Annotated in this window: 55 protein-coding genes and 1 pseudogene (2 of these 56 cut by a window edge); 29 read left to right on the top strand and 27 right to left on the bottom strand. The window is 69.1% G+C overall.

Going from position 1 to position 55189, the window contains the following annotated elements; translation table 11 throughout:
- Positions 1-337, top strand: the 3' end of a protein-coding gene (locus Q7T09_RS17730) for an acyl-CoA dehydrogenase (RefSeq protein ID WP_304701521.1). The gene continues 1406 nt to the left of window position 1, outside the view; 337 of the gene's 1743 nt are visible here — the last part of the coding sequence; its start codon lies beyond the left edge, outside the window; the stop codon is at positions 335-337.
- Here the strand turns inward: Q7T09_RS17730 and Q7T09_RS17725 are convergent, their stop codons facing one another.
- The 3 genes from Q7T09_RS17725 to Q7T09_RS17715 form a co-directional block, all read right to left on the bottom strand.
- Positions 338-979 (bottom strand): DUF1109 domain-containing protein, encoded by a 642-nt coding sequence (locus tag Q7T09_RS17725; protein WP_304701520.1) that lies wholly within the window; start codon positions 977-979, stop codon positions 338-340.
- The gene (locus Q7T09_RS17720) at positions 966-1514 is read right to left on the bottom strand and encodes a sigma-70 family RNA polymerase sigma factor (RefSeq protein WP_304701519.1); all 549 of its coding nucleotides are present in this window, start codon (positions 1512-1514) and stop codon (positions 966-968) included. Before Q7T09_RS17720 ends, Q7T09_RS17725 begins: the two co-directional genes overlap by 14 nt.
- Positions 1515-1721: 207 nt before the next feature.
- Positions 1722-2906: an amidohydrolase family protein gene (locus Q7T09_RS17715; RefSeq protein ID WP_304701518.1), complete on the bottom strand. Its 1185-nt coding sequence runs from the start codon at positions 2904-2906 to the stop codon at positions 1722-1724.
- 15 nt (positions 2907-2921) lie between these two features.
- Between Q7T09_RS17715 and Q7T09_RS17710 the strand changes: the two genes are divergently transcribed.
- A complete protein-coding gene (locus tag Q7T09_RS17710; protein ID WP_304701517.1) occupies positions 2922-3521 on the top strand; it encodes a DNA-3-methyladenine glycosylase in 600 nt (199 codons plus the stop codon).
- A gap of 6 nt (positions 3522-3527) precedes the next feature.
- Here the strand turns inward: Q7T09_RS17710 and Q7T09_RS17705 are convergent, their stop codons facing one another.
- The gene (locus tag Q7T09_RS17705) at positions 3528-4010 is read right to left on the bottom strand and encodes a peroxiredoxin (RefSeq protein ID WP_304701515.1); all 483 of its coding nucleotides are present in this window, start codon (positions 4008-4010) and stop codon (positions 3528-3530) included.
- Between the two features lie 114 nt (positions 4011-4124).
- Between Q7T09_RS17705 and Q7T09_RS17700 the strand changes: the two genes are divergently transcribed.
- Positions 4125-4691: a YqgE/AlgH family protein gene (locus Q7T09_RS17700; protein WP_304701513.1), complete on the top strand. Its 567-nt coding sequence runs from the start codon at positions 4125-4127 to the stop codon at positions 4689-4691.
- A gap of 157 nt (positions 4692-4848) precedes the next feature.
- Here the strand turns inward: Q7T09_RS17700 and Q7T09_RS17695 are convergent, their stop codons facing one another.
- From Q7T09_RS17695 to coxB, 12 genes are all read right to left on the bottom strand, one after another.
- A complete protein-coding gene (locus Q7T09_RS17695) occupies positions 4849-6507 on the bottom strand; it encodes a bifunctional diguanylate cyclase/phosphodiesterase (RefSeq protein ID WP_304701511.1) in 1659 nt (552 codons plus the stop codon).
- Between the two features lie 30 nt (positions 6508-6537).
- The gene (locus Q7T09_RS17690) at positions 6538-7149 is read right to left on the bottom strand and encodes a GNAT family N-acetyltransferase (RefSeq protein WP_304701510.1); all 612 of its coding nucleotides are present in this window, start codon (positions 7147-7149) and stop codon (positions 6538-6540) included.
- 163 nt (positions 7150-7312) lie between these two features.
- Entirely contained in the window at positions 7313-8575 is a 1263-nt protein-coding gene (locus Q7T09_RS17685) for a pitrilysin family protein (RefSeq protein WP_304701568.1), read from the bottom strand.
- A complete protein-coding gene (thrC, locus tag Q7T09_RS17680) occupies positions 8575-9966 on the bottom strand; it encodes a threonine synthase (protein ID WP_304701509.1) in 1392 nt (463 codons plus the stop codon). The genes Q7T09_RS17685 and thrC overlap by 1 nt, the downstream gene beginning before the upstream one ends.
- Positions 9966-10706: an SURF1 family protein gene (locus Q7T09_RS17675; protein WP_304701507.1), complete on the bottom strand. Its 741-nt coding sequence runs from the start codon at positions 10704-10706 to the stop codon at positions 9966-9968. Before Q7T09_RS17675 ends, thrC begins: the two co-directional genes overlap by 1 nt.
- Positions 10690-11055 (bottom strand): DUF983 domain-containing protein, encoded by a 366-nt coding sequence (locus tag Q7T09_RS17670; protein WP_304701505.1) that lies wholly within the window; start codon positions 11053-11055, stop codon positions 10690-10692. The genes Q7T09_RS17675 and Q7T09_RS17670 overlap by 17 nt, the downstream gene beginning before the upstream one ends.
- 3 nt (positions 11056-11058) lie before the next feature.
- The gene (locus Q7T09_RS17665; protein WP_304701504.1) at positions 11059-11937 is read right to left on the bottom strand and encodes a cytochrome c oxidase subunit 3; all 879 of its coding nucleotides are present in this window, start codon (positions 11935-11937) and stop codon (positions 11059-11061) included.
- Positions 11938-12146: 209 nt separating this feature from the next.
- On the bottom strand, positions 12147-12740 hold the full coding sequence (locus Q7T09_RS17660; RefSeq protein ID WP_304701502.1) for a cytochrome c oxidase assembly protein: 594 nt from the start codon (positions 12738-12740) through the stop codon (positions 12147-12149).
- A complete protein-coding gene (locus Q7T09_RS17655; protein ID WP_304701501.1) occupies positions 12733-12876 on the bottom strand; it encodes a hypothetical protein in 144 nt (47 codons plus the stop codon). The genes Q7T09_RS17660 and Q7T09_RS17655 overlap by 8 nt, the downstream gene beginning before the upstream one ends.
- The gene (cyoE, locus tag Q7T09_RS17650) at positions 12877-13845 is read right to left on the bottom strand and encodes a heme o synthase (protein WP_304701499.1); all 969 of its coding nucleotides are present in this window, start codon (positions 13843-13845) and stop codon (positions 12877-12879) included.
- Between the two features lie 79 nt (positions 13846-13924).
- The gene (ctaD, locus tag Q7T09_RS17645; protein WP_304701497.1) at positions 13925-15580 is read right to left on the bottom strand and encodes a cytochrome c oxidase subunit I; all 1656 of its coding nucleotides are present in this window, start codon (positions 15578-15580) and stop codon (positions 13925-13927) included.
- A 17-nt stretch (positions 15581-15597) separates the two neighbouring features.
- Positions 15598-16581 carry a cytochrome c oxidase subunit II gene (coxB, locus tag Q7T09_RS17640; RefSeq protein ID WP_304701495.1) on the bottom strand — a complete coding sequence of 328 codons (984 nt, stop codon included), beginning with the start codon at positions 16579-16581 and terminating at the stop codon, positions 15598-15600.
- 390 nt (positions 16582-16971) lie between these two features.
- Between coxB and tldD the strand changes: the two genes are divergently transcribed.
- Together tldD and Q7T09_RS17630 are read left to right on the top strand one after the other, a co-directional pair.
- Positions 16972-18408 (top strand): metalloprotease TldD, encoded by a 1437-nt coding sequence (gene tldD / locus Q7T09_RS17635; RefSeq protein WP_304701493.1) that lies wholly within the window; start codon positions 16972-16974, stop codon positions 18406-18408.
- A 181-nt stretch (positions 18409-18589) separates the two neighbouring features.
- Positions 18590-20611: a TonB-dependent siderophore receptor gene (locus Q7T09_RS17630; protein ID WP_304701491.1), complete on the top strand. Its 2022-nt coding sequence runs from the start codon at positions 18590-18592 to the stop codon at positions 20609-20611.
- Positions 20612-20656: 45 nt separating this feature from the next.
- Here Q7T09_RS17630 and Q7T09_RS17625 read toward each other — a convergent pair whose 3' ends face one another.
- A complete protein-coding gene (locus Q7T09_RS17625; protein ID WP_304701567.1) occupies positions 20657-22528 on the bottom strand; it encodes a peptide MFS transporter in 1872 nt (623 codons plus the stop codon).
- A gap of 187 nt (positions 22529-22715) precedes the next feature.
- On the opposite strand from Q7T09_RS17625, the gene Q7T09_RS17620 reads away from it, so the two are divergent.
- The gene (locus Q7T09_RS17620) at positions 22716-23219 is read left to right on the top strand and encodes a DUF427 domain-containing protein (RefSeq protein ID WP_304701489.1); all 504 of its coding nucleotides are present in this window, start codon (positions 22716-22718) and stop codon (positions 23217-23219) included.
- A 34-nt stretch (positions 23220-23253) separates the two neighbouring features.
- On the opposite strand, the gene Q7T09_RS17615 is transcribed toward Q7T09_RS17620, so the two are convergent.
- Both Q7T09_RS17615 and Q7T09_RS17610 read right to left on the bottom strand, forming a co-directional pair.
- Complete coding sequence (locus Q7T09_RS17615; protein ID WP_304701487.1) at positions 23254-24612, bottom strand: glutamate--cysteine ligase; 1359 nt, start codon at positions 24610-24612, stop codon at positions 23254-23256.
- A 102-nt stretch (positions 24613-24714) separates the two neighbouring features.
- Positions 24715-25437 carry a 16S rRNA (uracil(1498)-N(3))-methyltransferase gene (locus tag Q7T09_RS17610; RefSeq protein ID WP_304701485.1) on the bottom strand — a complete coding sequence of 241 codons (723 nt, stop codon included), beginning with the start codon at positions 25435-25437 and terminating at the stop codon, positions 24715-24717.
- Positions 25438-25631: 194 nt separating this feature from the next.
- Between Q7T09_RS17610 and ppk2 the strand changes: the two genes are divergently transcribed.
- Genes ppk2 through Q7T09_RS17595 form a run of 3 tightly spaced genes read left to right on the top strand, consistent with a single transcriptional unit; the run spans position 25632 to position 27961 of the window.
- Positions 25632-26393, top strand: coding sequence for a polyphosphate kinase 2 (gene ppk2, locus Q7T09_RS17605; RefSeq protein ID WP_304701483.1), 762 nt, complete (start codon positions 25632-25634; stop codon positions 26391-26393).
- Between the two features lie 3 nt (positions 26394-26396).
- Positions 26397-27602: a winged helix-turn-helix domain-containing protein gene (locus tag Q7T09_RS17600; RefSeq protein ID WP_304701481.1), complete on the top strand. Its 1206-nt coding sequence runs from the start codon at positions 26397-26399 to the stop codon at positions 27600-27602.
- On the top strand, positions 27602-27961 hold the full coding sequence (locus tag Q7T09_RS17595) for a hypothetical protein (protein ID WP_304701479.1): 360 nt from the start codon (positions 27602-27604) through the stop codon (positions 27959-27961). The genes Q7T09_RS17600 and Q7T09_RS17595 overlap by 1 nt, the downstream gene beginning before the upstream one ends.
- Positions 27962-28141: 180 nt before the next feature.
- Here Q7T09_RS17595 and Q7T09_RS17590 read toward each other — a convergent pair whose 3' ends face one another.
- Positions 28142-29929 (bottom strand): ABC transporter ATP-binding protein, encoded by a 1788-nt coding sequence (locus Q7T09_RS17590; RefSeq protein ID WP_304701477.1) that lies wholly within the window; start codon positions 29927-29929, stop codon positions 28142-28144.
- The gene (locus Q7T09_RS17585) at positions 29926-31713 is read right to left on the bottom strand and encodes an ABC transporter ATP-binding protein (protein ID WP_304701475.1); all 1788 of its coding nucleotides are present in this window, start codon (positions 31711-31713) and stop codon (positions 29926-29928) included. Before Q7T09_RS17585 ends, Q7T09_RS17590 begins: the two co-directional genes overlap by 4 nt.
- A gap of 586 nt (positions 31714-32299) precedes the next feature.
- Between Q7T09_RS17585 and ubiA the strand changes: the two genes are divergently transcribed.
- The 9 genes and pseudogenes from ubiA to Q7T09_RS17540 all read left to right on the top strand — a co-directional run bounded on the left by ubiA (position 32300) and on the right by Q7T09_RS17540 (position 39482).
- On the top strand, positions 32300-33238 hold the full coding sequence (ubiA, locus tag Q7T09_RS17580) for a 4-hydroxybenzoate octaprenyltransferase (protein ID WP_304701473.1): 939 nt from the start codon (positions 32300-32302) through the stop codon (positions 33236-33238).
- 61 nt (positions 33239-33299) lie between these two features.
- Positions 33300-34250 (top strand): fatty acid desaturase family protein, encoded by a 951-nt coding sequence (locus Q7T09_RS17575; protein ID WP_304701471.1) that lies wholly within the window; start codon positions 33300-33302, stop codon positions 34248-34250.
- An 88-nt stretch (positions 34251-34338) separates the two neighbouring features.
- A complete protein-coding gene (locus tag Q7T09_RS17570) occupies positions 34339-35001 on the top strand; it encodes a methyltransferase (protein WP_304701469.1) in 663 nt (220 codons plus the stop codon).
- Positions 35002-35045: 44 nt separating this feature from the next.
- Positions 35046-35390 carry a VOC family protein gene (locus Q7T09_RS17565; protein WP_304701467.1) on the top strand — a complete coding sequence of 115 codons (345 nt, stop codon included), beginning with the start codon at positions 35046-35048 and terminating at the stop codon, positions 35388-35390.
- Positions 35391-35440: 50 nt separating this feature from the next.
- A complete protein-coding gene (locus Q7T09_RS17560; RefSeq protein WP_304701466.1) occupies positions 35441-36670 on the top strand; it encodes a S1C family serine protease in 1230 nt (409 codons plus the stop codon).
- Positions 36671-36742: 72 nt separating this feature from the next.
- Positions 36743-38506 carry a gamma-glutamyltransferase family protein gene (locus Q7T09_RS17555; protein WP_304701465.1) on the top strand — a complete coding sequence of 588 codons (1764 nt, stop codon included), beginning with the start codon at positions 36743-36745 and terminating at the stop codon, positions 38504-38506.
- A complete protein-coding gene (locus tag Q7T09_RS17550; RefSeq protein ID WP_304701463.1) occupies positions 38506-38934 on the top strand; it encodes a YdeI family protein in 429 nt (142 codons plus the stop codon). Before Q7T09_RS17555 ends, Q7T09_RS17550 begins: the two co-directional genes overlap by 1 nt.
- Positions 38935-38946: 12 nt before the next feature.
- Positions 38947-39072, top strand: a pseudogene (locus tag Q7T09_RS17545) (YdeI/OmpD-associated family protein); the annotation flags it as partial.
- Between the two features lie 65 nt (positions 39073-39137).
- Positions 39138-39482: an MmcQ/YjbR family DNA-binding protein gene (locus tag Q7T09_RS17540; protein WP_304701462.1), complete on the top strand. Its 345-nt coding sequence runs from the start codon at positions 39138-39140 to the stop codon at positions 39480-39482.
- Here Q7T09_RS17540 and Q7T09_RS17535 read toward each other — a convergent pair.
- Positions 39479-39703, bottom strand: a complete 225-nt coding sequence (locus tag Q7T09_RS17535; protein WP_304701460.1) for a hypothetical protein — start codon at positions 39701-39703, stop codon at positions 39479-39481. The genes Q7T09_RS17540 and Q7T09_RS17535 overlap by 4 nt on opposite strands.
- Positions 39704-39794: 91 nt before the next feature.
- On the opposite strand from Q7T09_RS17535, the gene Q7T09_RS17530 reads away from it, so the two are divergent.
- The 5 genes from Q7T09_RS17530 (at position 39795) to Q7T09_RS17510 (ending at position 44289) form a co-directional block, all read left to right on the top strand.
- Positions 39795-41321: a UbiD family decarboxylase gene (locus Q7T09_RS17530; protein WP_304701458.1), complete on the top strand. Its 1527-nt coding sequence runs from the start codon at positions 39795-39797 to the stop codon at positions 41319-41321.
- Positions 41322-41402: 81 nt separating this feature from the next.
- On the top strand, positions 41403-41810 hold the full coding sequence (locus Q7T09_RS17525; protein WP_304701456.1) for an MAPEG family protein: 408 nt from the start codon (positions 41403-41405) through the stop codon (positions 41808-41810).
- A 97-nt stretch (positions 41811-41907) separates the two neighbouring features.
- Positions 41908-43239 carry a TldD/PmbA family protein gene (locus Q7T09_RS17520; RefSeq protein WP_304701455.1) on the top strand — a complete coding sequence of 444 codons (1332 nt, stop codon included), beginning with the start codon at positions 41908-41910 and terminating at the stop codon, positions 43237-43239.
- Positions 43236-44030: a 3'(2'),5'-bisphosphate nucleotidase CysQ gene (locus Q7T09_RS17515; protein ID WP_304701453.1), complete on the top strand. Its 795-nt coding sequence runs from the start codon at positions 43236-43238 to the stop codon at positions 44028-44030. Before Q7T09_RS17520 ends, Q7T09_RS17515 begins: the two co-directional genes overlap by 4 nt.
- A gap of 22 nt (positions 44031-44052) precedes the next feature.
- Positions 44053-44289, top strand: a complete 237-nt coding sequence (locus Q7T09_RS17510; RefSeq protein ID WP_304701452.1) for a DUF4170 domain-containing protein — start codon at positions 44053-44055, stop codon at positions 44287-44289.
- On the opposite strand, the gene Q7T09_RS17505 is transcribed toward Q7T09_RS17510, so the two are convergent.
- The 3 genes from Q7T09_RS17505 to Q7T09_RS17495 form a co-directional block, all read right to left on the bottom strand.
- Complete coding sequence (locus tag Q7T09_RS17505) at positions 44286-44906, bottom strand: DUF1287 domain-containing protein (RefSeq protein WP_304701450.1); 621 nt, start codon at positions 44904-44906, stop codon at positions 44286-44288. The two genes, Q7T09_RS17510 and Q7T09_RS17505, sit on opposite strands and share 4 nt — an antisense overlap.
- Positions 44907-44910: 4 nt before the next feature.
- Positions 44911-45576 carry a beta-lactamase hydrolase domain-containing protein gene (locus Q7T09_RS17500; protein ID WP_304701448.1) on the bottom strand — a complete coding sequence of 222 codons (666 nt, stop codon included), beginning with the start codon at positions 45574-45576 and terminating at the stop codon, positions 44911-44913.
- A 71-nt stretch (positions 45577-45647) separates the two neighbouring features.
- Positions 45648-45986 carry a VOC family protein gene (locus Q7T09_RS17495; protein WP_304701446.1) on the bottom strand — a complete coding sequence of 113 codons (339 nt, stop codon included), beginning with the start codon at positions 45984-45986 and terminating at the stop codon, positions 45648-45650.
- An 88-nt stretch (positions 45987-46074) separates the two neighbouring features.
- Between Q7T09_RS17495 and Q7T09_RS17490 the strand changes: the two genes are divergently transcribed.
- Genes Q7T09_RS17490 through lpxK form a run of 5 tightly spaced genes read left to right on the top strand, consistent with a single transcriptional unit; the run spans position 46075 to position 51813 of the window.
- Positions 46075-47850 carry an ABC transporter ATP-binding protein gene (locus Q7T09_RS17490; protein WP_304701445.1) on the top strand — a complete coding sequence of 592 codons (1776 nt, stop codon included), beginning with the start codon at positions 46075-46077 and terminating at the stop codon, positions 47848-47850.
- Positions 47847-48548: a lysophospholipid acyltransferase family protein gene (locus tag Q7T09_RS17485; RefSeq protein WP_304701444.1), complete on the top strand. Its 702-nt coding sequence runs from the start codon at positions 47847-47849 to the stop codon at positions 48546-48548. The genes Q7T09_RS17490 and Q7T09_RS17485 overlap by 4 nt, the downstream gene beginning before the upstream one ends.
- Before the next feature lie 30 nt (positions 48549-48578).
- The gene (locus Q7T09_RS17480) at positions 48579-49550 is read left to right on the top strand and encodes a cation diffusion facilitator family transporter (RefSeq protein WP_304701443.1); all 972 of its coding nucleotides are present in this window, start codon (positions 48579-48581) and stop codon (positions 49548-49550) included.
- Entirely contained in the window at positions 49547-50812 is a 1266-nt protein-coding gene (locus tag Q7T09_RS17475) for a 3-deoxy-D-manno-octulosonic acid transferase (protein ID WP_304701442.1), read from the top strand. Before Q7T09_RS17480 ends, Q7T09_RS17475 begins: the two co-directional genes overlap by 4 nt.
- On the top strand, positions 50809-51813 hold the full coding sequence (gene lpxK, locus Q7T09_RS17470; protein WP_304701441.1) for a tetraacyldisaccharide 4'-kinase: 1005 nt from the start codon (positions 50809-50811) through the stop codon (positions 51811-51813). The genes Q7T09_RS17475 and lpxK overlap by 4 nt, the downstream gene beginning before the upstream one ends.
- Here lpxK and Q7T09_RS17465 read toward each other — a convergent pair.
- Both Q7T09_RS17465 and purD read right to left on the bottom strand, forming a co-directional pair.
- Positions 51810-52883: a phosphotransferase family protein gene (locus Q7T09_RS17465; RefSeq protein ID WP_304701440.1), complete on the bottom strand. Its 1074-nt coding sequence runs from the start codon at positions 52881-52883 to the stop codon at positions 51810-51812. The two genes, lpxK and Q7T09_RS17465, sit on opposite strands and share 4 nt — an antisense overlap.
- Positions 52884-52986: 103 nt before the next feature.
- Positions 52987-54264 (bottom strand): phosphoribosylamine--glycine ligase, encoded by a 1278-nt coding sequence (gene purD / locus Q7T09_RS17460; RefSeq protein ID WP_304701438.1) that lies wholly within the window; start codon positions 54262-54264, stop codon positions 52987-52989.
- Between the two features lie 185 nt (positions 54265-54449).
- On the opposite strand from purD, the gene Q7T09_RS17455 reads away from it, so the two are divergent.
- Positions 54450-55189, top strand: the 5' portion of a protein-coding gene (locus Q7T09_RS17455) for a class 1 fructose-bisphosphatase (protein ID WP_304701436.1). The gene runs 259 nt beyond the window's last position; only the first 740 of its 999 coding nucleotides appear in the window; it begins with the start codon at positions 54450-54452; its stop codon lies off the right edge, out of view.

The raw sequence follows: 55189 nt of genomic DNA, 5'->3' as shown, positions 1-55189 counted from the left end.
GGGTTCGCCCGGCCTGGAGGGCGTCGGCGCGCGCCTGGACGCCGGTGTCGCGGCCCTGGAGCGCGCCACCGACTGGATCCTGGCCAACCGCGGCCCCGCGGCCCTGTCGGGCGCCACCCCCTATCTGAAGCTGGCCGGGGACGTGGTGGGCGGCTGGATGCTGGGCCTGCAGGCGCTTGCCCTGACCGGCGCCACGGATGACTGGGGGATGAGCAAGGCGGCGCTGGCGCGGATCTACGCCAGCCAGGTCCTGGCCCAGGCGCCGGGCCTGGCCGAAGGCGTCATGGAGGGCGCGGCCGACTACGAGAGCGTCAGCGCGCAAGCGCTCGGCGCGTAGTCACCACCGCAGCAGCCGCCGCCCCACCAGCGCCCCCAACACCGCCACGGCCGCCATGCCCGCCGTGTACCAGATGGCGATGAAGGCCGCGGCGCTCTCGTTGCAGTGGAAGGCGTAGATCCAGGCGCCCATGGCCCCGGCGCAGCCGCCGGCCACCAGGCCCGACAGCACCAGGCGGGTGGGCGCCAGGCCGCGCAGGGCCCAGACCGCACCGGCCAGGATCGGCAGGCTGAGGATCACGATGCGCCAGGGGCAGACGTCGGCGGAATCCCCCATCAGCATGGCCTGCCGGGCGGCCGCGTCGGCGCCGGCCAGCCGCACCGCCGCCATCAGCCCCACCAGGCCGAAAGGGGCGGCGAGCGCCCAGGCCAGGCTGCGCACCGAACCGCCCGGCCTGGCCACCCGGATCAGGGCCGCGGCCAGAACCGCCGAGCAGGCCAAGGTGTAGGCGAACTTCATCCAGAACATGGCGCCGGTCATGGCGTCCATCAGGTCGGGCCGCACGCCGAGCCAGACCACCATCAGCAGGGCCGAGAAGAAGGCCCCGGACCCAAGGCCGATCAGGACGCGGCGGGTCACCCACCAGGGGGGCGCGGGCTCCAGGTCCGCCGACAGCCTGTCGATCAGCTCATCGGTTTTCATCGGCGCCTCCGAACCGGGCGGTGAGCGCCTTCAGGCCCCGGTGGACGGCGACCTTCACCGCCGTCTCGGTCAGGCCGTGCTTCTGCGCGGCCTCGCGGGTCGACAGTCCCTCCACCTTCACGTCGCGGATCAGGGCGCCGGTGCGGGCCGAGACCTGCGCCAGGACCCGGTCAAGGTCGCGCTTGACCACCAGGTCCTCGGCGCCGCCGTCGGTGAACAGGCCGTCAGCCTCCTCCAGGGGTGAGGAGGGCCGCACCTTGGCCCGCCGCAGGTGGTCGATCATCTTGTAGCGCGCGATGGCGTAGGCCCAGGCGGTGAAGGGCTGCTGCGGATCATAGGTGGCGCGTCGGGTGTGCACGGCGATCAAGGTTTCCTGGACGAGGTCTTCGGCCTCCGGCGTCCCGAAGCCCAGCCGCCGCGCATAGTACCGGCGCAGCAGCCGTCCCAGTTCTGAGAGCAGTGCGCGATGCGCCGCGGCGTCGCCGGCCAGGCCGGCGAGCATCAAGGCCCGCAGTCGCGCTTCGGTCTGGTCCACGTGTCTGCCTCAGGTACGCGGCGACGGAGGTCTTGGTTACATTGAGCCTAGCTGTAACCGAACCCCAAGGCGCGGCGAGAACACCGGTGTCATCCCGGAAAGCCTGCAGGGCTTGTCCGGGACCTAGATGCGCGGGGCGTGCCGGAAAGAGCGGCGCCTCTGGGTCCCGGTCTTCCGCTGCGCGGAAACCGGGATGACACAGTTGGATCACTCCGCCGCCATCAGAGCCGGATGGTCGTGCAGGGCGGGATCGAGCCCCTTGCCCATCAGGTCGATGAAGTTGTCGCGGTAGAAGCTACGCTTGGCGGCGTCCGAGGCGCCCTCCAGGGCGTCGTTGAACCGCTTCAGCGGATTGCGGCCGCCCTCCACGTGGGGGAAGTCGGAGGAGAACAGGCACATCTCCGGCCCGGAATTGGCGATGATCCAGGCGGTGTCCTCGTGGGGATAGGGCGTCACCCGCAACTGCCGGCGCAGGATCTCGCTGGGCCTGGCGCTCAGCCTCTGCAGCCGCTCCTCCTTGCCGAAGGCCGCGGCCCCTGAGTCCATGAACCGCATCAGGCTGGGCAGCCAGGAGGCGCCCAGTTCGATGGCCCCGAACTTCAGCCTCGGGAAGCGGTCGAAGACCCCGTCGATCACCAGGGCCGAGAGGGTCTGCCAGACCGACAGCGGGATCGCCATGAAGGTGAGCGAGGTGAAGTTCTCCGCCCCGCCGTGGAAGTCCAGAACCCGCGGCCCGCCGTTCTCCAGATAGGCCTCGTGCATCTTCTCCTCGCCGCCGACGTGGAACAGGATCGGCACGCCGGCCTCCTGCGCCACCGCCCACAGCGGGTCGAGGCCCGCATGGCTGGGGGAATGGTGCGGCGGATGGCGCGAGGGGATGATCAACCCCTTGCAGCCCATCTCGATGGCCTCGCGAGCGATCTCCGGCGCGCGTTCGATGTCCGCCAGGGTGACATAGCCGGTGGCCAGCAGGCGGCGGTCCACCGAGCAGAAGTCGGTCATCATCCGGTTGTGGGCCCGGGCCCCGGCGACGGCGAGTTCGACCTCCCCCATCTCCTCCAGGCCATAGTTGCCGAGCGCCGCGGTGGTGAAGACCAGCTGGCTGGCGAAGCCCAGCAGGTCCAGGGCCTTGGGCCGGTCGGCGTTGCGGAACGCCCCCAGGGCCTGGAAGTTCTTGCGCAGCAGCAGGTTGGCCTCATCCCCGGCGCGGAACTCCGGATCGTCGTGCAGAGCCTGGGCCTTGGCCGACCATTCGACCAGGGTGTTCTTCTTGGCGGTCTTCTCCGCGAAGGCCTCGCGGTGGCGGGCCTCCACATAGGGGATTATGGCGCCCGGAAGCTCCATGACGTGGCTGTCGGCGTCATGGATGGTCTGGCCCTCGACATAAGGCATGGCGGTTCTTCCCTGATGACGGCTTCTTTTCTTCCCCACAGTTCGGACCCAAGCGGGCGCGGCGTCAAGCTGTTCGCCCGCCACCCGGCGGCGGTGGCCCGCGACCTGATCGGCATGGTCCTGACGGTGGACGGGGTCGGCGGGCGGATCGTGGAGACCGAGGCCTATCACCACGAGGACCCGGCCTCCCACACCTTCACCGGGCCCACGGCGCGCAATGCGGCGATGTTCGGCCCGGTCGGCCACGCCTATGTCTACCGCTCCTACGGCCTGCACTGGTGCCTGAACCTGGTGTGCGGGGAGGAACCCGGCAGCGCGGTCCTGATCCGCGCCCTGGAGCCCACAGCGGGGATCGATCTCATGCGCGAGCGGCGGGGGATGGAGACGGTGCGGCTCTTGTGCGCGGGGCCGGGACGGCTGTGCCAGGCGCTCGCCATCACCCGGGCCCATGACGGCCTGGCCCTGGATCGGCCGCCCTTCGATCTCGAGCCATCAATGCAGGATTGGGAGATCGCGGTGGGACCGCGCATCGGCCTCACCAAGGGGGTGCAGACCCCCTGGCGCTACGGTCTGGCCGGCTCGAAATTCCTGAGCCGGCCATTCCCGAAAGCGTAACCGGTCCTAAAGCTGGGCCAGCAGGTAGTCGGCGGCCGAGACCTTGAACTCGCCCGGAGCCTCGACGTTGAGCTCCTTCACCACGCCGTCGTCGACGATCATCGAATAGCGCTGCGAGCGCAGGCCCAGGCCGAACTTGGAGGCGTCCATGTCCAGGCCGACGGCCCTGGTGAAGTCGCCCGCCGGGTCGGCGATCATCAGCATGGTGTCCATGACGCCCTGGTTCTCGCCCCAGGCCTTCATGACGAAGGCGTCGTTCACCGACAGGCAGACGATGGAGTTGACGCCCTTGCCCTTGATCTGGTCGGCTAGCTCCTTGAAGCCGGGCACGTGCTTGGCCGAGCAAGTGGGGGTGAAGGCGCCGGGGACGGCGAAGAAGGCGACCTTCTTGCCGCCGAAGACCTCCTCGGTGGTCATGGGCTTGGGGCCCTCGGCGGTCCCGGCGACGAGGTTGGCGCTGGGCAGCTTGTCGCCGACTTTGATGGTCATGGTCTCTCTCCCGTGATGGTCTTGAAGACCAGATAAACCCGCCGGGGCGGCGTTCAACGCAGAACTTCTGGGGTCGAGACTTGAAAGCGCCGCGATCCACCTCAAACTAGGGCCATGGACGAGGCGACCTTCCTGTCGGGCCAGCTCTTGATCGCCATGCCTGGCATCGGCGATCCGCGCTTCGAGCGCGCCCTGGTGCTGGTCTGCGCCCACGACGAGACCCACGCCATGGGCATAGCGGTCAACCGCCCGGTGGAGGGCTTGACCGTGCCCGACCTGCTCAAGCGGCTGGAGGTGAAGGCCGACATCGAGGTGCCGCCGGACCTGGTGCTGATCGGCGGGCCCGTGCAGCGCGACCGCGGCTTCGTGGTCCACACCGACGACTACAGCGCCGGCGACAACAGCATCGAGCTGGGCGGCGGGGTGGCGCTCACCCCCACCCGCGAGGCCCTGGAGGCCATGGGCGCGCAGGACCATCCCCGGCGGGCCCTGCTGGCGCTCGGCTATGCCGGCTGGGGCGCCGGCCAGCTGGAGCACGAGATCCGCGAGAACGTCTGGCTCACCTGCCCGGCCGACGAGGCCCTGATCTTCGGCGGCGACCACGAGCGGAAGTGGACCAAGGCTCTGGCCAAGCTGGGGGTGGACGCGAGCCTGCTGACGGCCACGGCGGGGCGGGCTTAGCCTACCTTCTCCTCGCCCCCTCTAGGGGGAGAGGTTGGGTGAGGGGGGCCTCCGCGCAGCGGAGGTCTTACCGAGCGCGGAGTGACAACGGACCCTCAGAAAGAGCCCTCACCCTACCCTCTCCCGCAAGCGGGAGAGGAAAGAGTTGCGATGGTCCCTACCCCCGCGCTTTTACCGGCGCCGCGCCGTCCACATAGCTTTCGTTGAGATAGACCTCCGCCTCCTGGGGCGACAGGGCCGGAGCGTAGCCGAAGCCCTGGCCGTAGTCGCAGCCCACCGCCAGCAGAGCCTTGGCCATCTGGGCGTTCTCCACGCCCTCGGCCACCACTTCGAGCGCCAGGTCCTGGCCGAGCTTCACGACGGAGGAGACGATCTTCGCCGAGCCCTCGTTGGTGGCCATGGTGCGCACGAAATAGCGGTCGATCTTCAGGGTGTCGAAGGGCAGGCGCGTCAGGTAGCTGAGCGAGGAGAAGCCGGTGCCGAAGTCGTCCAGGGCCAGGGCCGCCCCGGCCTCGCGCAGGTTGCGCAGGATCACCGCGGCTCGGTCGGGATCGCGCATGACGTCGCCCTCGGTGACCTCCAGCTTCAGGGCGCCCGGCGGCAGGCCGGTCTCCCTGCGGATACGCATGACGTCGGAGACGAGGTCGGGCCGGTCGATCTCGCCGGTGGAGAGGTTCACCGCCACGGTCAGTTCGCCGGCGGCCCGGTGGTCGCGGCGCCAGACGGCCAACTGCTCGGCGGCCTGGCGCATCATCAGGGCCCCCAGTTCGCTCATCAGCCCCATCTCGTCGCAGAGCGGCAGGAACTGGTCGGGGTTCATCAGGCCGCGGCGCGGATGCTTCCAGCGCACCAGGGCCTCGAAGCCCGACAGCGCCCCGGTCGAAAGACGCACGATCGGCTGGTAATAGGCGGTCAGCTCGCCGCGGCCGATGGCGCCGCGCAGGTCGCTCTCCAGGGCCAGGCGCGAGAGGCCGTCGGTCTCCATGGTCCGGCCGTAGGCGGCCCCGCCGCCGCGGCCGTTGCTCTTGGCCGACTCCACGGCGAGCTCGGCCCGGCGCAGCAGTTCGGCGGCCTCGGGCGCCTCGTCGCCGCCCGTGGCCTCCACGGCGCCGATGGACAGGGTGGGATGGATGTCGAAGCCCGCCACCCGCAGGGGCTGCTCCAGGGCCTTGCGCAGGGTCTCGGCCGCGCTGATGGCGCGGATGGGGGTCAGCAGGGCGAACTCGTCCTCGCCGATGCGGGCCATCAGGACGCCGGGGGGGAAGGCCGCGGCCATCCGCGAGCCCAGGGCGGCCAGCACCAGGTCGGCGCGCTCGTGGCCCAGGGCCTCGTTCAGGCGACGCAGGCGGTCGAGGTCGGCCACCACCAGTTCGTGCACGCCGGGCGCCTGCAGGCGCTCGCGGGCCTGGGCGATGAAACTCTTGCGGTCCAGCAGGCCAGTCAGCTTGTCGACGTCGGAGGCGGCGAACTTGGTTTCGGGAGCGACCACCCCGGCGGCCCGCAGGCCTTCCTCCAGCCAGACGCCGCGCCAGATGCAGACGCCGCCGCCGCGCATCCGCAGGCGCACGGCGATCTCGCCGCCGGGCTCCTGCACCCGCAGCACGTCTTCGGCCAGGGCCCGGTCCTGGGGCATGGCGAGCGCGCGCATGGCGGCCGAGGAACATTCCGGCGCAAGGGGGCCCAGGCCGAGCGCGCGGGACGCGCCGGTGATTCGCAGACGATCGCGCTCGGGCTCCCAGAGCCAGAGCGCCACGTCGGCGGCGCCCAACGCCTCGAGCGTCGTCGTGGCGTCCCAGATCCAACGGTCGTTCGGCATCGCCTCGACTTAACTCTGGCCACGCGCCGGCTAGACCGACACTCCCTCGTCCGGCTCCAGTGCCGCGCGAAGCGGCGAGACAAGACCGAACAGGACATGATCTCGCCAAACGCCGTTAATTTTCAAATAAGCCTTGGCGTATCCCTCCTCGGCGAACCCGGCGCGGTTGAGCAGCTTGCGACTGGGTTCGTTGGTGGGAAGGCAGGCGGCCTCCAGGCGATGGAGGGCCAGCGTGCGGAAGGAGAACAGGGTCAGCGCCCGCACGGCGGCCAGGGTTTGTCCTTGTCTTGCAAAGGGTTGGCCGCACCAGTAGCCCACCGAGGCCATCTGGGCGACGCCGCGCCGGATGTTGGAGAGGGTGATGCCGCCGGTCAGGACCTCGTCCTTGGCTCGGAACACGAAGAATGGGTAGGCGCTGCCGGCCTCCCGATCGCGCGCATAGGCCGTCAGCCTGCGTCTGAACGCCGCGCGGCTGAGATCGTCGGCCGGCCAGGTCGGCTCCCAGGGCTGCAGGAAATCCCGCGAGGCCGCGCGCAGTTCGCGCCATTCCTCGAAGTCGGCGTTGCGGGCCGGGCGCAGGAACACGCCCTCGCCCTCGACCCTTAGGCCGCTTTCCGGCGCGATCCAGTCCAGCAGGGCCATGGGGCGAAGGTCGGACGCGCCGCGAGGGGCGTCAAGCCCCGGACAGGCTCCTAGAGCACGTCAGGCGGAAGTGGGTACCGGTTCCGCCGCCCGACGTGCTCTAATGTTTTGAATCTAGACCCTTCTTGCCGTTTCAGATGGGTCCATCTGAAACGGTCAGGGTCTAGCCGAACAGGGCCTTCTGGAAGGCGTCGGCGGCCTTCAGGGCGGGCTTGGGGCCGAGCACGCTGACGGCGGCGCGGCCGGGCTGCAGCAGGCTGGCGCCCAGGCGGGCGAGGTCGGCGGCCTCCACGGCGTCGATCTGGTCGGCGATCTCGGCGGTGGTGAGCAGCCGGCCGAACAGCAGCACCTGGCCGGCCGCCTGCTCGGCGCGCGACTGCAGGGCCTCGCGGGCCATGAACATGCCGGCCTTGAGCTGGGCCTTGGCCCGGGCGAGCTCGGCGGGCTCGACCTTCTGGGCCAGGTTCTGGATCTCGCCGGCGGCCACGCGGGCCAGCTCGGCGGCGTCCTTGGCCGCGCAGCCGGCGAACACCCCCAGGACCCCGGTGTCGGCATAGGTCTCGGAATAGGCGTCCACGGCATAGGCCAGGCCGCGCTTCTCGCGCGCCTCCTGGAACAACCGCGAGGCCATGCCGCCGCCGAGTATCTCGGCGAACAGGCGCAGGGGGAAATAGTCGTCGTGGCGGACTCCGACGCTGGGCAGCAGGAAGACCAGGTTGGCCTGCTCCAGGGACTTGGACGCCGTCTCCGTGCCGCCGGTGAAGGCGGCGGGCGCGGCCTCGGGGATCGGGGCGCCGGCGGCCTGGCCGAAGTCGCGCTCGGCGAGCGCCAGCACCTCGTCCTCGGTCACCGCCCCGGAGGCCGCGAAGATCAGGCTGTCGGGAGCGTAGAGGGCCGCCCGCCAGGCCGCCAGGGTCTCGGAGGTGGCGGGCGCGATGGAGGCGTCGGTGCCCAGGATGGAACGGCCGAGCGCCTGGTCCTTGAAGGCGGCGGCCTGGGCCATCTCGAACACCACGTCGTCGGGGGTGTCGGTGGCCTCGGCGATCTCCTGGCCCACCACCTGCTTTTCCCGGGCGAGGTCGGCGGGGTCGATGACCGGGCGCTGGATCAGGTCGGCCAGCACGGCCGAGCCGAGGTCCAGGCCCCCGGCCAGGGCGCGAATCTGGAAGCTGGTGCGCTCATAGCCGGTGGCGGCGTTGATCGAACCGCCCTGGGCCTCCACCACCTCGACGATCTCCCGGGCCGAGCGGTCGCCCGCGCCCTTGAAGACCATGTGTTCGAGCAGGTGCGACCAGCCGGAGCGGGCGGCGTCCTCGAACCGCGCGCCGCGGCCGGCGACGACGGACAGCGCTACGGTCTCAAGCCCGGGGACCGGGTCGCAGACGACGCGGACGCCGTTGGAGAGGGTGTGAAGGGTGGCCAGGATCAGCTTTCCGCGAAGGCCCGGACATAGGCCTTGATGGTGTCGGCGTCAGCCGGCAGCCGGTCGAAACGCTCGGGCTTGCCCGCCAGGTTCTGGGCGCTGCGCGGCATGACCGGGGTCTCGCCGCAGGCGGCGCTGACAGCCTCGGGGAACTTGGCCGCATGCGCGGTGGAGAGCACGATGATCGGGTCGGTGATGTCCCTGGCGCGGCGCAGGGCGGCCATGCCCACGGCGGTGTGCGGATCGATCAGCTCGCCGGTCTCGTTGAGGGTGGCGACGATGGAGCGGGTGGTGTCGCGCTCGCCGACCGACATGCCCACGAAGGTCTCGCGCATCATGGCCAGGGCGGCGGGCGGGATATCGATGACCCCGGTCTCGCCGAAGGCCTGGAAGGCGCGCGCGGTCTCCACCCCTTCGCGGCGGACACCCTCGAAATAGAGCCGCTCGAAGTTGGAGGCCGACTGGATGTCCATGGCCGGCGACTGGGTCTGGGCCACCACGCCGCGGCTGTAGCGGCCGTCCTGGAAAGCGCGGGCCAGGATGTCGTTGGTGTTGGTGGCCACGATGATCTTGGAGATCGGCAGGCCCATGCGCTTGGCCATGAAGCCCGCGAAGCCGTCGCCGAAATTGCCCGACGGCACGGCGAAGGCCACCGGCCGGTGCGGGGCGCCGATCGCCACCGCGCTGGTGAAGTAATAGACCGCCTGGGCCACGATGCGGGCGAAGTTGATGGAGTTGACCGCCGACAGGCCCACGGCCTGCTTGAGGACCTGGTCGCCCAAGGCGTCCTTCAGGATCGCCTGGCAGTCGTCGAAGGTCCCCGACACCGCCAGGCAGCGCACATTGGCCTCGGCCGCCGTGGTCATGAAGCGGCGCTGCACCTCGCTGATCCGGCCGTCCGGGAACATGGCGACGATGCGGGTGTTGGCGCGGCCGCGGAAGGCCTCCACCGCCGCTCCGCCAGTGTCACCAGAGGTGGCGCAGAGGATGGTCTGGGTGCGCTTCTGGGCGCCCAGCACGTGATCGCTGAGCCGGGCCAGCAGCTGCATCGCGACATCTTTGAACGCCAGGCTCGGTCCATGGAACAACTCGGCCATGAAGCCGCCAGGATAGAGCTGCTTCACCGGCACGACCGCGGCGTGGGTGAAGGTGGCGTAGGCCTCGGCGCACATGTCGGCCAGGGTCTCGCGGGGGATCTCGTCGCCGACGAAGCGGGCCAGGATCTCGGCGGCCACATGGGCGTAGGGCTTGCCGGCGAAGGCGGCGATCTCGCTGTGGGTGAGGCTCGGCCATTCCTCAGGCACATAGAGGCCGCCATCGGGCGCTAGCCCTGCGAGGATCGCATCGACAAAGCCGACCGAGGGCGACTGCCCCCGCGTAGAAACGTACCGCATCAAGCCTTCCACCACCGCCAGAGCATGGCGGCATAGACGGCGACCAAGGCGCCCGCAAGGCCGAACCAGGTCAGCGCGTATTCCAGGTGGCGGTTGGGAATTTCCGCCGGCAGGGGCTCGGGCTTCAGGGCCTGCCAGGTGGGGTTGGAGCTGGTCTCGGCCGCCAGGATGATCGGGGCGGGCGACGGCGCCTTCAGGTGGGCGGCCATGGCCGGGATGTCGCGGGAGTACCAATGGTTGCCCGCTAGGTCGTTCTTCGGGGTCACGAAGCTGGCCTTGTCTGGCGAGCGCAGCACGCCCGCCAGCCGCACCGGGGTGCGGTCTACGAGGTCCACCGGAGGACGGGCCGAGATGGTGTCGGCCACGAAGCCGCGGTCCACCAGGATGGTGCGGTACTTGGCGCTCTCCACCACGCAGGCCGAGATCAGCCGCAGGCCGGCGCCGCTCTCGCGCACCGAATAGAGCTCAAGATAGGGGGCGCTGCCGAGACCCGGGCAATCGACGACCACGCGGGTGAAATCGGCGTTGGCGCCGTGGGCCAGGGCGTCGAGGGCGGGCCCCAGGGGTTTGGCCGGGGCGGCCTGCAGGGCGGCGACCCGCGCCAGCAGATCCTGCTTCCAGGCCAGGCGCTGGAGCTGCCAGGTCCCCAGCCAGACCAGGATGGCCGCGGCGATCAGCGTGGCCAGCGTCAGGACGAGAGGAAAGCCCTTGCGAGGCGCGGCGTCAGTCCTGTCCGTCATGCCGGGCCTCGGACGCCCTGTTGGCGAACTGGGCCGCCAGCATGATCCCCTTCATGGGCCGCAGCAGGCCCAGGCACAGGAACAGCGTCAGGGGCAGCCAGATGATCATGGTCACCCAGACCGGCGGGTTGAAGGAGAACTGGGTGAAGAGGGCGCCGAAGCAGGCCAGGAAGCCCGCGATCAGGATCACGAAGACGGCGGGGCCGTCTCCGGAGTCGGCCTTGGCCAGATCGTAGCCGCACGCCTCGCAGCGTGCGGCCACTTTCAGGAAGCCGTCGAAGAGAGGTCCCTCTCCGCAGTTGGGGCAGCGGCCCGCGAGCCCCGCCAGCAGCGGATTGTGACCACTCATGGGTTAGTGCGCTCCAGCCGCTCCGCCGAAGACGACGTAGATGAAGGCGAACAGGAACAGCCAGACCACGTCCACGAAGTGCCAGTACCAGGCCGCCGCCTCGAAGCCGAAGTGCTGCTTGGGCGTGAAGCCGCCGCCGAGCATCCGGATCAGGCAGACCGTCAGGAAGATGGTGCCGATCAGGACGTGGAAGCCGTGGAAGCCGGTGGCCATGAAGAAGGACGAGCCATAGAGGCCGGCGTTCGCGGCTTCCTCGCTGAAGAAGTACTTGTGCTGCAGGATGTGCGCGTACTCGTAGGCCTGGATCGAGGTGAAAATCACGCCGAGCAGGATGGTGAGGATCAGGCCGATCTTGGCGCCCTTGCGGTCGCCGGTCTGCAGGGCGTGGTGGCTCCAGGTGACGGTGGTGCCCGAGAGCAGCAGGGTGAGCGTGTTGACCAGGGGCAGGTTCCAGGCCGGCACCAGCTCGACGCCGGCGGGGGGCCAGGTGGCCCAGGCCGTGCGGACCTCCTCGAAGGCCGACTGCGTCCGGACCTCGTGGAACAGGGCCATCTCGAAGAAGATCCAGAACCAGGCCACGAAGAACATCACTTCCGAAGCGATGAACATGATCATGCCGTAGCGCAGGCCGATGGCGACGACCGGGGTATGGTCGCCCTGGTTGGCTTCCTTCACCACGTCCATCCACCAGCCGAGCATGGTGTAGAGCACGCCGGCCAGGCCCGCGTAGAAGACCCAGGGGGTGTGCTGGGGCAGGCCGAACAGGCCCTTCATCCAGACCACGCCGCCCAGCGCCATCACCGTCGCGGAGATGGACCCGACCAGGGGCCAGGGGCTGGGATTCACCAGGTGGTAGTCGTGCTTGACGTCGCCGGCAGACATTATCGGTCCTAACCCCTCTCAAATCTCAAAGCCGTGGGCGCCTCTCCGCAGCCCGCGGCAGTCTCAGCGCAGGCTATAGCCCCGCCTTGGTGTTTCCGCCAAGGGCCGAAGGCGCCCCCCGAGCGTGATCGCTTCAGTTTGAAGCGGTCACGCTCCGTGATTCTAAAAGTTGGAGCGTGATGCCCGCCGAAACCGGTGTCCACTTTCGGCTATCCCGCTCCAGCCTGCGATGCATCGGCGCGCCGGCTCGCCTTCTCCGCGTCGACCGACGGGAAGAAGGTGTAGGACAGTGTCACCTCGGGCTTGCCCTGGGTCTCGAAGTCCGAGGCGTATTTCGGATCGACGAAGTAAACCACGGGAAATTCGACGGTTTTTCCAGGTGCGATGGTCTGGTCGGAGAAGCAGAAGCACTCGAGCTTCTGGAAATAGGCTCCGGCCGACTCCGGCACGACATTGTACATGGCCCGCCCGGTCATCGGGACGGCCCCGTTGTTGGTGACCTTGAAGTAGGTCAGGCCCGTCTCGCCGATTCGCACCGACTGGCTGGTGTCCTCGGCCGTGAAGGTCCAGGGCAGCTCGCGGACATTGGTGTCGAAGCGGATCAGCAGCCGGCGGTCCAGCACCGTGTCGGGGGCCTTCTCGGCGCGGCGCACCACGCCGTCGAAGCCGGTCAGCTGGCAGAAGGCCTTGTAGAGCGGCACCGAGGCGTAGGCCGCCCCGACCATGCCGACGAACACCGCCGCGCAGATCGCGCCCAGGCGGCGGTTGCGGCGGGCCTGCGGGGAGAGCTCGGGCCTAGCCATTGGTGCTGGCGCCCAGGCGCACGATGGTGACGATGAAGACCAGGACCATGAACAGGGCCAGGCCAAGCGCCAGGGCGATGTTGCGGCCGCGACGGGCCTTGGCCGCGGCGTCGTTCTCGCTCTGCGGGTCGCTCATTCAAAATCCTCCGAAGGCGGGCAGGTCGAGGAGATGCTCGGCCAGCAGGGTGGCGAACAGCAGGGTCAGGTAGAGGATCGAGAAGGCGAACAGGTTGCGGGCGTCCTTGGCCGCGGCCTTGACGTCATAGAGCCCGTCGTCCTGGCGCGGGTCGGCCGCGTCGCCGGCCCGGCTCTTGAAGATCCGCCAGGCCAGGACGAGGAAGATCAGCCCCCCGCCGGCCGCCACCGCCAGATAGGTCAGGCCGCCCAGGCCGGTGAAGGCCGGGACCAGGCAGAGGGGGGTGAACAGCAGGCTGTAGATCAGGATCTGCTTGCGGGTGGAGGCCGCGCCCGCCACCACCGGCATCATCGGCACGCCGGCCTTCTCATAGTCCTCGCTGGTGTAGAGCGAGAGCGCCCAGAAGTGGGGCGGGGTCCACATGAAGATGATCGCGCACAGCAGCCAGGCGTTCAGCGGAACCGTCCCCGTCGCCGCGGCCCAGCCGATGACCGGCGGCAGGGCGCCGGCCAGGCCGCCGATGACGATGTTCTGCGGCGTCGAGCGCTTCAGCCACATCGTGTAGACCACGGCGTAGAAGACGATGGTGAAGGCCAGCAGGGCCGCGGCCAGCCAGTTCACGGTCATGCCCAGCAGCATGACGGAGAACATCGACAGCACCACGCCGAGCGCGAGCGCGTCGGCGCCCTGGACCCGTCCGGCGGGCACCGGGCGGCCGCGGGTGCGGCGCATCTTGGCGTCGATGTCGGCGTCGAACCACATGTTCAGCGCCGCCGAGGCGCCCGCCCCCACGGCGATGCAGAAGATGGCGATCGCCCCCAGGATCGGATTGATCGGGGAGTCGGCGCAGACCATGCCGGTGATGGCGGTGAACACCACCAGGGACATCACCCGCGGCTTCAGGAGCTGCAGGAAGTCCTGCCAGCGCGCGGGGACGCGGCTCGTGGGAAGGGCTGACGACATCGCCATGACTATACTTTCAACGGTCGAGGGGCGCGCACCGGAAAATCCCAGCCCGCGCCCCTCTTAGGTCTCTGGTGGAGCGGACCTAGTGGAGGTCCGGCTTGATCACCGGCAGTTCACTGAACTGGTGGAACGGCGGCGGCGAGGACAGGGTCCACTCCAGCGTCGTTGCGCCTTCGCCCCAGGGATTGGCCTCGGCCTTGCGGCGCGACACGGCGGCTTCCAGGAGCAGCAGCAGGAAGACCACCACGCCACCGGCGGTGACCAGGTAGCCGATGGTGGACACCTGGTTCCAGAGGGTGAAGGCCTCCGGATAGTCCACGTAGCGGCGGGGCATGCCCTGCAGGCCGAGGAAGTGCTGCGGGAAGAAGATCAGGTTCACGCCGATGAAGGTGATCCAGAAGTGCAGGGCGCCGAGCCACTCGCGGTACTTCACGCCCCAGATCTTCTCGAACCAGTAGTAGAAGCCCGCGAAGATGCCGAACACGGCGCCGAGGCTGAGCACGTAGTGGAAGTGGGCCACGACGTAATAGGTGTCGTGCAGGCTGTAGTCGATGCCCGCATTGGCCAGCACCACGCCGGTCACGCCGCCGACGGTGAACAGGAAGATGAAGCCCATCGCCCACAGCATGGGCGTCTTGAAGTCGATGGAGCCGCCCCACATGGTGGCGATCCAGGAGAACACCTTCACGCCCGTGGGCACCGCGATGACCATGGTGGCCGCCACGAAATAGGCCCGCAGGTTGATGGTCATGCCCACCGTGTACATGTGGTGGGCCCACACGACGAAGCCGATGAAGCCGATGGCCACCATGGCGTAGGCCATGGCGAGGTAGCCGAAGACCGGCTTGCGGGAGAAGGTGGAGACGATGTGGCTGATCATGCCGAAGGCCGGCAGGATCAGGATGTACACTTCCGGGTGCCCGAAGAACCAGAACAGGTGCTGGTACATGATCGGGTCGCCGCCGCCGGCGGCGTCGAAGAAGTGGGTGTTAAAGTTCCGGTCGGTCAGCAGCATGGTGATCGCGCCGGCCAGGACGGGCAGCGAGAGCAGCAGCAGGAAGACCGTCACCAGGATCGACCAGACGAACAGCGGCATGCGGTGCAGGGTCATGCCCGGCGCGCGCATGTTGAAGATCGTGGTGATGAAGTTGATGGCGCCGAGGATGGAGCTGGCGCCGGCCAGGTGGACCGACAGGATGGCCAGGTCCATGGCCGGGCCGGTGTGGCCCGTGGTGGAGAGCGGCGGATAGAGGGTCCAGCCGCCGCCGAAGCCCTTGCCGGGACCGCCGTCAGAGAACATCGAGGTGAGCAGCAGCACCCAGGCGGCCACCAGCAGCCAGAAGGAGATGTTGTTCATCCGCGGGAAGGCCATGTCCGGCGCGCCGATCATCAGCGGCACGAACCAGTTGCCGAACCCGCCGATCATGGCGGGCATGACCATGAAGAAGATCATGATCAGGGCGTGGGCGGTGACCACGGCGTTGTAGCCGTGCTTTGAAGCCTCGATCACCCCGAGCTGGTCCAGCAGCGAACCGGACGTGAAGACCTGGATCCCCGGCTCGTAGAGCTCCCAGCGGATCAGGCCCGACAGCGCCCCGCCCACGATCCCCGCCATGATGGCGAAGAGCAGGTAGAGGGTGCCGATGTCCTTGTGGTTCGTGGAGAAGAACCAGCGGGTGAAGAACCCGGGCTTGTGGTCGTGATCGTCGTGATGATCGTGAGCGGCGGCGTGGGCCATCTTACGCGTGTCCTGGATCAGTGCGCGGCCGGCGCCGGAGCGGGCGCGGGCGGCGTGGAAGTCGGCGCTGCGGCGGCCGGAGCCGGCGCGGCGGGATTGGTCGGGGAGGCCGGGGCCGGCGCGATGGCCGAGACCGGGACCGCGGCGTCCGCCGCGGCCGGAGCCGCGGGCTTGGCGCCGACGGCCGAACCGCCCTTGCTGGCGACCCAGGCGTCGAAATCGGCCTGGCTCAGAACGTGGACCTCGATCGGCATGAAGGCGTGATCGACGCCGCACAGCTCACGGCACTGCCCGTAGAAGACGCCCGGACGGTCGGCCTTGAACCAGGTCTCGTTGACCCGGCCGGGGACCGCGTCGGTGATCACCCCGAAGGAGGGGACCGCGAAGGCGTGGATCACGTCGGCGCCGGTGACCAGCACGCGGACCACCTGATTGACCGGGACCACCAGGGGCTCGGTGGAGGCCAGCAGGTACGGGACCTTCTTGGCCTTCGCCTCGTCCTCGGGAAGGACGTTGGAGACGAACTCGCCGATCTTCTGGTCGGGGTACTCATAACCCCAGTACCATTGGTAGCCCGTGGCCTTCACCGTCATGTAGGGCTTGGGCATGTCGTGGTAGGCGAACAGCAGCTTGAACGAGAAGATCGAGATGAACATCAGGATCAGGACCGGGACCACCGTCCAGATCACCTCGATCGGCGTGTTATGGCTCCACTTGGCCGGGACCGGGTTAGCCCGCTTGTTGTAGCGGATCACGATCCACACCAGCAGCGCCAGCACGAACAGGCAGATCACCGTGATGATCGGCAGCAGGATCATGTTGTGGAAGAAGATGGCGTCGTCGCGCAGCGGGGTCACCCCGGGCTGCAGGTCGATCGCCCCCGGCGTGGGCTGACCCACGCGATCCTCAGCCGCCAGGGCCGTGAGGCCCCAAAACGCTGTCATTGCGCCCGCGGCGGCGCCTGCCGCCAGCGCTCGCATACCCTGAAACCTCGACTTCATGTCCCCTCGGTCTGCTTGGCCGGCCGCGTCTCGCCTGAAGCGATCGCCCCCGCCGCCGTCATAGAAGATCGCGCCCCGCAACTGACGAGGCCCGGCCCTTCAGCGGGCTGCATACGCGCTCGCCGAGGCCTTGCCAAGGAAGATTGAGGCGAATCAAGGCCGGGTTTGACGGCCGTCGCCGGCTTGAATGACGGGCCCGGGGGCGCAGGCTTGATCTGCGTCCTGGCCTGCGACCTTCGGACGATGTGACGCACCGCGCGCAGACCTCGGTTATGCGAACGGCGGAAGGCCCCGCGAAGGGCGCCAAGAGCCTGTCGGCAAGCGGTTTGGGGTGACGATCGGGCCGCGAGCCCCTATCTCTGAGGCCAGCTCAGACAAGGCGCCGCGCTCATGAATGCTCACCCCTCCGCCCCCTCGATCCTGGATTCCGCCGGCGTCTCGCCCGAGCGGGCCCGCGAGATCCTGGGCGACGCCCTCCAGGGGGCCGACGACGGGGAGCTGTTCGTCGAGCGCTCGGAAAGCGAATCGTTCCTGTTCGACGACGGGCGGCTGAAATCGGCGGCCTATGATTCGTCGGAGGGCTTCGGCCTGCGGGTGGTGGCGGGCGAGACCGCCGGCTACTCGCACTCCAGCGAGATCTCCGAGGCCTCGATCCGCCGCGCGGCGGCCTCGGCCTCGCTCGCCAAGCGCGGCTATTCCGGCGGCGCCGACGAGGCCCCGCGGGCCACCAACACCAAGCTCTATGGCGAGGACGATCCCACCGCCTCCCCGGCCTTCTCCGAGAAGGTCGCCCTGCTGCAGGAGATCGACGCCTGGTGCCGCGACCGCGATCCCCGCGTCGTCCAGGTGATGGCCTCCATGTCCGGCGAGCGCCGCACGGTGGAGATCCTGCGGGCCGACGGCCGGCTGATCCGCGACGTGCGGCCCCTGTCGCGCATCAATGTGCAGATCACCGTCGAGAAGGACGGCCGCCGCGAGAACGGCTTCACCGGCGCCGGCGGCCGCGCCGGCTTCGAGGCCTGGATCGGGGCCGCCAACTGGCGGGAACAGGCCGAGGAGGCGCTGCGCCAGGCCCTGGTGAACCTGGAGGCCGTCCCCTGCCCGGCCGGCGAGATGGACGTGGTCCTGGGCGCCGGCTGGAACGGCATCCTGCTGCACGAGGCCGTCGGCCACGGCCTGGAGGGCGACTTCAACCGCAAGGGCACCTCGGCCTTCGCCGGCCGCATCGGCGAGCGGGTGGCGGCCAAGGGCGTGACGGTCTTCGACGACGGCTCCCTGCCGGGCCGCCGCGGCTCGCTCACCGTCGACGACGAGGGCACGCCCACAGAGCGCACCGTCCTGATCGAGGATGGCGTCCTGGTGGGCTACATGCACGACCGCATGAGCGCCCGGCTGATGGGCATGAAGGCCGGCGGCAACGGCCGGCGGCAGTCCTACGCCCACATGCCCATGCCGCGGATGACCAACACCGCCATGGACAACGGCAAGACCAACACCCCGCGCGCCGAGATGATCGAGGCTACCAAGCGCGGGCTCTACTGCGCCAATTTCGGCGGCGGCCAGGTGGACATCACCAACGGCAAGTTCGTCTTCCAGTGCACCGAGGCCTACCTGATCGAGGACGGCAAGATCACCGCCCCGGTCAAGGGCGCCACCCTGATCGGCGACGGCCCCTCGGCCCTGACCCGGGTGACCATGATCGGCAACGACTTCGACTTCGACCCCGGCGTCGGCGTCTGCGGCAAGTCGGGCCAGAGCGTCCCGGTGGGCGTCGGCCAGCCCTCGCTGAAGATCACGGGGCTGACGGTCGGCGGGACTTCCGTCTGAGATAACGCCGGTTGACAGGGGAATTTACACCTGTAGTTCTCTAGAATTACAGGTGTAGTTCGTCAATGCCCATCGCCAACCTTTCGGCGAATTAATCCACCTTACGGGCATTTAATTGGCGTGACTCCCTGGGCGCAGGCCACCTGCGCGCACATTGGGGAGCCGTAACATGATACCCGCCTTGAGCCTCCTCGCCGCGCTCGCAGCCGCCTCTCCGGGCGCCGCAGCCGCCGCGAACTCAGCCTCGACCGCCACCGAGACCCAGGGGGTGATCAGCTACGCCCCCGCCTACTTCGCCGAGCAGCGGCCGGTCACGGCCTATGACATGGTCAGCCGCCTCCCGGGCTTCAGCCTCGACAACGGCGACAGCGTGCGCGGCTTCGAGGGGGCGGCCGGAAACGTCCTGATCGACGGCGGCCGCCCGGCCTCCAAAAGCGACACGGTCGAGGAGATCCTGCGCCGCATGCCGGCCAACCAGGTCGACCACATCGAACTTATCCGCGGCGGCGCCCCGGGCGTCGACATGCAGGGCAAGTCGATGCTGGCCAATGTGATCCGGGCGAAGGGTCGGACCCTACAGGGCTTGGTCCAGGTCGGTCAGAATCTGGCCTGGGACGGCCGCTACAAGTTCGGCGTCCGGGTCGAGGGCTCCGGCCCTGCCGGCCCCGGCGCCTGGGAAGGCAGCCTGCGCTACGGAGAGGGTATCGACGACGGCGCCGGCGAGGGCCCGCATCTGCGGCTCAGCCCCAGCGGCGCGGTGTTGGAGCGGTCCGACATCGACTCCCACGGCGCGGTGCACCAATGGGTCGGGTCGGGGGCCTATGAAGGGGCCGTCCTCGGCGGGAAACTGCGGATCACTGGACGGTTCTTCGACGACCACTACCGCGGGAACGAGCTCAACTGGGGTCGCTTCCCCACCACCGACCTTGAATCCTCCAGCGACCGGCAGGACCGCTTCCAGACGGAGGTCGGCGGCAACTATAAGCGCGAGCTAGGTCCTCGCACCAACCTCGAAGTGCTCGGCCTGCGCCAGACCGAGGACTACAGCTACGGCGGCGGGTTCCGCTCGCCCCTCTTCACCGCCGACTTCATCCTGGGCAAGGACATCAGCGAGACCATCGGGCGCGGGGTGCTGAAGTTCCGGCAGTCGGAGACCCTCTCCTGGGAGGCCGGGGCTGAGGCTGCGCTCAATAGGCTGGAGAGCCAGACCGCCTATGCGGAGAACGGCGTCGCCATCGCCCTGCCGGCGGCCAATGTGACGGTGGAGGAGAAGCGCGGCGAGGTCTTCCTCAAGACCGTCTGGCGGCCGGCCAAGGCCTGGACCCTCGAGAGCAGCGTCCGCGAGGAGGGTTCGACCATCTCCTCCGACGGCGACGTCTTCCTGGAGAAGACCCTCTACTACACTAAGCCCCGGATCGCCGCGACCTGGGCGCCGAGCGCCAACACCCAGGTGCGGGTGCGCTTCGAACGTGTGGTGGGCCAGCTCAACTTCGACGACTTCGTGGCCACGTCGTCCCTCGGCACCGGGGTGATCACCGCCGGCAATCCCGACCTGGTTCCGGAACAGGCCTGGGTGACCGAGGCCGCCCTGGAGAAGCGGTTCTGGAAGAAGGGCGCCGCCGTCCTGACCCTGCGCCATTTCGCTCTGACCGACGCCATCGACCGCGCCCCGGTCTACGGACCCTCCGGCGCCTTCGACGCCCCCAGCAACATCGGCGACGGGACCAAGGACGAGCTGCAGCTTTCGGTGACCCTGCCCCTCGATCGCCTGATCCCGGGGGCGGAACTGCGAGGCGAGTCCACTTGGCGCCGCTCGGAGGTCACCGACCCCACCACCGGCACCAAGCGGGAGATTTCGGGCCTGCGTCCGCTGGAGTGGGAGACTCACTTCACCCAGGACATGCCGCAGTGGCGGGGCAATTGGGGCCTCGACGTCTATGGCGCCTGGCGTCAGACCTATTACCGCTTCGATGAAATCTCCACAGACAAGCTGAAGACCTGGGTCACCCTGTTCGGGGAGTGGAAGCCCCGGCCCGACCTGCTGGTGCGGGTGGAGATCCAGAACCTGACCGAGCGCGGCTTCCGCCACACCCGCCAGATCTATGCCGGGCCCCGCAACACCAGTCCCCTCGCCTTCATCGACGACCGCGACATCCAGATCGGCCGGATGTTCTACGTCCGGGTCCGCAAGAGCTTCGGCTAAGGCGGCCTCCCCCAGCGCGGAGCGCGGTCTGGGGGAGGAAGACCCCTACACGTCCGGGTGCGCCGGGGCTTCCACGCCGTGGGCCCAGCCGCGGACCAGGAAGCTGATGAGGATGAAGAACACCCCGCAGCCGATCCCGGCCCAGCCGAGCTTGCTGAAGCCGTCGATGGAGGTGGCGAGCGCCGCCTGCGGGTCCAGCACCTGGCCGCCGATGCTCTCCGAACCCATCAGGCCGGCGATCTTGCCGCCGACGAACTGGGCGATGGAGGAGGACAGGAACCAGACCGCCATCATGAAGCTCACCACCGAGGGCAGGGAGAGCTTGGTGATCTCCGACAGGCCCACGGGCGACAGGAAGAGCTCGCCGGTGGTGTGCAGCAGATAGAGCACCCCCAGCAGCATCAGCGGCACCCGGAAGGTGGCGTCCGCCAGCCCCGCGCCCCAGACCACCACCAGGAAGCCCAGACCCACCTGGAGCAGGCCCAGGCCGAATTTCATGGTCGGGTTGAGGTCGAGGTTGTGGGTGGCGAGATAGGCCCACATCGCCGCGAAGATCGGCGCGAAGATGAGGATGAAGCCGGCGTTGAACGACTGGGTCTGGGCCGCCCCGATGGTGGCGTCGACGAAGAAGACGCTGGAGGGGTCGAGACCGATGGCCCGGATCTGGTCGGGGGTCCCCACCGGAATCCCCAGGAAGGTCACCGCCTGCTGGGTGATGGTCATGTCGACATTGGTCGACGCGAACAGGTTCAGCGAGGTGCCGGCCTGCTCGAACAGGGTGAAGAACACCACCGCCCCGAAGATCAGGATCACCGCCAGCATCATCCGCTGCCGCTCGATCCAGGTTTTGCAGGCGAAGACGATCACCGCCAGGATCACCGCCAGGGAGACCACGGTCGAGCCGATCAGGGCCGTGCCGACGATGTCGTTGTGCGGCACCAGCAGCCAGACCAGGCCGACGCCCAGGACGGCGGCGATATAGATCAGCCACTCGCGGTTGATGGGGCCCACCAGGGGCTTGGCCAACAGTTCCGGGTTCGGCGGCTCGCCATGGCCCATCAGGTGCTTCTTGCCCAGGACGAAGACCACGAAGCCAGCGGCCATGCCGATCCCGGCCAGGCCGAAGCCCGCCCACCAACCCACCGTCTGGCCCAGCAGGCCGCAGAGGATCGAGGCCCAGAAGGCGCCGAGATTGATGCCGTAATAGTAGAGGGTGAAGCCGGAATCCCGTCGGGGATCGCCCTGCGGATAGAGCTGTCCGACGATGGTGGAGATGTTGGGCTTCAGGAAGCCCACCCCCATGATGATCAGGGAGACGGCCAGGTAGAAGGCGTTCACCCCGGTCTTGTCCTGGGTGGTCTCCATCTTGAAGCTGTCCTTGGGCAGGACGGACGGCAGCGGGCCGCCGTTCCCCAGGCCCTTGATCTCCAGGCCGCCGCCCTCGGCGGGGCCGAACTCATAGGGCTTGCCGGCGATGATCAGCTGGACCTTGCGGGCGTCGACTCGGCCCTGGGAGGCCACCTCGTAGCTCTGGCCCGCATAGACCAGGTTCTGGGTGGCGGGCCTGCCCTCGTAGGCCATCATCGAGTGCCCGGCCACCAGCAGCAGGGCGCCGAAGGCCACGGCCTTGCGGGTGCCCAGATAGCGGTCGGCCAGGATGCCGCCCAGCAGGGGCAGCAGGTACACCAGGGCGGTATATGAGCCGTACTGGGCCGAGGCCGTGGCCTGGTCGAACAGCAGGTGCTGGGTCAGGTAGAAGATCAGGATGGCGCGCATGCCGTAGTAGGAGAAGCGCTCCCACATCTCGGCGAAGAACAGGATGATCAGTCCGCGCGGGTGGTTTTTCAGAAGCTGCAGCAGCACGGGAATCCCGGTCACGAGCGTGACGAGAATCCCCAGCATGACGACGAGGTTTATCATGAAGACGGTCTTCCGATCCTTGGGAGGCCGGCATCTAACGGGGTCGTTTCACCCCCGCCGGGCTTGTTTGGCGCGAGAAGATCACGGGCAAGTCGCCAGCACAAGCAAGCGGCCACCCCTTCCCTGGTCACCTGGGAGCCACGTGCCCATCTCAGGCGTTAAGTCTGCTCAGGAGGCGCATTCCATGAAAATCCCAGGTCCCGACCACCCCATCACCATCACCCCCGGCGCCAGCCGCTGGCGGGTGAAGTTCGAAGGCCACGTCATCGCCGATTCGGCCGACGCCCTGGTCTTGAAGGAGGCGGCCTACAAGGCGGCCGTCTACTTCCCGCGGCAGGACGTCTCGATGGAGTACCTCGCGCGCACCGACCGCTCGACCCACTGCCCCTACAAGGGCGAGGCGGCCTATTTCACCGTGCTGATGGACGGCGTCTTCGCCGAGAACGGCGTCTGGACCTACGAGGAGCCCTATCCGGCCATGGACCAGATCCGCGGCCGCCTGGCCTTCTATCCCGACCGGTTCGAGATCTATGAGGTGGCCGACGACGCCGTCGACCCGGCCCATCACCACACCGACCGCAAGGCCATCGACGAGGCGGTGCTGCACACCGACTCCGGCTCCGGCGTCAGCCAGAAACCCCACTGGCCCGCCAATACGAATGAAGCGCCGCGGCCCGAGGGGGTTTGACCTCGCTCCCCTACCTGCGTTGGGGGGAAGCTGATCAGTAAGCGAACGCCTCGAAGACCTTGCTGGCGTCGCCGGCCCAGGGGCCGTTGTAGAGTTCCAGCAGGCGTTCGGCCGGGGTGACGCCGCTATCGGCGATCTCCTCTAGCTCGGTAAGGTAGCCGGTCTCGTCGATCATGCCGCCGCTCAGGCGGTTGCGGTTCTTCAGGCCCGACCGGGCGATCGCCACCATGTCGCGGGCGACGTCCTGGACGCTGCGGCCGTTCACCTGCGCCTTCAGGCCGATGCGGGCCACGTCGGCGCGCAGGCGCTCGTGATCGTCCACCGACCAATCCTTGCAGAGGTCCCAGGCCGCGGCCAGGGCCGGGGCGTCGTAGAAAATTCCCGTCCACAGGGCCGGCAGGGCGCAGAGGCGGCTCCAGGGCCCGGCGTCGGCGCCGCGCATCTCCAGGTACTGCTTCAGGCGCACTTCGGGGAACAGGGTGGTGGTGTGGTCGGCCCAGTCCTTGATGGTGGGACGCTGGCCCGGCATCTCGGCCAGCTCACCGGCCATGAACTTGCGGAAGGATTTGCCCGACAGGTCGATGTACTTGCCCTCGCGCTTGGCGAAGTACATCGGCACATCCAGGGCGTACCTGGCGTAGGTCTCGTAGGTGAACCCGTCCTCGAAGACGAAGCCCAGCATGCCGGTGCGGTCCGGATCGGTGTCGGTCCAGATCCGCGCGCGGCTCGACAGCCAGCCCGACGGCTTGCCCTCGACGAAGGGCGAATTGGCGAACAGGGCCGTCACGATGGGCTGCAGGGCCAGGCTCACCCGGAACTTGGCGATCATGTCGGCCTCGGAGCCGAAATCGAGATTGGCCTGCACCGTGCAGGTGCGGAACATCATGTCCAGGCCGAGATTGCCGACCTTGGGCATGTATTCCCGCATGATCTTGTACCGGCCCTTGGGCATCACCGGCACCTCGTCGCGCCGCCAGATGGGCGTGTGGCCCAGGCCCAGGAAGCCCAGGCCCAGCTCGTCGGCCACGACCTTGACCTCCTGCAGGTGAGTCCCGGTCTCCTCGCAGATGTCGTGCATGGTCTCAAGCGGCGCGCCGGAGAGTTCGAACTGACCGCCGGGCTCCAGGCTCACATTGGCCTTGCCGCGTTCCAGGGCGATGACGTGCCCGCCCTCCTCGACCGCCTTCCAGCCGAAGCGGGTCAGGCCGTTGAGCAGGGCCTTGATGCCGTCGGGACCCTCATAGGGAACCGGGGCGTGCGACCCCAGGCGGAAGACGAACTTCTCGTGCTCGGCCCCCACGCGCCATTGGTCGGCGGGCTTCTCGCCCTCCTCGAACCAGTGGACCAGATCCTCGAACGTGAGGGGTCGGTCGTCGCCCAGGACGTCGGCCATATGTTTCTCCCCAACCCATCACCAACACGCCGACGGCGCGTTCGCTCCCAAACGGCGGCGATCTTTACGCCGTTCAAACAGGTGGGCGCAATTCTCGAAAGCTCAAGGGGCGCGCCAGTCGCCCAGGGCGGCCTGCCAGAGGGTCATGGCGCTGATGGCCGCGGTGTCGGCCCGCAGGATTCGCGGACCAAGCGTCGCCGGGACCGTGAAATCCAGGCCCCGCAGGCCTTCGCGCTCGGCCGGCGAGAAGCCGCCCTCCGGCCCGATCAGGATGCCCCAGGGGCCGGAAACGGCGCCGGCGAGGGCGTCGAGCACCGGCCTGGCGTCCCCGGCCTCGTCGCAGAACAGCAGGGACCGGCCGCTCCAGGCCTTGAGCAGCTTGTCCAGCTTCACCGGTTCGAGGATCTCCGGCACGTCCAGGCGACCCGTCTGCTCGGCGGCCTCGATAGCGATGGCCTGCAGGCGCTCCACGCGGACCCGATCGGCGTTGGTGCGCTCGGTCAGGACGGGCTGGACCCGGCGCGCGCCCAGTTCGCAGGCCTTCTCGACGATGGTCTCCAGCCGCCCGCGCTTGACCACGGCGATCACCAGGTCGAGGTCCGGCCCGGTCTCCTGGGCCCGCTCCAGCCGGTCGGCCCGCAGGATCACCCGGCGCTTGCCGGTCTCGATGATCGTCGCCCGCCACTCCCCGTCGCGGCCGTTGAACACCAGCACCTCGTCGCCGACGACCTGGCGCATCACCGTGGCGAGATACCGGCTCTGCCCGTCGTCCAACGGCAGCGCGGCGGTGGCGGAAAGATCGTGGGGGACGAAGAGGCGGATCATGGGGAGGTTCTAGAGCGGCGCCGCCGCCAAGCAAATCGCCCGTCATCCCGGACGGCCTGCAAGGCCGAGCCGGGACCCAGGAGTCCAGCGCACCGCCCCTGGGTTCCGCGTCTCCGCTGCGCTTCGCCCGGGATGACGATGTAGGGAGTCGGCGACCCTAGCCTCCGCCCCCGCATGCGGACTAGGTTCAGTCCATGTCCAAATCCGACAACGACCTCAACAGTCTCGAACAGGCCCAACTGGCCCTGGTGCGCTTCCAGCAGAAGGCGATGGAGAGCGGCGCCAAGGTGCTGATCATCTTCGAGGGTCGCGACGCGGCGGGGAAGGACGGGACGATCAAGCGCCTGACCGAGCACCAGTCGGTGCGCGCCACCCGGGTCATCGCCCTGCCCAAGCCCTCCGACCGCGAGCGCAGCCAGTGGTATTTCCAGCGCTACGTGCCCCACCTGCCGGCGGCCGGCGAACTCGTGATCTTCAACCGCTCCTGGTACAATCGCGGCGGCGTGGAGCCGGTGATGGGCTTCTGCACCCCGGAGGAACACGAGACCTTCCTGCGCGACGTCTCCGCCTTCGAGGCCATGCTGGTGGAAAGCGGCGTGAACATCGTCAAGCTGTGGCTCGACGTCTCCAAGAAGGAACAGGCCAAGCGCCTGGCCGAACGCCACACCGATCCCCTGAAGGTGCTGAAGTCGAGCCCCCTGGACGAGGCCGCCCAGAGCCGATGGGACGCCTACACCGGCGCCCGCGACGAGATGCTCCGGCGCACCCACGCCCCGCGCAGCCCCTGGGTCTGCGTGCGCAACGACGACAAGGAGGCCGGGCGGCTCAACGTCATGCGCCACCTGGTGAACGCCATCGCGCCGAGGGACATCGCCAAGCAGGTCAAGAACCCCGATCCCGACATCATCTTCCCCTTCGAGATCGAGGCCCTCACCGACGGACGCCTGGAGCGCTGAGGCGTGACGCAGACGATCAGCGCCCGGGAGGCCCGGCGCATGGCCCTGGCCGCGCAGGGGTTCGCCGAGCGCCGGCCCGAGGCGCCGGCCAGGCGCCACCTGCTGAAGACCATCGACCGGCTGGGCCTGTTGCAGATCGACTCGGTCAATGTGGTCAGCCGCACCCACTACCTGCCGCTGTTCTCCCGGCTGGGCGCCTATCCGCGGCCCTTGCTGGAGGAGATCGCCTGGGGTCGGAAGCCGGCCCTGTTCGAATACTGGATGCACGAAGCCTCCCTGGCCCCCCACGCCCTGCAACCCCTGATGCGCTGGCGGATGGAGGACGCGCGCGAAGGCGTCGGGATCTGGAAGGGGGTCGCCCGCTTCCTGCGGGAGAACCGGCCCTTCATCGACAAGGCCCTGGCCGAAATCCACGCCCGCGGCGCCATCTCGGCCGGCGAACTGGAGATCGGCGAGAAGGGGCGCGGCGGCTGGTGGGGCTGGAGCGAGGGCAAGCGGGCCATGGAGTGTCTGTTCTGGGCCGGCGAGATCACCACCGCCACCCGGCGCACCACCTTCGAGCGGGTCTATGGCCTGCCCGTCGACGTGCATCCCGAGTCCGTCCGTGACGCCCCCACCCCGCCCCGTGACGAGGCCCAGCGCCAGCTCTTGCGCATCGCCGCCCGCGCCCAGGGCGTGGCCACCGAACGCGACCTGCGCGACTATTTCCGAATGCCGGTGGCCGACACCAAGGCCCGCCTCGCCGAACTGGTTGAGGCCGGCGAGCTGGTGCCGGTGTCGGTGAAGGGCTGGGACCAGCTCGCCTATCTCGACCCCGCCGCGCGGCGGCCCCGGAAGGTCACCGCCAACGCCCTGCTTTCGCCCTTCGACAACCTGATCTGGTTCCGCGAGCGCACGGAGCGGATGTTCGGCGTCCGGGTGCGGCTGGAGATCTACACGCCGGCCGAGAAGCGGGTGCACGGCTACTATGTCCTGCCCTTCCTTCAAGGCGAGGCGATCACGGCGCGGGTGGACTTGAAAGCCGAGCGCAAGGCCGGCGTCCTGGTGGTGCAGTCGGCCCACGCCGAGCCGTGGGCCGACGCGGAGACGGCCGGGCTGCTGGCCGACGAACTGAAGCTGATGGCGGGGTGGCTCAGCCTCGGCAGCGTGCGCGTCGAACCCAAGGGCGATCTGGCGGCTGGCCTGACCGAGGCGCTGACGGAGGGGTGATGGCGCGGTTCGTTCTCCTGTCGGCCCTAGCCGGGGCCCTTGTCGCCTTGGCGATGTACGCGGTTGGATCGGCAGTCCCTCCGATCGGGCCGGTGAAGAACCTCTGGCTGGTTTTCAACACGCTCATTGATCCTAGCTGGCTGCTGGGCGTGTCCACTTTCTACGAGGTCTCTATGGGGTCCTACGGAGCCAGGCGCGTGGCGATGCTGGCGGCGTTCAACGCCCCGATCTATGCGGCGGCGGGATGGGCCCTCTGGATGGCGCGCCACAGGTCCGGATGGTTCTGGCTGGCCGTCGCCGCGATCACCGGTCCCTTCGTGATTGCGGCAGCGTACGTAGCGTTCGTGTTCGTCACCTAGCAGCGCCAGTCCAAGATCCTCCCCCAGCGCTTTAGCGCGATGTGGGGGAGGTGGGCCGGACCGCAGGTCCGGGTCGGAGGGGGATCAACGTAGTTGACCTCTTCGACTCCAAAACAAGAGTCAAAGTCCCCCTCAGGCGCTTCGCGCCAGCTCCCCCACGAGGGGAGCATCTTAGGGCCCCTACCCCACCCCCATCGTCACCGCGTGCAGCCGGGCATAGGCGCCGCCCCTGCTCACCAGGTCGGCGTGGCGGCCCTCCTCGATCACCTGGCCGTTCTCGAAGACCAGGATGCGGTCGGCGCCGCGGATGGTGGACAGGCGGTGGGCGATGACGATGGTGGTGCGGCCCACCATCAGCTCCTCCATCGCCGCCTGCACCTCCCGCTCGGTCTCCACGTCCAGCGAGGAGGTGGCCTCGTCCAGCACCAGGATCGGCGCGTCGGCCAGGAAGGCGCGCGCGATGGCCACCCGCTGGCGCTCGCCGCCCGACAGCTTCACGCCGCGCTCCCCCACCAGGGTGTCGTAGCCCTTGGGCAGCCGGGTGATGAAGTCGTGAGCCCGCGCGCGTCGGGCCGCCAGCTCGATCTCGTCGGAGCTCGCGCCGGGGCGGGCATAGCTGATGTTCTCGCCGATGCTGCGATGGAACAGGGCCGGGTCCTGGGGCACCACGGCGATGGCGCGGCGCAGCGAGCCCTGCGTCACCTTCGACACATCCTGGCCGTCGATCAGGATAGCGCCCTCGTCCAGGTCGTAGAGCCGCTGGATCAGCTTGACGAAGGTCGACTTGCCCGAGCCCGTGGGCCCGACCAGGGCGATCCGCTCGCCCGGCGCGATGGTCAGGGAGAAGTCGCGATAGAGCGGCTGCTGGGCCGACTTGTAGGCGAAGGTGGCATGGTCGAAGACCACCTCTCCCAGCTCGCCGGCGAAGGGCGGCGCGTCCGGAAGGTCGGCCACCTGGGCGCCGAGGGTCAGGTAGCGGGCCACGTCCTCGACGTCGTCCATGCCCTTCTGCAGCATGCGGATATTGTCGCCGATGTTCCGCAGATAGCCGCTCATCAGCATGAAGGAGGTGACCCCGAAGGCCACGTCGCCGGCGGTCGCCTCCCCCTGGCCCCACAGCCGCAGCAGCAGGCCTGTCAGCCCCGCCTGCAGCACCACAAGCAGGGTGTTCTGCACCAGCCAGATGTCGGTGAACCGGGTCCAGGTCCGCTTGATGTGGAACTGCCAGAGCTCGGTGATGCCGGCGATGCGCTCGGCCTCCCGAGCCTCGGCGCCGAAGCCCCGCACCGTGGCGTTCGACGCGATGGAGTCCGCCAGCGCCCCGCCGATCCGGCTGTCCAGGCCCACCGACTTCAGGTTCAGCGGCCGGGCGAACCTGGTGGTCAGGAAGATGTTGGAGGCGATGTAGAGGAGCACCGTCGCCAGCGAGAACAGGCCCACCACCGGCCAGCGCAGGATCATCATGATCGACAGCCCCACCAGCACCGCCAGCGCCGGGCCCAGCCACAGGACCACCGCGTCGGAGATCACGTCGTAGCCCCACATGGCGCGGCTGAGCTTGCGCACCGTGGCGCCCGAGAAGTTGTCTCCGTGCCAGTCGGCGGAGAAGGACTGCACCTTGGCGAAGCCCTCGTCGGTCATCTCCCGCATGTTCTTGGCCGCCAGCGGAATCCAGAAGCGGTTGGACATGTTGCGGACCAGCGAGCCAGCCAGGTAGACGCCGACGAACAGGCCCCAAGCGACCCAGGCCAGGTCCTTCGACGACGGCCCCGCCGCCACCGCGTCCACCAGCCGCCCCGAGGCCCAGGGCATGGCCAGGTCGAAGCCGATGGCGGCCAGAGTCGTCACCAGGGTGCCGGTCAGCAGCCAGGGGCGGCGCAGCCAGTAGCGGCCGACAAAGCCCAGGACCTGGCGGTTGCTCAGCACCCGGTTGGCGGACTCGTCGGCCTCTTCATAGTGCTCGGTCACGCGCCGGCCTCCGTCACGGCGTGCAGCCGGGCATAGGCCCCGCCCCTCGCCACCAGGTCCGCATGGCGGCCCTCCTCCACCAGCTGACCGCCCTCGAACACCAGGATGCGGTCGGCGCCGCGGATGGTGGACAGGCGGTGGGCGATGACGATGGTGGTGCGCCCCACCATCAGTTCCTCCATTGCCGCCTGGACCTGGCGCTCGGTCTCCACGTCCAGGGACGAGGTGGCCTCGTCCAGCACCAGGATCGGCGCGTCGGCGAGGAAGGCGCGCGCGATCGCCACCCGCTGGCGCTCACCCCCAGACAGCTTCACGCCCCGCTCCCCCACCAGGGTGTCGTAACCCCGGGGCAGGCCGGCGATGAAGTCGTGGGCGCGGGCGCGCTTGGCGGCCAGGACGATCTCGTCCTGGGTCGCCTCGGGCCGGGCGTAGCTGATGTTCTCGCCGATGGTGCGGTGGAACAGGGCCGGGTCCTGGGGCACCACGGCGATGGCCCGCCGCAGCGAGCCTTGCGTCACGTGGGCGATGTCCTGGCCGTCGATCAGGATGCGGCCGGACTGCAGGTCGTAGAGCCGTTGCAGCAGCTTGACGAAGGTGGACTTGCCAGCCCCCGTCGGCCCCACCAAGGCCACACGTTCCCCCGGCGCCACCACCAGGGTGAAGTCCTGGTAGAGCGGCCGGGCGGCGTTCTCGTAGCCGAAGGTGACGCGGTCGAAGACCACCTCGCCGAGGTCGCCGCGGAAGGGCCGCGCCTCGGCTCGGTCGGCCAACTGCGGCTCGGTGCGCATGTAGGTCGCCACGTCCACCATGTCGTCGAGGCCCTTCTGCAGCATGCGGGTGATCTCGCTGAAGTTCCGCATGTAGCCGGCCATGACGATGAAGGAGGTGATGCCGAAGGCCACGTCGCCGGGCGTCGCCTCGCCGCGGCTCCAGGCATGGACCAGTTGCCCCGTCAGGCCCGCCTGCAGGATCACCAGGAACAGGTTCTGCCCCCAGCCCACGGTGTTGAACCGGTCCCAGGTCTTGTTCTGGGCCTTGCGCCAGATGGCGATGTGGTCGGAGAACCGCTTCTCCTCCCGCGCCTCCGCGCCGAAGCCCTTCACCACCGGATTGCCGCCGATGGCGTCGGCCAGGTTGGCGCCGATCTGGGAGTCCAGCGCCGTGGAGGCCAGGTTCGCCGGGCGGATGTAGTGGGTGGAGACCACGATGTTGAAGATGGCGAAGGCCACCACCAGCACCGCCACGAAGATCCCCGCCGCCGGCCACTTCAGGCCGATGGAGATGGCCAGGCCCGACAGCACGATCAGGGTGGGCGTCAGCATCCACAGCAGGGCGTCCGAGGCGCTGTCATAGCCCCACATGGCGCGGCTCACGCGGCGCACCGTGGCGCCGGCGAAGTTCGACGCGTGCCAGTCGGCGGAGAAGGCCTGCACCCGGGCGAAGGCCTGGGTCACCATCCGCGCCATGATCCGCGAATAGTAGCCGTTGGACATCCGGAACATGTAGCTGCGCAGACAGTAGAAGGTCAGGTACAGCCCCGACAGGCTGGCCCAGGCGATCCAGGCCGTCCGCGTCGGCGAGGTGGGCGTCGCCACGGCGTCGATCAGGCCCCGCGTCGCCCAGGGGATCGACAGGTCGCAGGCCGTCGAGGCCAGCATCAGCAGGGCGATCAGGGCGAACCGCCGGGGCTCGCCCATCCAGTGGCCCACCATGAACCCGATCACCTGGGTGTTGGTCAGGGCTCGGGGACGGTCGGCGTCGTCGTCTTCATAAGCTTCGGTCATTTGAGCCGTCGGAGTCGGATGACGGCGTGAGACGCGGCGCGCGCATCAACGACGTCATTGAGAATGGGGAGCGGCTGGAGCTTCCAGCGCGGATCGGCGGACACGGGAGAGATTCCTCAGGGCGGGCGCAGCTGTTGCGCGGGCCGGCGAAATCTCTCAGGTCAACAGGAGGACCCGGCGGCGCGTCGGAAGAGGGCGGTCGGTGCGATGACTTTCATCTTTGCTGACCCTCCTTTCCGGTCGCGTGTGGAGGTCGGAAGCTAGGCGGCGCCGATTCGCCCGTCAAGCGACAGCGTTACGCCAAATTGTGACTGCGGCGCGAAAGCCACGGTCTGGCTCGCGGGGTCTTTCGATCGCGTGAAACTGCTCTAGGTTCGCAACCCACACCATCGCCTTACCGGCCAGGCCCCTTCTCCCCCTGCGGGAGAAGGTGTCAGCGAAGCTGACGGATGAGGGGTCGCGCTCCCCTCGACGCTTCGGTTGAATGTCTGGACGGATAGGCCTGTCGACCCCTCATCCGACCCTGCTCCGCAGGGCCACCTTCTCCCGCAAGGGGAGAAGGGCAATCAGACCCGAGACCGATGAGATGACCGCTTCGACCCCCCTCCCCGACGCCGCCCCAAGCAACTGGGTGGACAGTTACGCCCCCCCGCCCCTGCGCCCCTGGCTGAAGCTCGGACGCTTCGACCGGCCCACCGGGATCTGGCTGCTGATGCTGCCCGGCTGGCAGGGGATCGCCCTGGCCGCCGCCATGGACGGCCGGTGGCCCGATCCTCTGCTGATGCTGGAATTCTTCCTCGGCGCCGCCCTGATGCGGGCGGCCGGCTGCGCCTATAACGACATCGTCGACCGCGACTTCGACGCCAAGGTGGCCCGCACCGCCGGCCGGCCGATCCCGTCTGGCCAGATCAGCGTCAAGCAGGCCTGGGCCTTCCTGGTGGCCTGCGCCCTGGTCTCGCTCGCCATCCTGCTGACCATGGGGTGGGTCGCCATCGCGCTGGGCGTGGCCTCCCTGGCCCTCGTGGCCGCCTATCCCTTCATGAAGCGAATCACCTGGTGGCCCCAGGCCTGGCTCGGCCTGACCTTCAACTGGGGCGCCCTGCTGGGCTATGCGGCGGCGACGGGCCGGGTCGAGTGGCCCGCCGTCCTGCTCTACGCCTCGGGCGTCTTCTGGACCCTCGGCTACGACACCATCTACGCGGTCCAGGACCTTGAGGACGATGCGCTCGCCGGTGTGAAGTCCTCGGCCCTGCGGCTGGGATCGGCCGCCCCGACCGCGGTGCTCGGCTTCTATGTGGCGGCCTTCGTCCTGGCGCTGGCCGCGGCCTGGGTAGGCGGGCTTGGCCCACTCTTCCTGCCGCCGGCGGCCCTGTTCGGCGCCCACCTCTCGCGCCAGGCCGCCAGGCTCGACGTCACCGACGGGACCGCCGCCCTGGCGCTGTTCAAGTCCAACAGCCTGGCCGGCCTGCTGCTGGTGATCGCGCTGGCCGCCGGCAAGTGGGCGGGACCCGCCGCCTCGATCTAGCGGCTCCACGCTGACGCTGCGTCATGCTGTTTTCGCAGGTCTTTCGTGCGATAATGCGTTCATGGCAGCCGCGGCCCGCGTCGATCCCAAGACCCTGTTCACCCCCGAGGAGTGGGCGCCGCTCGCCGCCCGCTCGTCCTGGAAGGGCCTGGCCCTGATCGCCCACGCTTGGCTGGTGATCTTCGCCGCCGGCGCCATGGCGGTAGTCTGGCCCCTGACCCTGCCGCTGGCCTGGATCATCATCGGCGGCCGCCAGCTGGGCCTGGCCATCCTGATGCACGACGCGGCCCACGGGGCCCTGCACAAGAGCCTCAAGGTCAACGACTTCGCCGGTGAATACCTGACCGGCGGCGGGCTGGTCCGCTATCGCACCTATCACCTGGGGCACCACCGGTTCGCCCAGCAGGCGGAGGACCCCGACCTCGGCCTGTCGGCGCCCTTCCCCATCACCGCCCTGTCCCTGCGCCGCAAGGTGGTGCGCGACCTGACCGGCCAGACGGCGTTCAAGCTGCGATTCGGCGACCTCGTGGCCCGGCTCAGGGCCCGCAAGCCCGGCCAGCCTCTGCTGCCGATCCTGGCCGAGGAGATCCGCCGCAAGCGCCGCTGGCTGCTGGGCGGGGTGATCATCACCGCCGTCGGCGCGCCCTTCGGCGCCTGGTGGGCCTGGCCGGTGCTGTGGGTCCTGCCCCAGTTCACCTGGTTCCAGCTCATCACCCGCATGCGCAACATCGCCGAGCACGCCTGCATCGCCAAGGACGAGCCCGACCCGATGCGCCACGCCCGCACCACCAAGGCCAGCCTGGTGGAGCGAATGATGATCGCGCCCTACTATGTGAACTACCACTGCGAGCACCACATGTTCATGCATGTGCCCTGCTACAACCTGCCCCGCGCCCACAGGATGCTGGATCGCAAGGGGGTGACCAAGGGCATGCTGGTGGAGCCCGGCGGCTATCTGAAGGTCATGGCTATGGCGGCGGGGAAGCCGGCCAGCGCGAGCGTGACAGTCTGAAGTGGCCGCCGGTTCAGGCGCCCGTCACGCGACCAAGCCAGAGACTTAGAGGCTTTCAGTTTCCGACTAAAAGCCTCTAAGCGGGGGGATGATCGACCCCAGCTTCGAAGGCCGACGCGCCTTCATCCTCAAGAACACCCGGCTGCAGACCCCGCCCCATACGCCGGAGCTTGAGCTGTATCTCGCCGACGAGATCACCCCCATCTGGAAGATGACCGAGGAGGCCCTGGCCGAGATCGGCCTGCCGCCGCCCTTCTGGGCTTTCGCCTGGGCCGGCGGCCAGGCCCTGGCGCGCTATATCCTGGATCATCCGCAGATCGTCGCCGGCAAGCGGGCAGTCGACTTCGCCTCCGGCTCCGGCATCGTCGGAATCGCCGCCATGCGGGCCGGAGCGGCCCATGTCCTGGCCGCCGATATCGACGGCTTCTGCGGCGCCGCGCTCGCCCTCAACGCCCAGGCCAACGGCGTGGCCGTGGACTTCACCGACGCCAACCTGCTGGAGGCCCCCGCGTTGGCGGCCGACGTGATCCTGGCCGGCGACATCTGCTACGAGAAGCCCATGGCCGAGGCGGTGATGGCCTGGCTGACGGCGGCCCGGGCGCGCGGAACCACCGTGCTGATCGGCGACCCGGGCCGCTCCTACTTCCCCCGCTCGGGCCTCACCAAGCTGGCGGAATACCAAGTGGCCACCACCCGTGAGCTGGAGGATCAGGAGGTCAAGAAGACCTGCGTCTGGACTCTGCCAGCCTGACGATCTAGAAAAGAACAAACACAGAACTTAGAGCGGAGGCCAACATGCGCGAAGACGGCAAGATCGACTATGTGGAACTGCCCGGCGGCGACCTGGCGGCCACCAAGAGCTTCTACAGCCAGGCCTTCGGCTGGCGCTTCACCGACTACGGCCCGACCTATGCGGCCTTCGGCGAGAGCGGCCTGGACGGCGGCTTCCAGGCCGACCCGGAACAGGTCCCGGCCGCGCCCCTGGTGGTGCTGTTCGCCAAGGACCTGGAGGCCATGCTGGCCAAGGTGACGGCGGCCGGCGGTGAGATCGTCAAGCCGATCTTCAGCTTCCCCGGCGGCCGGAGGTTCCACTTCCGCGACCCCAGCGGGAACGAGCTGGCGGTGTTTACCGAGGATTGAATTCCGCCTCGAGCTTGTGGTGTAATTCCAGAAAGGGCCTGGGGGGACTCATGCGTGGTGTGGTGATTGCGGGCGCGATTCTGGCGCTGGCTGTAGGCGGAACGGTTCGAGCGGAGGCGCCCGCCAAGCGGCCGGTCGCCCTCAAGCGCGCGGTCTTCAACCTGAAGGATGGCGAGGTCTGGGGCCACTGGGGCAGCCCGCTTGTGTGCGACCTCTACTACGAAAAGCTTCGCTGGCGCGCCGGGAAGAACCTGTCGGAACCGGACGTCGAGCGGTTGGGCGCCGTCTTCAACGAAGAGCTTTCCGGTGCGAATCTTCAGGGGGAAGCGCCAGACAACCTGTTCGAGCGCGAGGCCCAGTCCGGCGGACTGCAGGTTGGGGCGGTGATCAAGACCTTGACCGCGCGCATGTGCGGAAACTGGGCCGATAACATCTACGAGATGGGGTTCAGAATCTCCGCCTCCATGGCGGTGGAGTGGCAGGTCTTTGATCCCGTCCGCCGCGAGATCATCGGGCGAATGGCGACCACGGCGAGCCTGGAGAACAAAAGTCGGTCGGACGACGCCTTGGAACGGGTGGTCATTTCCGCCTTCCGCGAAAATTCGCGCAAGTTGCTAGCCGACCCGGCCTTCCTCACCTTGGTGCGCGGGCAGACCGCTCCGACCGATGCGCTGGCCCCCGCCAAGGACGCCGCCCCCCTCCCCCTCGCCCTGGCTCCCGACGTCCGGATGCCGCTGCAGGAGGCTGCGGGATCGGTGGTCACCGTGCTCAGCGATGACGGCCACGGCAGCGGATTCCTCATCTCCTCGGACGGCTATCTGCTCACGAACCGCCATGTCGTCGGCGCCTCGAAAAGCGTGAAGATCCGCTGGTCAGACGGCTTCGAGGGCCTCGGCGAGGTGGTCCGCACCGACAAGCGCCGCGACGTGGCCCTGATCAAGGCCTCGACCCATAGTCGCCAGCCGCTGCGCCTCAGGCGCGGACTGGCGCGCGCGGGCGACACCGTCATCGCCGTGGGCACGCCGCTGGATGAGAAGTTCCAGGGCACCCTCACCAAGGGGATCGTCTCGGCCTATCGCATCCTCGATGGCCTGAATTTCCTGCAAAGCGATGTGAACGTGAATCCGGGCAACAGCGGTGGGCCGCTGCTGGACGAGAAGGGCGCGGTGATCGGCATCACGGTCCTGGCCTATCGGCCCGACGACCTCCCCACCGGAATCAATCTCTTCATCCCGATCGGCGACGCCCTGGACTTCCTCAACATCCAGCCGGCGCCCTGACGGATGAAGACCTGACGCAGGCCTGAGCCTGGGGTTAGGATCGGGGACCAAGCCCCCAGATCCGGAGTCCGCATGCGCCGCCGCACCTTCCTCGCCGCCCTGCCCGCCGCCGCGCTCGCCACCCGCGCCCTGGCCGACGCACGCTCCGACAATCCCAATCGCAACCGCCCCGACGTCCATGGCGGCGACCGGGTGGACGGCGCCACCTTCGCCAGCCGCAGCGCCGCCTGGGGACTCCATGGGGCGGCGGCCACCGCACACCCCCTGGCCACGATGGCGGCGATCGACACCCTGAAGGCCGGCGGCTCGGCGGTGGACGCCGCCATCGCCGCCAACGCGGTCCTGGGCTTCGTCGAGCCGATCTCCTGCGGGGTCGGCGGCGACTGCTTCGTCATGCTGTGGGACCCGAAGACCAAGCAGGTCATGGGCCTCAACGGCTCGGGCCGCAGCCCCAGGGCCCTGTCCCTGGAGACGGTGCGGAGTCGTTCGAAGAAGGGCCTGATCCCCTCCTATGGCGCCGTCTCGGTCAGCGTACCGGGCGCCGTGGACGCCTGGTGGACCCTGCACCAGCGCTACGGGAAGCTCGCGTGGAAAGACCTCTTCGCCCCAGCCATCGCCCACTGTCAGGAGGGCGCCCCGGTCACCCAGAACGTCGCCTACTACCTGGCCCGGTCGCTCACCAACTTCACCAAGCCTGCCGCCGGGATCGAGGAGACGGCCAACTTCAAGTCGGTCTGGGCGCCGAACGGCAGGACCCCGTTGGAGGGCGAGGTGTTCCGCAATCCGGCGCTGGCCCGCACCTATGGCCTGATCGCCGCCGGGGGCCGCGACGGCTTCTATGACGGCGAGATCGCCACCACGATCGAACGCTACTTCCAGCGCATCGGCGGCTGGATGACCCGCGCCGACCTCGCCGCCCACCATTCCCGCTGGGACCCGCCGCACAAGGTCAATTATCGCGGCGTCGACGTCTGGGGCCTCTCCCCCAACAGCCAGGGCCTGGCCACCCTGCAGGCCCTGAACATCATGGAGGAATTCGACCTCAAGGCGATGGGCTTCCAGTCGGCCGCCGCCATCCACCACAGCGTCGAGGCCAAGCGCCTGGCCTTCGAGGACCGCGCCCGTTTCTACGCCGACCCGGACTTCGCCAAGATCCCCACCGAGTGGCTGATCTCCAAGGCCTACGCCCAGGAACGCGCCAAGTTGATCTCGCCCAACCGCATCCTGACCCCGGTCAATCCCGGCCAGGCGCCCAGCCACGGCGACACCACCTATTTCACCACCGCCGACGCCGACGGCATGATGGTCTCGATCATCCAGTCCAACTATCGCGGCATGGGCTCAGGGCTGATGCCCGATGGCCTGGGCTTCATGTTCCAGGATCGCGGGGAGCTCTTCGCCCTGACCGACGGCCACCCCAACCTCTACGCGCCGGGCAAGCGGCCCTTCCAGACCGTCATCCCGGGCTTCGCCACCAAGGGGGACGCACCCTGGCTGGCCTTCGGCGTCATGGGCGGCGACATGCAGCCCCAGGGCCAGGCCCAGATCATCTCCAACATGGTCGACCACGGTCTGGCGATCCAGGAGGCCGGCGACGCGCCCCGCTGGCATCACGGCGGCTCCACCGAACCCACCGGCGAGGCCCAGCAGGGGACAGGCGTGCTGAACCTGGAGACCGGCGTGCCGGAGGCGACCCGCCAGGCGCTCGCCAAGATCGGCTGGGTCATGGCGCCCGAGCCCGGCGGCTATGGCGGCTACCAGGCCATCGAACGCTGGCCCGGCCGCTACGCCGCGGCCACGGAGATGCGCAAGGACGGCGTGGCCCTGGGCTACTGATGGACACGCTGTTCTTCCCAACCCCCGCCGACTTCCGCAGGTGGCTGGCCGAGCACCATACCAGCCAGACTGAGCTTTCGGTCGGTTTCTGGAAGGTGGGATCGGGCAAGCCCTCCATGACCTGGCCGCAGTCAGTGGACCAGGCGCTCGCCCATGGCTGGATCGACGGGGTGCGCCACCGCATCGACGAGGAGGCCTATCGCATCCGCTTCACGCCGCGCAAAGCCAGCGGGATCTGGAGCCAGGTCAATCTGAAGCGCTATGTCGAACTGGACGCCCTGGGCCTGATCGCGCCAGCCGGGCGCGCGGCGTATCAGGCCGGCAAGGCAAGGAGCCGACAGTACTCCTACGAGAAGCCCGCCGAGGTTTTCACCGCCGCCGAACTGGCCCAGTTCCAGGCCAACGCCAAGGCCTGGGCCGGCTTCTAGGCCTTCCCGGCCTGGTACCGCAAGGTGGCGGTCCATCGGGTCACCAGCGCCAAGACCGAGCCGACTCGGGCCAAGCGCTTGACCATCCTGATCGACGCCTCGGCGGAAGGCCGCCAGCTCGGCTCGCCCACCAAATAGGCCACGCCGCGATTGACGTCGACGGCGACCGGGACGAGCCTTGACCCGAGAGACGGAGCAGCTCCATGACCCCTGAAGAGATGCGCGAGATCGTCCTGTCGTTTCCAGGCGTCGAGGAGGGCATGTCCTACGGCTCGCCGGCCTTCAAGGTGAACGGCAAGTTCTTCACCCGCCTGCGTCGCGACGACCAGAGCATGGTGCTCACCGGGATCAGCTTCGACGAGCGCGAGATGCTGATGGAGGCCGAACCGGCCACCTTCCACATCACCGCCCACTACAAGGACTATCCCGCCATCCTGGCCCGGATCGACAGCCTGCATCCTGGCTCGTTCCGCAACTTCCTGGACCGCCGCTGGCGGGAGATCGCGCCGAAGAAGTGGGTCAAGGAGTTCGACGCCGCGAAGGTCTAGAACTCGTCTTCCATCATCGCGCGGAACTGCTCGAAGATCTCCGAGGCTTGCTCCTCCGGCGGCGGTGCAGGCTCGCCGGTGGTCGCCGGGACGGGGGCGCCGCCGGTCAGGTGGCCGGCCACCATGCCGTCCTGGACCAGCAGCAACTCTTCGCCCTCCGCCAGGCCGGTGAGCAGTTGGGCGAGCTTGGGCGGCAGGTCGTCGAGGTCGAGGCGTTTCATGGGTTTGATTTTAGCCCTCCCGCTCCGCACCGCAAAGGGTGACAGACGCGGGGGCCGGCCCTAGCTTCCGGCCAACTGTTCTGGAGAGCACATGGCCTATCGGTCCCTGCGGGATTTCATCGCCAAGCTGGAAGCCGCGGGCGAGCTCGTGCGCGTCAAGGAGCCGGTGTCCTCGGTCCTGGAGATGACCGAGATCCAGCGCCGACTGCTGGCCACGGGCGGCCCGGCGGTGCTGTTCGAGAACGTCACCCGCGCCGACGGCGAGCCCTCGGGCATGCCCTGCCTGGTCAACCTGTTCGGCACGGTCAAGCGCGTGGCCATGGGGGTCACCCTGGAGGGCCGCGAGCGCACCACCGCCGCCGACCTGCGCGAAGTGGGCGAACTGCTGGCCTTCCTGCGCAGCCCTGAGCCCCCCCGCGGCCTGAAGGACGCCTGGGACATGCTGCCGCTGGCCAAGACCATCATGGCCATGCGCCCGGCCACGGTGAAGAAGGCCCCGGTCCAGGAGATCGTCTGGACCGGCGACCAGATCGACCTCAACAAGCTGCCCATCCAGACCTGCTGGCCCGGCGAGCCCGCGCCCCTGATCACCTGGCCCCTGGTGGTGACCAAGGGTCCGTCGCAGGACCGGGAGGACGACTACAATCTCGGCATCTACCGGATGCAGGTGCTGTCGAAGGACCGCACCATCATGCGCTGGCTGGCCCATCGCGGCGGCGCCCAGCATCACCGGCGCTGGAAGAGCGCCGGCAAGCGCGAGCCCCTGCCCGCCTGCGTGGTGATCGGCGCCGATCCGGGCACGATCCTGGCCGCCGTGACCCCGGTGCCCGACACCCTGTCGGAATATCAATTCGCCGGTCTGATGCGCGGCGCCAAGGTGGAGCTGGTGGCCGCCAAGACCGTGCCCCTGATGGTGCCGGCCGAGGCCGAGATCGTCATCGAGGGCCACGTCCTGCTGGACGAGTACGCCGACGAGGGCCCCTACGGCGACCACACCGGCTACTACAACTCCGTCGAACAGTTCCCGGTCTTCCAGGTGAGCGCCATCACCATGCGGAAGAACCCGATCTACCTCACCACCTTCACCGGCCGCCCACCGGACGAGCCGTCGGTGTTGGGCGAAGCGCTGAACGAGGTCTTCATCCCCCTGCTGCGCCAGCAGTTCCCGGAGATCGTCGATTTCTGGCTGCCGCCGGAGGGCTGCTCCTACCGCATCGCCGTGGTCTCCATGAAGAAGGCCTATCCCGGCCACGCCAAGCGGGTGATGATGGGTGTCTGGAGCTACCTGCGGCAGTTCATGTACACCAAGTGGGTGATCGTCGTGGACGACGACATCGACGCCCGCGACTGGAAGGACGTCATGTGGGCGCTGTCGACCCGCATGGACCCGGCCCGCGACATCACCCTGATCGAGAACACCCCCATCGACTATCTGGACTTCGCCTCGCCCGAGAGCGGGCTGGGGTCGAAGGTGGGCCTGGACGCCACCAACAAGTGGCCGCCGGAGACCCACCGAGAGTGGGGGGAGAAGCTCGGCATGGACGAGGCCACGGTGAAACTCGTGACCGAGAAGTGGGCCCGGCTGGGCCTGCCGGGCGGCGGCGAGCCTGTGACCTAGAGCCGCAAAGGCTTGCCCTTTGCCGATTTCCGACCCCAACTGCGCGCCAGCCCGGGGGGGCGCAAGAGGGGGACTGACACCATGGACGCCGTGACATCGACATCGGGCAACGCCGCGGCCCTCTGGGTCGGCCTGCACATGTTCCTGCTGCTGGTCCTGTCCCTGCTGGTGGTGCGCCAGCGCCAAAAGCACAAGGTGGCGCTGGGCGACGAGGGCATACCGGAACTGGCCCAGGCCATCCGCGCCTTCGGCAACGCCACCGAATACATCCCCGCCGCCATGGCCGGGATCGCGGTCCTGGCGGTGGTCAACGCCCCGACCCTGGCCATCCATCTGGCCGGCTTCGTGATGTTCGTCGGCCGCGGCCTGCACGCCGTGGGCCTTTCCAATAGCGGAGGCACCTCGTTCCCGCGCGTCATTGGCGTCCTGATGACCTGGCTGGCCTATGTCTTCATCGGCGTGGCCCTGCTGTTCTACGCCATCGCCTGAGCGTCACAGGCGAAAGTGGAGGCGGTTTCGCCGCCCGTCACGCGCGCGAGAGGGCGCCGGGCTTGCCCCCGAGCCTTCGCCCGGCCATATCCACCGCATGGAAGAGAGCCTGTTAGCCGATGTCGTCGCCGCCGCCCTGAAGGCCGGCGCCGATAGCGCCGAAGCCGTGGGCGCCGAGCGCGCCGCCCTTGGGATCAATGTCCGCCTGGGCAAGCTGGAAGAGGTGGAGCGAGAGGAGTCTCGCGACCTCGGCCTGCGGGTCTTCATCGGCAAGCAGCAGGCCACCGTGTCGGGCTCCGACATCTCGGCCGACGCCCGGGCCAAGCTGGTGGAACGCGCCGTGGCCATGGCCCGGCTGGCGCCCGAGGATCCCTATTCCGGTCTCGCCGACCCCAAGCGCCTGGCCCGGGGCCCCTTCCCCGACCTCGATCTCTACGACGGCGCCGAGCCGACGCCCGAACAGCTGGAGGACCGCGCCCGCGCCGCCGAAGAGGCCGGCCGCGCCATGCCGCGCGTCACCAATTCCGACGGCGGCTCGGCCTCCACCTCCTCGGGCCAGTGGCGGCTGGTGACCTCCGGCGGCTTCTCCGGCGTGCACCGCGCCTCGAGCTATTCCATCGGGGTCTCGGTGATCGCCAGCGAGGGCGACGAGATGGAGGGCGGCTATGACGGCCGCTCCACCCGCTGGCAGTCCGACCTGCCCACCCCCGAGAGCATCGGCGCCGAGGCCGGCCGCCGGGCCGCCGCCCGCCTGGGGGCCCGCAAGATCGACTCCACCACCGCCCCGGTGATCTTTGAGAACCGCCTGGCCATGTCCCTGATCGGTCCGCTGATCGGCGCCATCTCCGGGCCCTCCATCGCCCGCGGCAACTCCTTCCTCAAGGACAGGCTGGGCCAGCAGATCTTCGCCAAGGGGATCACGGTCACCGACGACCCGCACAAGGTGCGCGGCCTGGGCTCCTCCCCCTTCGACGACGAAGGGGTGGCCAACCGCGCCTGGAACCTGATCGACGACGGGGTGCTCACCACCTGGCTGATGAACTCCTCCTCGGCCCGGCAGCTGGGCCTGGAGACCACCGGTCACGCCTCCCGGGGCCTCGCCGGCCCTCCGGGCGTCAGCACCACCAACCTGACCCTGCTCCCCGGGGACAAGGACCAGGCCGCCCTGATGGCGCAGGCCGGCAAGGGCGTACTGATCACCTCGATGTTCGGCCCCTCGCTGAACGCCAACACCGGCGACTGGTCGGTGGGTTGCGCGGGCTTCTGGTTCGAAGGCGGCGAGCTGGCCTATCCGGTGACCGAGATCACCGTGGCCGGCAACCTGATCGATATCTACGCCCGCCTGATCCCCGGCTCGGACCTGGAGTTCCGCGGTTCGGCCAACGCGCCCTCGATCCTGGTGGACGGTCTGGCCATCGCCGGGAAATGACCGATGCGCGCGCCGATCTCGACCTGATCGTCGCCGCCGCGCGGGAGGCCGGGCTGCTGGCCACCGACCTGCGCCGCCAGGGCCTGACGGTCGACTACAAGGCCGACAAGTCGCAGGTCACCAATGCCGATCTCGCCACCGACGCCCTGCTGACGCAACGCCTGCGGAGCGCGCGGCCCGACTATGGCTGGCTGTCGGAGGAGACCGCCGACAATTCCGACCGCCTGTCCACGCGCCGCCTGTTCGTGGTGGACTCCATCGACGGCACCCGGGCCTTCATCCGCGACCGGCCCTGGTGGGCGGTCTCCGTCGCCGTGGTGGAGGATGGCCTGCCCATCGCCGGCGTGGTCTTCGCCCCCGATGTGGAGGAGACCTACACCGCCCTCGCGGGACAGGGCGCCTGGATGAACGACACCGGTATCCGCGCCAGCGATCGCGATCTCGTCGAGGGCTGCGGCATGGTGGGCGACCAGAGGATGTTCGAGCATCCCTCCTGGCCACAGCCCTGGCCGGCCATGCGGATCGAGGCGCGCAACTCCACCGCCTACCGCATGTGCCTGGTGGCCGCCGGTGCCTTCGACGCCGCCGTGGCCCTGGTGGCCAAGAGCGACTGGGACCTGGCCGCCGCCGATCTGATCGCCCGCGAGGCCGGCGCCTATTGCGGCGACCACCTGGGCAAGCCCTTCGCCTACAACCAGGCCAATCCCGCCCAGCCCAGCCTTGTCTGCGCCGCGCCGCGTCTGGCGCCATTGATCCTTAACCGTGTCGGGCATATCGCCTTGAGGAGTTGATTCACTTCGGAAAACCTCAGCCATGCCCGACAAGCAGCTCCTGCACCTCGTCATCGGCGGTGAACTTGAAGACCTCGAGCACAACACCTTCCGCGACCTCTCCAAGGTCGACCTGGTGGGCGCCTACGCCAGCCATGCCGAGGCGGTCGCCGCCTGGCGCACCAAGGCCCAGTCGACGGTGGACAACGCCCTGATGCGCTACTTCATCATCCACGCCCACAAGCTGCTCGACCCCGACAAGGACGAGCACGAACATTAGGCCTTGTCCGCTGGCCGCCAGCGGTAGTGACCGACCGCCGTGTGGGCCGCGAACATCGCCAGGCTCTCCTCCCGCGCGCCGGCGCCGATGTTATGCGCCACCCGCGAGCCGTCGCCGGCGGCGGTGACCACGCCGACATGGGGCAGGGTCCCGGCGACTCGCCAGGTCAGGATGTCGCCCACCGCCAGGGGATGGGGGGAGACCTTGCCCAGCGCCGGCGCGGCGGCCCTCCAGAGCTGCGCCCCGGACCGCGCCCAGTAGGTTTCCAGGTTGAGCACCCGTCGATGGTCGATATTGGCGTCCGGGCGGCTCAGGCCCCAGGCGCGCCGGGAGGGATAGGCGGAGAAGGCGCGGACCATGTCCTCATGCACCAGCCTCTGCAGGTCGAGCCCCCAGGCGTCGCGGGCCGCGCGGATCACCACGTCGGCGCAGACGCCGGTGGCCCTGCCGACATCGCCGCCGGGATAGGCCAGGCGCGCATAGCTGGGATCATAGCCGGTGGTGACGCCCACCTGGGCGCGGGCCGCCCGGGCCAGGGCCTGGCCGGAGACCGCCGCCCGCGCACGCCAGGCCGGAGCGGCCAGCAGGCCTCCAAGCAGGACGCGGCGTGTCGGCATGGGCCTATTCCCGTCTGAGCAGGCCCTCGGTGAGCAGCCGGCCCCACATCTCGCTGCGGAAATCGGCCTTTATTGCGGCCTCGTCGTAGGCGGGGCTGTCGACCCATTCCAGGAAGGTCTGACCCTTGGGCTCGCCCTCGGCGAGGTAGCGCTCGAAGGTGTAGTCCAGCACCCCGGTCTTGCCGTGCTTGACGTGCAGGTACTTGAGCGAAAGCTGCTCCAGGGCCTCGCGGATCGGCTTGCCCTGCCGGAAGTGCATGTAGAAGACGCTCATGATCCCGGCCCGGTCCGCCCCGGACTTGCAGTGCATGAGGGCGGGATACTCGATGGTCTCGAACAGGTCCTTGGCCCCGTGGACGCGGGCGCGGCTGGGCACCTCGCGGCTGGTGATGGTGAAGTCCACCATCTTCAGGCCCAGGCGCTGGCAGGCGTCCTTCTCCAGGGCGTGGAAACTGGCGTCGAACCCGCCGCGCAGGTTGATGATGGTCTTGATCCCACGGCGCTTCCATTCCGCCAGCTGGAAGGGCCAGGGCTGGTTGGTGCGCACCAGCTCATCGCTGACCCAGTGGGCGTTGGAAAAGGCCAGCCGCAGATAGGCGTGGTCGTTCCACAGGTAGTTCAGCGTGGTGGAAAGCCGCCCGCCGGGGGATTTCAGATCGAATTCGGCCAAGGGGCGCTCCAGAAGATTGCCCCCTAACTAGGACGTGGCGGGCCCGAACGGAAGCGGGCGGCGGGTCGCAGCTATTGCATAAGGGTCAAGGTGTTGCCGGCCGGATCCTTGAAATGCGCCAGGGTCCCACCCCAGGACATCTTCTCGGGAGGCGCAAGGAACGGCACGCCCCTGGCCTTGAGCGCCTCATAGGTCGCCTGGATGTCGTCGACCTGGATCGAGACCCCGACGAACCGTCCCACCAGGGAGTCCTCCCCGCCCTCATCCAGCTCGACGATCAGGTCGATCCCCAGGTCGTAGCCGACCGCGACAGCCATCTCCCACTTGGCCTTGAGACCCAGGGTCTCACCATAGAAGCGCTTGGCGGCGGCCATGTCGTCGACCCAGACCCGCACCCCGTAGATCTTCATCTCGCCCCCTCCTCATCCTGCCGGCGCCGCATCTTAGCGCATCGGGCCAAGCTTGACTTCCCGGTCCCGACAGCCGACGCCATGGACGATGACCGCGCCCACCCACGAGCCCGAGCTGTCCGCCCGCGCCCTGATCGCCCGGATCGCCCGGGTCTATATGCGGCCCCGGTGGAGGGCCTGGACGGCCGCCATGGTGGCGGCCATCGCCGTGGCCTTCCTGTCGGCCAAGCTGGTGCAGATCTTCGAGCCGGCCATCAACGACCTGCTGGTCAACCATAAGCCGGGCGCCCTGGTGATGGTGCCGCTGACCATCGGCGCCCTGGCCATCGGCCGGGCGCTGGCCCAGGTCATCCAGGCCTCTCTGGTCAACCAGATCGGCAACGCCGTGGTGGGCGACGTCCAGGTGCAGCTGTTCGGAAAGCTGGTGCGCGCCGACCTGGCCCATCTGCGCACCCAGCATTCCGGGGCCTATGTCTCCTCTGTGCTCTACGACGCCAGCCTGATCCGCGAGGCGGCCACCTCCGGCGTGATCAACTACACCCAGCACGCCCTGACCGTGATCGGGGCGGTGACGGTGATGGTTTCCAACGACCTGCTGCTGTCGCTCACCCTGGTGGCGGCGGCCCCCATCACCGGCTTCATCATGCGCCGGTTCTCCAAGCGCACCTCCAAGGCCGCCAAGGGGGCCATGGCCGAGACCTCGGCGCTCTCCACCGCGATCATGGAGAGCCTGGACGGGGTGCGGGTGGTGAAGATCGAGAACCGCGAGGCCTATGAGGAGGCCCGGGTCTCCGAGGTGGTGCAGCGCCGCCAGAAGCATCTGGTGAAGGGCGCCAACGCCCGCGCCCGGGCCGCGCCGGCCACCGAACTGGTCATGACCCTGATCACGGCGGCGGTCATCGCCTATGCCGGCTGGCGCTCGCAGTCAGGCGCCATGAACGTCGGCGCCTTCATGGCCTTCATCCTGGCCTTGGGCCTGGCCTCTCAGTCCCTGCGCCAGCTCTCCAACCTGCAGACGGTGATGGCCGAAGGCCTCAGCGCCGCCCGGCGGCTGTTCGCCGCCCTCGACGTCGAGCCGGAGGTCCGCGAGCAGGCCGGCGCCGGCGCCCTGGCGCGGGGCGCCGCCACCATCCGCTTCGAGGGCGTCGGCTTCTCCTACGCCGACGGGCCGCCGACCCTGCAGGAGGTCACCCTGGAGGTCCATCGTGGCGAGACCGTCGCCCTGGTGGGCCCCTCGGGTGGCGGAAAGACCACCATCCTCAACCTGATTCCCCGCTTCTACGACGCCACCGGCGGCCGGGTGACCATCGACGGGACCGACATCCGCGACGTGACCCTGTCGTCCCTGCGCGCCCAGATCGCCCTGGTGACCCAGGAGCCATTCCTGTTCGACGACACGATCCGGGCCAATATCGCCTATGCGCGCCCCGACGCCAGCCAGGACGAGATCGAGGTCGCGGCCCGCGCGGCGGCCGCCCATGACTTCATCCTGTCCCTGCCCAACGGCTACGAGACCCTGGTGGGCGAGGCCGGGGCGCGGCTGTCGGGGGGCCAGAGGCAGAGGATCGCCATCGCCCGCGCCTTCCTGAAGGACGCCCCCGTCCTGCTGCTGGACGAGGCCACCAGCGCGCTGGACACCGAGAGCGAGGCCCAGGTTCAGGCGGCGCTGGCCCGCCTGATGGCCGGCCGCACCACCATCCTGATCGCCCACCGCCTGTCGACCGTGCGCGGCGCCGACCGCATCTATGTGATCGACAAGGGCCGGGTGGTGGAGACCGGCGACCACGGCTCCCTGATCAAGAAGCGCGGCCTCTATGCCCGCCTGGCCCGCAGCCAGGACCTCGAGGCCGAGACCGCGGCGTGAAGAAGTTCATCCGCAGACCCGCCGTGCAGGCGTTCCTGGGCTGGGTCCTGGCCGGCTATATGAGCCTGATCCGCCACAGCGTCCGCTGGCGGCACGAGAACCTGGACGGCGCCAAGGCCGTGCTGCGGGGCGAGCCCGGGGTCATCGCCCTGCTCTGGCACGGCCGCATCCCGGTGGCCCTGACCGTCGCGCCGATCCTGACACAGGCCAAGCTCGGTCGCTGTCTGGTCTCCCCCTCGGCCGACGGCGAGTTCTTCGCCCAGGCCATGGCCCACAACGGCTTTCCCTCCATCCGCGCCTCCTCGGCCAAGAAGGGCGACTCCGCCAAGGCCCGAGCGGTGGTGGCCGCCTTCCGCGAGGCCATGGCCTGGGTGAAGGGCGGCGGGGTGCTGATCGTCACCCCCGACGGGCCGCGTGGCCCCAACGAGGTGATGGCGCCCGGCGCCCTGCAGATCGCCAAGCGGACCGGCGCCCCGGTGCTGCTGGTGGGGCTGGCGGCCTCGCCGGCCAAGCGGCTGGGAAGCTGGGACACCGCCATGGTGGCCTCGCCCTTCGGCAAGGGCTCGGCGATCTGGGAGGGCCCCTACTACGTCCCCGCCGACGCCGACGACGCGGCCATCGAGGCCCTGACCGCGGACTGGGCCTCGAAACTGTCGGCGGCCACCCGACAGGCGGAGTCCCGGGTGGCGGCGGATTGATCCGCCGCCCGCTCGGTGAGACATAGGGGCATGGCCCACGATCACCACGATCACTCCCACCACGACCATGATCACCACCATGATCATGGCGCCCATGGCCATGCTCACGATCACGGCCATAGCCACGCGCCGAAGGATTTCGGGCGCGCCTTCGCCATCGGGGTGGCGCTGAACTTCGGCTTCGTCCTGGCCGAGGTCGGGGCCGGCCTGTGGTCAGGGTCCCTGGCCCTGCTGGCCGACGCCGGCCACAACCTTTCCGACGTGCTGAGCCTGCTGCTGGCCTGGGGCGCCACCATCCTGGCGCGCCGGGCGCCGAGCGCGCGCCGCACCTATGGCCTGCGCAAGGTCACCATCCTGGCGTCGCTCGCCAACGCCGTCCTGCTGCTGGTGGCGGTCGGGGTCATCGGCGCGGAGGCCGTGCGCCGCTTCGCCGAGCCGGCCGACGTCGCCACCTTGCCGGTGATGATCGTCGCGGCCATCGGGGTGGTGATCAACACCGCCACGGCCCTGATGTTCATGCGCGGCCACGACGACCTGAACGTCCGCGGCGCCTTCCTGCACATGGCCAGCGACGCCGCCGTCAGCCTGGCGGTTGTGGTGGGCGCGGGCGTCATGGCCCTGACCAGCCTGGGCTGGATCGACCCGGCGCTCAGCCTGGGGATCGCCGTGGTGATCGTGCTGGGGACCTGGGGCCTGCTGAAGGACTCGGTGAACCTGGCCCTGGACGCCGCCCCCAAGGGGATCGACGTGGGCGAGGTGCGTTCCTGGCTCACCGCCCTGCCCGGCGTCACCGACGTCCACGACCTGCACGTCTGGGCCATGAGCACCACCGAGACGGCCATGACCGCCCACCTGACCCGGCCCTCCAATCCCGACGGCGACACCTTCCTGCATTCGGCCTGCGAGGGTCTGGCCAAGCGGTTCAACATCGGCCACTGCACCCTGCAGGTGGAGATGGGCGGGGCGGAGGTCTGCCGCCTCTCGCCCGCGGAAGCCGTGTGAGACGCCCGCTCTCCCTTGCCCTCTACGCAGCCGCCCTAGGCCTCCTGGAACCCTTCGCCCGGCCCCTGCTGCGGCGGCGAGTGGCGGCGGGCAAGGAGGACGCGGCCCGGCTCGAGGAGCGCCTGGGCCGCTCTGGTCTTCCGCGCCCCGATGGCCCTCTGGTCTGGCTGCACGGGGTGAGCGTCGGCGAGAGCATGTCGCTGTTGCCCCTGGTAGGCGCCCTGGCCGCGCGGCCGGACTTGACCCTGCTGGTGACGTCCGGCACCCGGACCTCGGCCGAGCTCCTGGCCCAACGCCTGCCGGCCGGAGTGATCCACCAGTACGCGCCGGTGGATGCTCCCGGCGCCGTGGCGCGGTTTCTTGCTCATTGGCGGCCAAGCCTGGGAATCCTCGTGGAGAGCGAACTCTGGCCCAACCTGATCCTCGGCGCCCGTGAGCGGGAGGTGAAGCTCGCCCTGGTCTCGGCGCGGATGACCCAGGCCAGCGCCGACGGCTGGGCTCGCGTGCGCGGCGCGGCCACCGCCCTGCTGGGCGCCTTCGACCTGATCCTTCCGCAGGAGGCGGAGACGGCCGCGCGGCTCAAGGCCCTGGGGGCCCGCACCGGGCCGCTGCTGAACCTGAAGACGGTGGGCGAACCCCTGCCCTGCGACCCCGCCGAATTGGCGCGACTGACGTCCGCGGCGAGCGGCCGACGCATCGTGCTCGCCGCCAACACCCATCCGGGCGAGGACGAGATCGTCATCGCCGCCGTCCGTGAGGCGGCCCTGGTCGACAGCCTGCTGGTGATCGCCCCGCGCCATCCCGCCCGAGGCGAGGCCGTGGCCGCCCTGCTGCGGGCCGCCGGCTTCCAGGTGGCCCGACGCGCGGCGGGCGAGCCGCTCACGGCGGAAACCACCGCCTATGTCGCCGACACCCTGGGGGAGATGGGCCTGCTCTACAGCCTGGCCGACCTGGTGGTGATGGGCGGCGCCTTCCTGCCGGGGATCGGCGGGCACAATCCCCTGGAGCCGGCGCGGCTGGCGCGGCCGATCCTCTCCGGCCCCCACGCCTTCAACGCCACGGCCCTCTATGCCGACCTCCTCGCCCTGGCCGCGGCCATCGAGGCGCCGGACAGCGCCGCCCTGGCCCGTCACCTGAGAGGCCTGGCCGACTATCCCCACATCGGCCGGCGCATGGGCGAAGCGGCCCTGGCCTATGCCGGGAGCCAGGAAGGCGCCCTCGACCGCGCGCTGGCCCTGCTCGAACCCCTGCTGCCCGCATGAAGCTGCCCACGCCCCGCTGGTGGTATGTCCGCGACGGCGCCCCGGCGCCGGTGGCCCGCGCCCTGCTCAAGCCCGCCGCCTGGATCTGGGCGGCGGTGACCGCCCGCCGGATCGCGCGGACCGTTCCCCTTGATCCCGGCGTGCCGGTGATCTGCGTCGGCAACCTCACCGCCGGCGGCACGGGCAAGACCCCGGTGGTGCGCGAGCTGCTGAAGCGCCTGCGAGCCCGACATATCGACGCCCAGGGCCTGTCGCGAGGCTATGGCGGTTCCCTGGAGGGTCCGATCCTGGTGGATCCCGCCAGGCACAGCGCCGCCGAGGTGGGGGACGAGCCCCTGATGCTGGCGGCCGACGCGCCGATCTGGATTTCCCGCGACCGGGCCAAGGGGGCGCTGGCCGCCGCCTGGGCCGGCGCCCAGGCCCTGGTGATGGACGATGGCCACCAGAACCCGTCGGTAAGGAAGACCCTGTCCCTGGTGGTGGTGGACGGCGAGACCCGCAACAACGAGTGGCCCCTGGGGGACGGCGCGGTCTTCCCCGCCGGGCCCCTGCGCGAGCCCCTGGCCGTGGGCCTGGCCCGGGCCGACGCGGTAATCCTGATGCTGCCGTCCGACCTGGAGGCGCCCGATCCCGAACTGGTGGCGATGTTCCCCGGCAAGCCGGTGCTGATCGCCCGCCTGGCGCCGATCGCCCCGCCGCCGTCAGGCCCGCAGGTGGGGTTCGCCGGCGTCGGCAAGCCTTGGAAGGTGGAGCGGTCCCTGCAGGCGGCCGGCTGCGACCTGAAGGACTTCGCGCCCTTCCCCGACCACATGGCCTATGACGCCAGGACCCTGCGGAGCCTGGCCGACCGGGCGGCGACCTTCGGCGCGGGGCTGGTGACCACCGAGAAGGACTGGGCGCGCCTGCCAGCCGAGTGGCGCGCGAGGATCACCGCCTGGCCGGTCGCGGCGGTGTTCGAGGACGAGGCCGCCCTCGAAGCGCTGCTCGACCGGGCGCTTTAGACCTTAGCCCCTGCCTTCTGGGCGTAGATCCAGCTGGCCTTGGCCAGTTGCGGGACCCGCAGGGCCATGGCGGCGGCCTGCGGGCTGTTGGCCGTGCCGTCACGGGCGCGGCCGACGATGCCCTGGCAGATCCCGGCCAGACGGAACATGTTGTAGGAGAAGAACCAGTTGAGGTCGTGCAGGGCCTCGCGGTTCGTCAGCCGGCAATACTCCGCCACGTACTCGTCGAGGGTCGGGATGCCGTGGGCCTTGAGGTCCGGGATGGCCGCGATGCCGCCATTGACCCAGTTCATCAGCAGATAGGTGAAGTCGGCCAGGGGCTCGCCCAGGGTCGAGAGCTCCCAGTCCAGCACGGCGACCACCCGCGGCTCGGTGGCGTGCAGCACCATGTTGTCCAGGCGGTAGTCGCCATGGACGATGGTGGTGCGCTCCTGCTCGGGCAGGCTCTGGGGCAGCCAGGTAATCAGCCGCTCCATCTCCTCGATGTGCTCGGTCTCGCTGGCCTTGTACTGCTTGGTCCAGCGATCGACCTGGCGGCCCATATAGTTGCCGGGCCGGCCGTAGTCCCCCAGGCCGATGGCCTCGTAATCGGTGTTGTGCAGGTCAGCCAGGGTCTTCAGCTTGGCCATGTAGATGGCGTGGCGCTCGGCCGGCTCATACTGCGGCAGGCTCTGGTCCCAGAGGATGCGGCCCTCCACCATGTCCATCACATAGAACATGGTGCCGATGACGCCGTCGTCGGTGCACAGGCCCCAGGACTTGGCCACCGGAAAGCCGGTGGTGTGCAGGGCGGTGATCACCTTGTACTCGCGGTCCACCGCGTGGGCCGAGGGCAGCAGCTTGCCCGGCGGCTTGCGGCGCAGGACGTATTTCTTGTTGGGGGTGACGAGCTGGTAGGTGGGGTTGGACTGGCCGCCCTTGAACTGGCGCACCTCCAGGGGACCGGCATAGCCCTCGACATTGGCCTCCATCCAGGCGGCCAGGGCGGCCTCGTCGAACTTGTGGCTCTCGGCCACTTCCTTGGTGCCGGTGTTGAGCTGCTCGCGAGCCTGCTCGTCTGCTTCGGCCATGAGCGTTCCCCTTGTTCTCTTACGCGTGTTTGAAAACACCATACCGATCCCCCTGCCCCGAGGGCAAGGCAAGAGGCGAAGTTCATACCGGAACTTCGAAAACCTAGGCGGGCCTTCCGAGCACCCGCCAGCCGATATCGCTGCGGTGGAAACCGCCGGGCAGATCGATCTTCGCCACCGCCGCATAGGCGCGGTCGCGGGCCGCCTGCAGGGTGGGGGCGCGGGCGCAGACATTGAGCACCCGGCCGCCGCTGGCCCTCAAGGTCCCATCGGCGTCTCGGGCGGTTCCGGCATGGAACACCACCACATCCGGTCCGAAGTCCTGCTCGGCCCCGGTGATCACCGCCCCAGTCTTCGGCGCGTCCGGATAGCCCTCGGCGGCGATGACCACGCAGATGGCGGCGTCGTCGCGCCAGACCGGCGCCGGCATTTGGTCCAGGGTCCCGGTGGCGCAGGCTAGCAGGTAGGGGACCAGATCGCTCTCCAGGCGCAGCATCAGCACCTGGCATTCGGGGTCGCCGAAGCGGACGTTGAACTCCACCAGCTTGGGGCCGTCAGCCGTGGCCATCAGCTCCACGAACAGCACCCCGCGATAGGGCGCGCCCTCAGCCGCGATGCCTGCGAAGGCGCGCTCGGCCAGGCGGACGCGGGTCTGCTCCATCAGTTGCGGCGTGAAGACCGGGGCCGGGGAATAGGTGCCCATGCCGCCGGTGTTGGGGCCTTGCTCGCCGTCATAGGCCCGCTTGTGGTCCTGGGCCCCGCCGAACAGGATCGAGGTCTTGCCGTCGCAGAGCGCGAACAGCGAGCCGATCTCGCCCACCAGGAACTCCTCGATCACCACCCGCACGCCGGCCGTGCCGAACCGGCCGCCCAGGGTGTCGTCGATGGCGGCATGCGCGGTCGCGAGGTCCTCAGCGATGACCACACCCTTGCCGGCGGCCAGGCCGTCGGCCTTGATCACATAGGGCGGCTTGAAGCCGGAGAGCGCCGCCTTGGCGGCGGGCGCGTCCTCGAACACCCCATAGGCCGAGGTCGGCAGGTCATGGCGGTCGCAGAAGGCCTTGGTGAAGGCCTTCGAGCTCTCCAGCTGCCCGGCGAAGGCCGTCGGTCCGAAGCAGGGGATGGAAACCTCGGCCAGGGCGTCGGCCAGGCCCGCCTCGACGGCGACCTCGGGCCCGATCACCACCAGGTCGGCGGCGATCTCCCGGGCGAGCGCCACCAGGGCCGGCACGTCGGTGGGCTTGAGGGCCCGAAGTTCGCCGAGCGCCGCCATGCCGGGATTGCCCGGCGCGATCACCAGGCGGCGGGTGAGCGGCGAGGCCGCGATCTTCCAGGCCAGGGCGTGTTCGCGCCCGCCCGAACCGACGAGGAGAATGTTCATGGTCCGCGCTTTCGCCCGTCAGGCCCGGGCGGTCAAGCCGCCAGCCCGGCACAAGCTCGTGCCGCGCGCCGAGATCGCGCCCCTGGCATAGGCGCCGCGGGCGAGGATGGGGTTGTCGTCCCTCCCGCCCTTGTGGTCTTACGGGCCCTAAGCCCGGCCAGGGCGAATTCGGAGGATGATCGGTCTTGATCAAGCTTGATGATTTTCTCGCCCACGACGCGGTCGATCCGCGCCTGACCGCACTGATCGGCTCGGTGGTCGAGGCCTGCGGCCAGATCAGCGCCCTGGTGCGCCGCGGCGCGGCCGGCGAGATCCTGGGCGCCCTGGAAAGCCAGAACGTCCAGGGTGAGGTGCAGAAGAAGCTGGACGTCATCTCCAACGAGATTCTGCTGCAGCGGTGCGCCGAGGCCCCAGGCCTCGTGGCCATGGCCTCGGAGGAGATGGACGACATCTATCCGGTGCGCGAGGTCGGTCCGGAGGGGGGCTACCTGCTGCTGTTCGATCCCCTGGACGGGTCGAGCAATATCGATGTGAACGTCTCCATCGGCACCATCTTCTCCATCCTGCCAGCCCCGCGCGCGGAAAGCCCGAGGCCGGCGGCCACGGCCGACTTCATGCAGAGCGGCCGCAACCAGGTCGCCGCCGGCTATGTGGTCTATGGGCCTCAGACGACCCTGGTCCTGAGCCTGGGAAACGGGGTCCGCGCCTTCACCCTGGACCCGCTGAACGACGAGTGGGTCCCCACCGCGCATGCGATCACCATCCCGCACGAGACCAAGGAATACGCTATCAACGCCTCGAACCTGCGCCATTGGGCCCCGCCCGTGCGCGGCTATGTCGAGGCCTGCCTGGCCGGCGAAGAAGGGCCGCGGGGCAAGAACTACAACATGCGCTGGATCGCCTCCATGGTGGCCGACGTCCACCG

Source organism: Phenylobacterium sp., assembly GCF_030645195.1.
Taxonomy (GTDB): Bacteria; Pseudomonadota; Alphaproteobacteria; order Caulobacterales; family Caulobacteraceae; genus Phenylobacterium.
Note: the sequence above shows the minus strand (reverse complement) of the source record. Positions and strands in the feature narration are given on the sequence as shown.

Excerpts from the sequence above, each read along its gene's own strand:
- Q7T09_RS17700 (WP_304701513.1), top strand. The coding sequence starts at position 4,125 with ATGGACGAGGCGACCTTCCTGTCGGGCCAGCTCTTGATCGCCATGCCT.
- Q7T09_RS17565 (WP_304701467.1), top strand. The coding sequence starts at position 35,046 with ATGCGCGAAGACGGCAAGATCGACTATGTGGAACTGCCCGGCGGCGAC.
- Q7T09_RS17705 (WP_304701515.1), bottom strand. The coding sequence starts at position 4,010 with ATGACCATCAAAGTCGGCGACAAGCTGCCCAGCGCCAACCTCGTCGCC.
- Q7T09_RS17550 (WP_304701463.1), top strand. The coding sequence starts at position 38,506 with ATGGACACGCTGTTCTTCCCAACCCCCGCCGACTTCCGCAGGTGGCTG.
- cyoE (WP_304701499.1), bottom strand. The coding sequence starts at position 13,845 with ATGGCGATGTCGTCAGCCCTTCCCACGAGCCGCGTCCCCGCGCGCTGG.
- Q7T09_RS17560 (WP_304701466.1), top strand. The coding sequence starts at position 35,441 with ATGCGTGGTGTGGTGATTGCGGGCGCGATTCTGGCGCTGGCTGTAGGC.
- Q7T09_RS17555 (WP_304701465.1), top strand. The coding sequence starts at position 36,743 with ATGCGCCGCCGCACCTTCCTCGCCGCCCTGCCCGCCGCCGCGCTCGCC.
- Q7T09_RS17540 (WP_304701462.1), top strand. The coding sequence starts at position 39,138 with ATGACCCCTGAAGAGATGCGCGAGATCGTCCTGTCGTTTCCAGGCGTC.
- Q7T09_RS17495 (WP_304701446.1), bottom strand. The coding sequence starts at position 45,986 with ATGAAGATCTACGGGGTGCGGGTCTGGGTCGACGACATGGCCGCCGCC.
- Q7T09_RS17665 (WP_304701504.1), bottom strand. The coding sequence starts at position 11,937 with ATGTCTGCCGGCGACGTCAAGCACGACTACCACCTGGTGAATCCCAGC.
- Q7T09_RS17715 (WP_304701518.1), bottom strand. The coding sequence starts at position 2,906 with ATGCCTTATGTCGAGGGCCAGACCATCCATGACGCCGACAGCCACGTC.
- Q7T09_RS17520 (WP_304701455.1), top strand. The coding sequence starts at position 41,908 with ATGGAAGAGAGCCTGTTAGCCGATGTCGTCGCCGCCGCCCTGAAGGCC.
- Q7T09_RS17575 (WP_304701471.1), top strand. The coding sequence starts at position 33,300 with ATGGCAGCCGCGGCCCGCGTCGATCCCAAGACCCTGTTCACCCCCGAG.
- Q7T09_RS17510 (WP_304701452.1), top strand. The coding sequence starts at position 44,053 with ATGCCCGACAAGCAGCTCCTGCACCTCGTCATCGGCGGTGAACTTGAA.
- Q7T09_RS17480 (WP_304701443.1), top strand. The coding sequence starts at position 48,579 with ATGGCCCACGATCACCACGATCACTCCCACCACGACCATGATCACCAC.
- lpxK (WP_304701441.1), top strand. The coding sequence starts at position 50,809 with ATGAAGCTGCCCACGCCCCGCTGGTGGTATGTCCGCGACGGCGCCCCG.
- Q7T09_RS17690 (WP_304701510.1), bottom strand. The coding sequence starts at position 7,149 with ATGGCCCTGCTGGACTGGATCGCGCCGGAAAGCGGCCTAAGGGTCGAG.
- thrC (WP_304701509.1), bottom strand. The coding sequence starts at position 9,966 with ATGCGGTACGTTTCTACGCGGGGGCAGTCGCCCTCGGTCGGCTTTGTC.
- Q7T09_RS17505 (WP_304701450.1), bottom strand. The coding sequence starts at position 44,906 with ATGCCGACACGCCGCGTCCTGCTTGGAGGCCTGCTGGCCGCTCCGGCC.
- Q7T09_RS17610 (WP_304701485.1), bottom strand. The coding sequence starts at position 25,437 with ATGATCCGCCTCTTCGTCCCCCACGATCTTTCCGCCACCGCCGCGCTG.
- Q7T09_RS17675 (WP_304701507.1), bottom strand. The coding sequence starts at position 10,706 with ATGACGGACAGGACTGACGCCGCGCCTCGCAAGGGCTTTCCTCTCGTC.
- Q7T09_RS17530 (WP_304701458.1), top strand. The coding sequence starts at position 39,795 with ATGGCCTATCGGTCCCTGCGGGATTTCATCGCCAAGCTGGAAGCCGCG.
- Q7T09_RS17585 (WP_304701475.1), bottom strand. The coding sequence starts at position 31,713 with ATGACCGAAGCTTATGAAGACGACGACGCCGACCGTCCCCGAGCCCTG.
- Q7T09_RS17515 (WP_304701453.1), top strand. The coding sequence starts at position 43,236 with ATGACCGATGCGCGCGCCGATCTCGACCTGATCGTCGCCGCCGCGCGG.
- ubiA (WP_304701473.1), top strand. The coding sequence starts at position 32,300 with ATGACCGCTTCGACCCCCCTCCCCGACGCCGCCCCAAGCAACTGGGTG.
- Q7T09_RS17490 (WP_304701445.1), top strand. The coding sequence starts at position 46,075 with ATGACCGCGCCCACCCACGAGCCCGAGCTGTCCGCCCGCGCCCTGATC.
- Q7T09_RS17570 (WP_304701469.1), top strand. The coding sequence starts at position 34,339 with ATGATCGACCCCAGCTTCGAAGGCCGACGCGCCTTCATCCTCAAGAAC.
- Q7T09_RS17615 (WP_304701487.1), bottom strand. The coding sequence starts at position 24,612 with ATGGCCGACGTCCTGGGCGACGACCGACCCCTCACGTTCGAGGATCTG.
- Q7T09_RS17710 (WP_304701517.1), top strand. The coding sequence starts at position 2,922 with ATGACGGCTTCTTTTCTTCCCCACAGTTCGGACCCAAGCGGGCGCGGC.
- ppk2 (WP_304701483.1), top strand. The coding sequence starts at position 25,632 with ATGTCCAAATCCGACAACGACCTCAACAGTCTCGAACAGGCCCAACTG.
- Q7T09_RS17695 (WP_304701511.1), bottom strand. The coding sequence starts at position 6,507 with ATGCCGAACGACCGTTGGATCTGGGACGCCACGACGACGCTCGAGGCG.
- Q7T09_RS17660 (WP_304701502.1), bottom strand. The coding sequence starts at position 12,740 with ATGGCTAGGCCCGAGCTCTCCCCGCAGGCCCGCCGCAACCGCCGCCTG.
- Q7T09_RS17465 (WP_304701440.1), bottom strand. The coding sequence starts at position 52,883 with ATGGCCGAAGCAGACGAGCAGGCTCGCGAGCAGCTCAACACCGGCACC.
- coxB (WP_304701495.1), bottom strand. The coding sequence starts at position 16,581 with ATGAAGTCGAGGTTTCAGGGTATGCGAGCGCTGGCGGCAGGCGCCGCC.
- ctaD (WP_304701497.1), bottom strand. The coding sequence starts at position 15,580 with ATGGCCCACGCCGCCGCTCACGATCATCACGACGATCACGACCACAAG.
- tldD (WP_304701493.1), top strand. The coding sequence starts at position 16,972 with ATGAATGCTCACCCCTCCGCCCCCTCGATCCTGGATTCCGCCGGCGTC.
- Q7T09_RS17525 (WP_304701456.1), top strand. The coding sequence starts at position 41,403 with ATGGACGCCGTGACATCGACATCGGGCAACGCCGCGGCCCTCTGGGTC.
- purD (WP_304701438.1), bottom strand. The coding sequence starts at position 54,264 with ATGAACATTCTCCTCGTCGGTTCGGGCGGGCGCGAACACGCCCTGGCC.
- Q7T09_RS17725 (WP_304701520.1), bottom strand. The coding sequence starts at position 979 with ATGAAAACCGATGAGCTGATCGACAGGCTGTCGGCGGACCTGGAGCCC.
- Q7T09_RS17595 (WP_304701479.1), top strand. The coding sequence starts at position 27,602 with ATGGCGCGGTTCGTTCTCCTGTCGGCCCTAGCCGGGGCCCTTGTCGCC.
- Q7T09_RS17655 (WP_304701501.1), bottom strand. The coding sequence starts at position 12,876 with ATGAGCGACCCGCAGAGCGAGAACGACGCCGCGGCCAAGGCCCGTCGC.
- Q7T09_RS17670 (WP_304701505.1), bottom strand. The coding sequence starts at position 11,055 with ATGAGTGGTCACAATCCGCTGCTGGCGGGGCTCGCGGGCCGCTGCCCC.
- Q7T09_RS17535 (WP_304701460.1), bottom strand. The coding sequence starts at position 39,703 with ATGAAACGCCTCGACCTCGACGACCTGCCGCCCAAGCTCGCCCAACTG.
- Q7T09_RS17620 (WP_304701489.1), top strand. The coding sequence starts at position 22,716 with ATGAAAATCCCAGGTCCCGACCACCCCATCACCATCACCCCCGGCGCC.